Below are 56,951 nucleotides of genomic sequence, written 5' to 3'. Positions count from 1 at the left end.
TGTACCCATACCGTTACTTCCTCAGCCAGTCTCTTTTGAAGTTTTCTTTCATGTGGAGCTGCTTTGTGCTCTTCAATTAAGGCTTCAATTTCTTCTTTTCCAATGAATGTGTAGAATTTAATGAATCTTTCAGCATCTTCATCGGTGGCATTCAGCCAGAACTGGTAGAATTTATACGGGGATGTCTTCTTTTTGTCCAGCCAGTAATTTTCTCCGCTTTCAGACTTTCCGAATTTAGAACCGTCGGCTTTAGTAATCAAAGGAACTGTTAATGCAAATGCTTCACCCTGGGCCTTTCTGCGAATCAGTTCAGTACCTGTAGTGATATTTCCCCACTGATCAGAACCTCCCATCTGAAGCTTTACATTATTATTTTGGTACAGATGAAGGAAATCATATCCCTGGATAAGCTGGTAAGTGAATTCCGTAAAACTCATCCCGTCTGCACCGCTTTCCCCGGAAAATCTCTTTTTCACAGAATCTTTCGCCATCATATAATTAACGGTGATGTTCTTCCCTACGTTCTTGGCAAAATCAAGGAAAGAAATATTCTTCATCCAGTCATAATTGTTGACTAATTCAGCCTTGTTAGGACCATTTCCGTCAAAATCCAAAAACCTTGAAAGTTGGTTCTTTAAACAGTCTACATAATGAAGAAGAGTGGCTTCATCCAGCAGATTTCTTTCGGCAGATTTTCCTGAGGGATCTCCGATCATTCCTGTAGCACCACCTACCAAAGCAATCGGTTTGTGTCCGTGTTGCTGGAAATGTGCTAAAATTTTGATCTGGATAAGACTTCCGATATGCAAAGAATCAGCAGTCGGGTCAAAACCAATATATGCAGTAGTTACCTCTTTATTCAGTTGTTCATCGGTTCCTGGCATCATATCGGCAAAAAGACCACGCCATTTTAGTTCTTCTATAAAGGAATTCATCTATAATTTTCTTTAAAATTTTACGATGCAAAGATAGTAAATTCAGGAGTATAGAGAAGGGATGTCAGAAGGTAAAAAAATCAAAGGATAAAAAGGCCTGTCTGCACCTTTGTGCTTTCACTTAAAAAAATTATATTTGTTAATAATGAACGAAGAACAGCTATTTCTGCTTATTCAAAAGGCAAAAGAAAAGGACCAGAAGGCCCAGACCAAGCTCATCAATATTTTTTGGGTGGATGTTTTCTCTTTTGTCATGAAAAAAGTAAAAGATGAAAATGATGCAGATGAGATTACGGTGAATGTTTTTTCCAAAGTGCTGTCGAAACTGGATATGTACGATCCGCATTTTCAGTTTAAGACCTGGGTATTAACTATTGCCCAGAATACAGTCATTGATTTCTGGCGGAAAAGAAGCCGCGAAAACCAGGATCCTACCGAAAACCTGGATGAGGTTAAAAACCAGTTTGCAAAATCTCCGGAAGAGCTGATGATTTCCAATGAAGAGCAGAAAAAGATCATCAAAACCATTGAATCGCTGGATGCCAATTACCAGGATATTATTAAACTACGTTTTTTTGAAGAAAAGAGCATCAAGGAAATTGCAGAAGAGCTTGGAATTTCCGTCGCCAATACTAAAGTAAGGGTGATGCGTGCTAAGAAAGTCCTGGCCGAGCTGCTGAAAAATAATGAATTTGATGATAATTAAATGGTTAAGTAAGATAATCAGTTTCATTCAGTCTTAAAAGCAAAGCTTACCTTAATAATCTTAAAGGCTTAATAGGATCTTAATGATTCAAAATTTTCACAAATAAATTTCCTCTTTTGTCTTGGGAAGAACAATTTTCCTCGGCTCCTTCTGATTCCTGTTTTGCAGATCTATTTTCAATCCTTTTTTAATATAGGTTTCCTGCTTGGATTTACCATATTCAGAAGTATTTTCAACTTCTTTTTTATAATTGAGCTGCCCTGTGGAAAGATTAAAGTCTATGTCTGCCCAATAATCTCCGGGTCTGCCATACGTTGAAGAATGGCCGATCAGTTCAAAATGGCCGTTTTGAAACCTGTATTTATCCGTGTAGCTCCATTTCCAGCTGCTGCCGCCTGCCTGGGTGATATTCAGGATTCCTTTTTCAATAGTTGTTTCCTGATAGGGATCTCCCATCATCCCTCCGCCGGCACTTTCAAGAATGGCATTCCTTGATTTACTCAGGATCATCCATGTTCCGCCACTTCTTTTCTGAATCTGGATCTCACGGATTTTACCCAGTTCACCTTCATCTGCTGTAGTATAAATAACCACTCTTTCAGGAATTTTATCACCATCCAGATCGCCTTCCACAGTGTCAATGATTTCTGAACCTGCCGGCTGAAGTTCTTTCTGGGCAAAGCAAAATGTACTGATAATAAGGGATAGGGTAAAAAAGATCTTCTTCATAATTTAATTTTGGTGGTTTAAAATTACTAAATTATATGTTTCATCAATGTTTGTCTTTGATTGTTTCGATAAAAAAATCACTAACTTTGAAGCTCAATTTGAGAAATAAATGGAGAATTTAGTTCAAGATACTACCGTTCAAAAACCAAAGTGGATCCGCGTAAAACTTCCTACCGGAAAGAATTACAGAGAGCTTAGGACTTTGGTCGACAAATATAAATTAAATACCATATGTCAGAGCGGAAGCTGTCCGAATATGGGTGAATGCTGGGGAGAAGGAACGGCAACGTTCATGATCTTAGGAAATATCTGTACAAGAAGCTGCGGATTCTGTGGTGTAAAAACAGGAAAACCACTTGATGTTAATTGGGATGAGCCTGAAAAAGTGGCTCGTTCTATTAAATTAATGAAGATCAAGCATGCTGTTCTTACCTCTGTGGACCGTGATGATTTAAAAGATATGGGCTCCATCCTTTGGGCTGAGACTGTAAATGCGGTAAGAAGAATTTCTCCGGGAACAACGATGGAAACTCTTATTCCGGATTTTCAAGGACTTACCAAACATATTGACAGATTGGTAGAAGTGGCTCCTGAAGTGATCTCTCACAATATGGAAACCGTAAAACGTCTGACAAGAGAAGTAAGGATCCAGGCTAAATATGAAAGAAGCTTAGAAGTTCTGAGATACCTAAAAGAAGCTGGCCAGAGAAGAACCAAAACCGGGGTAATGCTTGGTTTGGGTGAAACTAAAGATGAGGTTTTCCAGACCATTGAGGATATCAGAAATGCCAATGTAGATGTAATCACGCTTGGACAGTATCTTCAGCCTACTAAAAAACATCTGCCGGTAAAAAGATTCATTACGCCGGAAGAGTTTGATGAATTGGGAGATTTTGCAAGAAGCTTAGGTTTCAGACACGTAGAAAGCTCACCGTTGGTAAGAAGTTCCTACCATGCTGAAAAACATATTCACTAATAATATAACTTAATAATATAATCGCTTCACTCGAAGCGGTTTTTTTATTTTAAACACTTAATATTTTGAGTAATGAACTCGGTGATGAGAGATATCTCTTAAATTAAAAAATTGATCACTTTCCTCCTGACAAAATCTGTCGGATCATATTCCCCTCCCTTGGAGGGGTGGCAAAAATTCAAAGAATTTTTGACGGAGTGGTTAAAAAAATAATCAATTCCGAACCTCAATATTCTTCAAATGCTTTTTCCTGAACTCTGAAGGCGTTTCACCCGTATGCTGCTTGAAAAGTTTATTAAAATAGGATAGGCTCTCGAAACCTACCTGAAAGCAAACCTCTGTCACAGAATAATCTTTAAGCAGAAATATCTTAGCCTGATTGATCCTGTAATTGTTAACAAAATCCGTGAACGTCATATTGGTCTGCTTTTTAAAATAACGGCAGAAAGCAGGCGTACTAAGGCTTACAATCTTTGCAATTTCGTTGACATTAGGCTTCTTATCATAATTTCCATGGATGTAATCGTAGATGGTTCCCATTCTGATCTTGTCATTCAGGAACCATTTTATCCTGGTGTCTTCCTTATTCAGTTCTCTTACTTCATCTGAGGCGGCGAGAATCTGCAGAATTTCAATTAATCCTATCAGAGAATCAAAAGAGTTTTTATCCTTGATTTCATGAAGTTTTTCGACAACCTGCTTTTTTGTTTCTCCTGAAAATGAAAGCCCTAAATAAGACTTTTCCAGGAGCTTTTTAATGTTTTCAAACTCAGGAACGGGAACAATAATATCCTGAAGGAAATTCTCCCGCATCTGAAGCACTAATTGTCTGCATTCCGTCTGGATACCATAATCAAAATTAAGATGAGGAACATTGGATCCTATCAGAAGCAGATCGCTTTCTGTAAAAACAGAAATATCCCGGCCTACATGCCGAATTCCGTTGATGGCTTCTACATAAACAAGCTCTATTTCTGGGTGATGATGCCAGAAAAAACAGTTCTTTAAAGACGGTGAAAAAAGCTTGAAAGACTTTCCGCTTTCAAACTCTATGACTTCTTTCTGGATCTTCATTCTGTTCTGATTTGATTGATTCTGATTTTAAATTTACATAAAAAGGTTAAGATGGAGCAAATTTTTATCATTTCAGGAGAAGTAAAAACCGATATTTCTCTCGAATTTTGCACTTTCAAAGTAAAGATGGGATTCTGTTTTTATTTTTTATAAAAATCACTTAAAATTAATTCGAAAAAGAAGTTTACTCATAATGAAGATTGATAAAAGAATAATACCGTTAGCCATAGGTGGTCTGGGAATAGGGACTACGGAATTTACCGTAATGGGACTGCTTCCTGATATTGCCAACACTTTAAAAATTACCATTCCTGAAGCAGGGCATCTCATCTCAGCTTACGCCATGGGAGTAGTGATCGGAGCTCCGATACTGATCGGGTATTCCGTAAAATTTCCGCCTAAAAAAGTGCTGATGGTTCTAATGATCCTTTTCACACTATTCAACGGGCTTTCTGCGGTAGCTCCTGATTATACAAGTATGCTGATTATCAGATTTATGTCCGGACTTCCTCACGGTGCGTTCTTCGGAGTAGGAACAGTAGTAGCATCCCGTATGGCTGGAAAAGGGAAGGAAGCATTTTATATATCCTTAATGTTTACAGGGCTTACGGTAGCGAATCTGATCATGGTTCCACTGGTTACCTATATCGGACATGCTTACCACTGGAAACTTTACTTTGCAATTGTAGCAATGATCGGCCTTTTCGCCATATTGTTCCTGAAATTATGGCTTCCAGCCGTAGAATCCAACCAGGATACCCATTTTCTGGAGGAATTGAAATTTCTTAAAAATAAGCAATCATGGCTGGTTTTAGGGATTACAGCGATTGGGTTTGGAGGACTTTTCACATGGCTCAGCTATATTACTCCTTTAATGACGATCGTGGCGGGAATCCAAAGCAACCAGATGGCGTATGTGATGATCCTTGCCGGTGCCGGAATGGTTGTTGGAAACCTTGCAGGAGGATTTATTTCTGACAGGCTGGGGCCCGAAAAAACATGTGCATTATTGATCTTTCTGATGATGATTTCTCTGGCAGGAGTATTTTTCTTTGCAGATAACCAGAATATGGCACTCATACTGACATTTGTTTGCGGAGCACTGTCGATGTCCGTTGCGGCACCTATTAATATCATGATGATGAAAGCAGCTCCAAAAAGTGAAATGATGGCTGCGGCATTTATGCAGGCCGCATTTAATATTGCTAATGCGATGGGAGCATTTCTGGGAGGAATTCCTTTGGAATATGGTTTTTCCTTCAAATATCCTTCGTTAGTAGGAGTGGGGATGACATTCATCGGTCTGGCAATAAGTTTAAGATACAGATATTTGTACGGCAAACAAGCTCCTGATGATGAAACAGTGGTAGAATGTGTGCCTTGTGATAAGTAATTGTAAAGCTGAGACTAAGTTCAAATCAATTTCTAAATTTTGTCAAAAAATGTAGATGAGTTAATTATTTTATAAGACAGCTTAAAGGTTTATAACCAGCTGTATACATACAAAAGAGGCTTTGTTCAACGACAGAACAAAGCCTCTTTCTCTTTATAGTATAATGCTAAACTTCTACTTCATTACCGTTTTTACACCAGTAAAGTGCATTATATAAGTTTTCCTTAGGAAAGGATTTGAATTCTCCCGGCATCAGAACACTGAAAATATCCGTGAAGTTCTGTACTCCTTCTTTATCTGTAACAATAGCTGTACGGTTCCATTTTGTAAGATTTTTTAATCCTAAAAATGCGTCTTCAAGCCATGCGCCCATGGTAAAATTATCCAGATCAGTATCCAAATACAATAAGTAATTCAGCTCACCAAACTGATCTACTTTTTCTTTTACATGAGGAATGACAAGGTTTTCAAAATCTTTTTTCGTCACATCTCCGGTTGCACTGAACGCTGCAACATTTTCCGGAGCTTCTGGAATAATCGTTATCATACTAATTATTTTAAATGGTTGGATTTTAAAACTGGGTACAATAATTGCACCATAAATTGATAAAAAATCGTTAAAATACTTATAAATGTTATTGTTTTAAATGTAATATTCAATTATGGATCTAAAATCAAACGAACCTTTCTGGCTTTTAAAAAATGGACTAATAACTTCTTATCCGTCTCTGAAATCAAATAAAGATTGTGATGTATTAATTATAGGAGGCGGCATTACCGGAAGCCTTATTGCCCATCAAATGATTAGTGACGGCTTTAAAACGATCCTGATTGATAAACGTGAACTCTGTAACGGCAGTACTTCAGCAACTACTTCCATGCTGCAGTATGAAATAGATGTTCCTCTTTTTGAGCTTGAGGAGCTTATTGGTAAGAAAGGAGCTGTAGAGAGCTACAAAGCCTGTTCTGATGCGATAGATAGTCTCGAAAAACTTTCAAAACAGATCAGGTCTGATGCGGGATTTAAACGAAAGAAATCTCTGTATTTCGCATCAAAAAAGAAAGATGTCAGTTGGCTTAAGGATGAATATGCTGCAAGAAAAAATGCCGGTTTTGATATAAAATGGCTGGAAGCAGATCAAATTGTAGAAAAGTTTGGACTTGAAAATACATATGGGGGAATTGTGTCCAGACAGGGAGCCAGTATTGATGCTTTTAAGTTTGCTCATGAACTATTTAAACATAATGTAAGAAAAGGGTTAGAAATATTTGATAAGACTGAAATGATAAAGGTGGAATATCATAAAGGTTTTAATCTGGTAACAGTAGACAGCGGTTTTCAGATCAAAGCTAAAAAAGTGATCTACTGTATAGGATATGAAAGCAAAAACCTGATCAAAGAAAACTTTGTTGATTTAAAAAGTACGTTCGCCATCGTTTCAGAAATCGATGTCGACAAATTCAAAAATATGGGAAGTACGCTGGTCTGGAATACTGATGATCCTTATATTTACATGCGTACAACAGATGATGGAAGACTCCTGATCGGTGGTGGAGATGAAGATTTCAACGATGCTGAAAAACGTGATGCTCTTCTCGATAAAAAAGAAAAAGAGATTCTGAAAAACCTGAAAAAAATAAAACCCGATTATCATTTTTATACAGATTTTGTATGGGCCGGAACTTTTGGGGAAACCAAAGACGGGCTGCCTTATATTGGGGAGCATAAAAAATTTAAGAACTCTTATTTTGTCCTGGGCTTCGGGGGGAATGGGATCACTTTTTCTGTGACAGGGATGGAAATGGCTTCACAGTTTATGAAAAATAAAAAACACCTGTTGTCTGAATATTTTCAATTCGGGAGATAAAACTGGTAGCTTCTGGAACCTTTGTCGCCAGTGTAAGCGGGTATTAAGAAAAGTGCAATAAAAAAATGGTGACTGCGAAGCCACCATTCCTATTATTTCGAAGTATATCCATTCGTTTTTGCCTGCTCCAGAATAGATCTTTCAATTGCTTTCCCAAGATCATCAGAATCTGCATTGCCCCGTTTTTTCATTTCGGTATCAATATATTCCTGGCGTTTTCTGGACAGCTCTTCAATCTCCTTCTGGATTTTCTCACGCTCTGCAGATTTTACAGCAACTGCTTTTTTAATTTCTTCCTTGCTTTTGCCTTTTAATTCAGCTGGCAGCGCATCATCCTTCACAGTAGCAATAAATCCTGCATCACTTTCAGCTTTGTCCACCAGGTCCCAGTGGTCGTTTTTATAAGCATTTTTTTTAGACTTGGCTACGGTTCTTTCTACGTAATTGGAAGCCGACTGAACTTCTGCATTCCTGTCCTGGGTAACCTGCTTAAGCTTATATTCAGAGCCATGACTTCCATAATAAATATAGGTATCATTCAGCTTTGTATTGCATTCTGAGATTTTTACATCATAAGGCGTTTCAATATAAATCACCTTTCTGTCACTGTCAATATTGAAGTACTTGCCGCCGCCCACTACTGCTCCGTTCTGCCAGAAGGTTTGCGTCCCTTCTTCTCTATTCCCGCAGAAAATAGTATTGGTATAAATGTTTTTGTTTTTAGCTTTGGAAATGACTTCCTTGTAATTTACTTTTCCCTGATCAAACGGCTCATTGCCGGCGATATAAATCAGTTTCATGCTTTTTTCGTTGCCATCCCAGTTCAGATTCATCGAGGCATCGCGGATCACAGCACCGCAATATTCACTTCCCCCATTAGTTCTTAAGGCAAATAATTTCTCGGAAACCAGATCCAGATCCTGCGTAAGAGGAGTAACCTGGCGGATATAATTTTCATCGCGGATCCCGTCATTCCCATATTCATAAAGGGCAATTTCAACCTGTGGAGCCTGTCCGTTATACTTTAGGGTGGTTAAAGTATTCACAATATTCCAAAGCCTTGATTTGGCCTGATCGATCAGCCCGTCCATACTGTTGGAAGTATCCAGCAGAAGGGCAACCTGGATTTTATTATCCTTTGATGTTACTGCAGGCTGTACTACTGAAGCATTTTGTATAAATGCTTCCCGACCTGATGTATTGCTGTTTGAGCAGCGGATGTCTGAAAAACTGCCTGAGCTTAAAAATGCGCTACCAGCTGTTAATGCTAAGATTTTTAAAGTTGTCATAATTCTATTTTTATTGGTTATCTGTTATAATATTGAACCCATTTTTTCGGGCCGAACTTTAACTGTCGATGTTTCTGTATGCTTCAGTAATAAATGTCGTTGCAGGTTTATTGTTTTAATTCCTGAAGTAAAATTATCTGTATTTAAGGCTGAAAATTGGGAGACTTGGTGAAATGAGACTTTCACTTGGTGAACTTTAAAAACTGTTTAAGACAAAAAAACAGCCCTTCCGGACTGTCTTTTAAATCTGTTAATTCTAAAGGATTTCGTATCTCGTTTTGATGCTGTATTTCAGCTTGATATTTTCGATATTGTCAAAAGAAAAATCTACCGCAGTATCTGCCGCTTCCAGCTGTACATTTCTGATGCTGCTTTTATAGGCTACAGGAAGAACCGTATCGCTGGTGTAATCTTCAATTTCGATAATCTCAAGAGGAGCTCCTGTCTTTTTGCCCATACTCTCCAACAGGTAATCTGCCTTTTCTTTTGCTGCTTTTAGAGCATTGATCTTAACGGTTTTCTTAAAATCAGAAATTTTAGTGTTCTTCACTTCGGCCACATTCAGATTGCTTACCCATTTCTGGTTGAGGTCTTCAAATATTTTGTTGATATCCGATTTTGTATTGGCTTTGAACTGGTAGCTCTTCGTGAATTTTCCATTTTTAACATATACATTCTGGTACATGGATTTAAATTTGATGTCTTCATTCTTCACGCCGTATTTCTTTAATGTTTCAAACAGCTTCTTTTCATTGTCTGCCAACTCATTCTTGTTATCCGCTTTGATGCCGATGCTGAAGATGATCTCATCCGGTTCCACTTCCATTTCTGCAATACCTGTAACTTCAATTGCATTTTTCTTTATCTCCTGTGCATTTGCAAAAGTTCCCAGGGTAAAGATTCCGATCAATAAAAAATGTCTCAATTTCATAATTTCTTGTTTTAAATTCTGAAGTAAAATTACTGCGATCTGAAACCGAAAATGGAGAGACTTGGTGAAATAAGGTTTTCACTTGGTGGATGGTCACAAAAAAAGACGATCCCTGTGAGAATCGTCTTTTCAAATTTTTTAAATGTGATTTAAACTATCCGGAATGGTTCAAAAATGATTAATAGATAAAGTAAACCTTCGAGATTTTATCGTTTTTAATTTCATAAATAGCTGTTGCTTCAGTCTTTACACCAGGTCTCAGGCCCGAAACGCTCTCTTTATCGATAACGGAATTAAGATTCACAATCCTCTGCTTGATTTCGCAATGCAGATCCGGAGATTTATCAAACAGATTGGAATAGGATTTTCTCATGGCTTCCTTTCCTTTGCTGATCAGCTTTCCGGGAAACAAATACAGTTCTACGTCCTCTGCATAAGGCTCCAGAAATGCTTCAATATTTCTTGCATTATAAGCATTCACCTGCTGCTGAGCCAGAGATTCCGGTGTCACTTTTACAATTCTTTCCCGGTCTATAGGAAGTCCGCTTTTTATAACCACATCAATATCAGTAAGATGGTCCAGATTTTCAACAGGATTTGAATTCAGTAAAACAAGATCCGCTGCTTTTCCCACTTCAATGCTGCCGGATTCCTTTTCTTTATTAAGGATTTTCGCAGGATTAATGGTTGCCGACTGAAGAATCTGCCATTCATCCATCCCGCTTTCCTTCATGGCCTTAAGTTCTGTGATAAATGATGATGCATGTTGCGTTCCGATATTTCCGGCGTCCGTACCAGCAGCGATTGTTACACCTCCTTCAGCCATTTTTTTGAGATGACAGCTCTGATGGAGTCCGTTTTTGAAATATAAGCTTTGGTCTTCGGCTCGCTAAACCTTGTTTTACGCTTATTAAGCATAACAGAGTCTGACGTTTGTATAAGGTGCTTCAGGTCGTACATAGAGCCAATGCTTTCAGGATGGGAATTTTCCAGCTCATAAGTATTGTAGGTCTTCTTTTGTCCGTAAGTATCATAATAATTATCCATTACCGTAAGGGTAGGGCATACAATAACCTTTTTTGATTTTAAAAGCTTTATAAAATCATCAGAAATCAATTCATCCTCTATATTGTGTACCAGGAAATCGGCACCGTTTTGTACGGCTGTTTCTGCGGTGAAGCGTTCTGTTGCATGAATGGCAACCTTTAAATTATTTTTATGAGCTTCATCAATAACTGCTTTTATAGCAGGTTCCAATTCCTTTGCCTGTTCTTTCTTTTTCTGCGCATCTCCCGTTACAATATACCATATCTTAATAAAATCAGGTTGATAAGGGATCTGTTCCTGAACCAGTTTCTTAGCCTCCTCAACAGACGAAAGCAGTCTGAAAGGCTCATCTTTATTAAGATTTTTAAAAGCTTCAGGTTCATAAGTAGTAATGAGTGGTCCCGACATATACACTGAAGGCAGGCGTACATTCTCTTTCAAAGAATCCCTGAGTTTTAGCAAATTATACGTTGCCCCGGGATCAATCACTGACGTTATTCCCATTTTAAGATAACGCTGCAGAAGACCTTCCATATTATGATGGCTCCAGCTGATCTCTTTTTCATAAGGAACATGTTTTCTGAGATCAAGGGCATCCGGCCTTGTATACAGACCGCCGCTCTGGAAAAAATGGACGTGTGCATCCGTCATTCCAGGCATTAGGTATTTACCTTTACCATCAATAACATGGGAATTCTTCGGAATTTTGATCTGTCTGCTGGGTTTTATTGCTGTAATTGGCTTTCCTGAAAAGACAACAGTCTGGGCAGGAATCAGTTTTTTGTGAATAACATCTACAACAGTTACATTTTCAATATAAATCTGCGCATGCAAAATGCTCATACAGAAAAAGGCGGCCAATGCGATCTGGAATTTTTTGCTCATGAGTTTGGGATAAAGTAACAATACAAATATAAGAAAAGGTGAACTGCCCTCTGTTACAGAATTTTAAGGGGCATGTAAAGAGGAAAGATTGATTTTTAATTGGGCAAACTGGGTGAAATGAAGTTTTGACTTGGTAAAGAATAGGAAAGGATACCTAAAGTTTTACTTACTTTGCATGCAAGATCTGAAATCTGTGAAACTAGTTTTTAAAATACTGTTTATCTTCATGCTTGCTGTAGGAAATTTTTGTACAGCACAGGATTCCATGCAGGTTACTCAGGCCTACAAATCTGCGGCCAGACTCAGAAAAGCAGTAGATAATAACGATAACAAAGGTGTTGCCGATACCTATGTAGGAATTGCCAATAATTACTACAACCAGGGGAATTATGCCAAGAGCGAAGAGTTTTTAGTCAAAGCCAGAACCATTTACAAAAACCTTAACGATAAGAAAAATCTGGAATCTGTCACCCGGAAAATTGCCCAGTCACAGGAAAAACAAAACAAGATAACTCCGGCCATCAGCAATTACAGCATGGCAGCCGAGATGAGTTACAATGAAAAAAGCAGAGCGGTCAATACCAATGATGCGGCAAGGCTTTCTTCCCCCAACGCTGAACAGAAGGTAGAGGCAATTCAGGATAATATCAATATAGGTCTTAAAACAAAAGATAAAGGCGATCTGGCAGCAAGTTACAGCCAAATGGCAGATGTTAATATACAGCAGAAAGATATTCCTAAAGCAGAAGAAAACCTCAACAATGCTTATGTTCTTTCTAAAAAAGAAGCTCCTCAGCAGGCATTGGAAATTAATCAGAAACTGACCAATTTCTATGTTGAAAACAGAAATTTTGAAAAAGCCATTGAGGCCAAAAAGAAAGTCCTGAAAGAAGATTTTGTCAAAGAAAATTCACAGGAAAAGGTCAACCAGATCCAGGAGCTGGCTGATATTTATATAAAGAAGAATGATCCGGAAGAGGCTGTGGTATTATTAAAAAATGCTTACGGAATCGCTCTGGAGAAAGGGCATACACTTGAAGCTCAGAAAAGCGTAAAACGACTGGACAGCCTATACAGTATAACAGGAAATACGGATGCCTCAGTGTCGCTGTATCGCGATTTCCTTGGGAAACTTCCGGATATTGTGTCCAAAGACAGAAGCCTGGTTGATAATAAAATTCTGGAAGATACTGAGCAGAGAATTTCACAGCTTGAAAAGGAAAAAGAGCTGAAAGATCAGCTGATCCGTAAGAAAAATGTCTTTAATTACAGCCTGATCGGAGTTCTGATCCTGTTAACCGGACTGATTATCTTTATCTTCAGAACGCTGAAGAAAGTTCAGATTAAAAATAAAAAAATCGCCCTGCAGTCATTACGGCGTGAAATGAATCCGCATTTTATCTTTAACAGCTTAAACAGCGTCAATCATTTTATCGCGACAAATAACGAACTGGAAGCTAACCAGTATCTTACGAAATTCTCTAAATTAATGCGTGGCGTCATGGAAAATTCCACCGAAGATTTCATTCCTCTTCAGCAGGAGCTGGATTTGCTTCAGAATTATCTTGCTCTCGAAAAGACACGTTTTGCTGATAAATTTGATTATGAAATTAAGGTAGACGAAAGCCTGAATATGCAAAGCCTGAAAATTCCCGGAATGCTTGTCCAACCGTTCCTTGAAAATGCGGTCTGGCACGGACTGCGCTACAGAAGTGAAAAAGGATTTTTGAAATTAAGTTTTGAAAAAGAAGACCAGCATTTAAAAATCACCATTGAAGACAACGGAATAGGGATTGAAGAAAGCAAAAAGCAAAAGACAGATCACCAGAAAGCAAGAGAAGGCCGCGGAATGAACAATACACTTGAAAGAATTCAGCTCCTGAATGATTTGTATAAAAAAGATATTGCCTGCTTTGTAAAAGACAAAGAAAATAGTAGTGGCGTTTTGGTTACCTTAAAAATTAATCTTATTTAAAGTAACGAAAGCCTTAAAAAAACTTCCTGTCAGCTCCTGAATTCAAAAACGGAAAATATCAGTAAATCCATTCACCACTTAAGACCTGTTATCTAATATCTGTAATCTCTAACCTGAAAAAATGAAAATACAATCCATAATCGTAGACGATGAGATCATTGCAAGAGAAGTTCTCAGAAATTATATCACGAAATACTGCCCGCAGGTAGAAATTGTAGGAGAGGCAGAAAATATCAAAGAAGCCGTTCCCCTGATTGCTGAAAAACAGCCGCAATTGGTCTTCCTGGATGTAGAAATGCCTTTCGGAAATGCCTTTGATGTGTTGGAAGCTACCAAAGAATTTTCCTACGAAACTATCTTCATTACAGCATTTTCTCAATATTCACTACAGGCACTTAATAAATCGGCCAGTTATTATATTCTAAAACCGATAGATATTCAGGAACTCATTCTTGCAGTAAATAAAGTAGCAGAAAGCCTTGAAAGTAAAGAAGAGCTCAACCGTAATAAAATACTTCTCGAAAATTTAAAATTGAAACCTGAAAAACAACAGCTCATTCTTCCTACACTTCAGGGATTTGATGTTGTAAAAACTGAAGATATCCTAAGGCTGCAGGCAGACGGAAATTTCACACAGGTTTACCTTACCGACGGCTCAAAAAAGATGGTCTGCCGTTTCCTGAAACATTTCGATGACCTGCTGGAAAATCCTTTTGTAAGAGTTCACCGCTCCCATATCATCAATGCAGGATTTGTAAAATCTTACCATAAAAGTGGAACTGTAATGCTTTCAGATGATACGGAAATTGAGGTTTCAGGCAGTTTTAAAGATAATTTCCTGAAAGTCTTTTCCTAGAATTTCTTTCCTTAACAGCTTAAAGGCATTATTTTTGAAGTTTTCACCGCAATCACGCAAAATATCCAATTATGAAAACTCTTCAGAAAATTGCGGTTCCGGTTACATTAGGTCTTCTGGGGCTGGTTGTTTACAATTCCTGTTCTCCCGGAATTACAAAAGGAGCTGTTGCCGTCAATAATTTTGATGCTAAAAAATATCTTGGAAGATGGTACGAAATTGCCCGTTTCGATTACAGGTTTGAGAAACATATGGATAACGTCACCGCCGAATATTCCGAAAATTCAAACGGTTCCATCAGTGTCCGCAATAAAGGCTATGATTATGTTAAAAAAGAATGGAAAGAATCCATCGGAGAAGCCAGGTTTGTAAAAGATAAAACCGAAGCCCGCCTTAAGGTTTCATTCTTCAAACCAATCTGGGCCGGTTATAATGTAATTGATATCGATGAAGATTATCAATACGCCTTGGTAGCAGGAAGCAGCGTAAAATACCTTTGGATTCTATCCAGGACAACCTCTATTCCTGAAAGCATAAGACAGCGTTTCCTCGAAAAAGCGAAAAGATTAGGATATAATACCGATGAGCTTATTTGGGTAAGGCATAATCAATAATTTAGAAATCACTATTTTAGAGAAAACACCAATTGTGAATTTTGCTTTGCAAGTCAAATGTGAACTTTTTTAGAGGTAAAATCTCAGACTGAGGTTAAGGTTTAGAGGATTATTTAACATGCCCAGACTCTTTAACCAAAAAGCTCGAATCCAAAACATGAAAATTCATAACTCAAATTTGCTTTAAAAATCTTATAGCACTCAGGCCCGATACCTTCGCCATCGCGAAATAGTTATAGTTTTAAACAGTATGAGCCAAAGATAAAAAAAATCATTTTATGTTGTCATAGCCGCAGATTTTTACGTCATTTGCAGGACATTTTCTTTCAAGAATTTATATATGGAAAAAGCTGTTCTGATTACTATAGGTGATGAAATCCTTTCCGGGAACACCATTGATACCAATTCTAATTTTATTGCCGCAGAACTTAAAAGCATAGGCATACAGGTTACACAGATTTTTACAATTTCAGACGAGATTGCCATTATTAAAAATACTTTAAAAACTGCTTTTGAAATTGGAGACCTTGTCATTACAACAGGCGGCTTGGGCCCGACAAGAGATGATAAAACCAAAAAAGCACTGGCTGAATATTTTAATGATGAAATTGCACTGGATGAGGCAACCTTCAACCATCTTAAAAACTATATGGAAAGACGCGGCCGCCTGGATATCCTTGAAAGAAACAGAGAACAGGCTTTTGTTCCTACAAAATCGGTTGTTTTTCAAAATCATTTCGGAACCGCACCATGTATGATGATGGAGCAGGACGGAAAATTATGTTTCAGCCTTCCCGGGGTTCCTTATGAAGTGAAACCGTTAATCAGGGAACAGATCATTCCTTATTTAAAAGAAAAATTCAATCTTTACTATATCCATACCAGGATAGTTTCTGTAGTAGGCATTCCCGAAAGTATTCTCGCAGATATTATTGAAGAATGGGAGCTTGCCCTTCCTGAAAATCTTGCATTGTCTTATCTTCCGGTAGGAACACGTGTGAAATTGAGGCTGACTGCTTCAGGAGATAACGAAGCTGCTCTGAAACAGCAGGCAGAAGATGAAATCCAGAAGCTTCTTCCTCTGGTAGGTGATCACGTTATCGCCGTGTCGGAAGACAAAATAGAAAAAATTCTGGCAGAGATGCTTGACGATAGAAAACTGACTATTTCCACTGCAGAAAGCTGTACCGGAGGTGAGCTGGCAAGAATGATCACATCCAATTCAGGAAGCTCAAAATATTTTGTAGGGGGAATTGTACCTTACGCCACAGAAAAGAAAATAGAAATTTTAAAAGTCTCCCAGCAGACTGTAGATGAATTTACAGTGGTAAGCGAGCAGGTGGCCAGCGAAATGGCAAAAGGATGCCAGAAATTATTTGACTCCGATATTTCCATGTCCACAACAGGTGTTGCGGGCCCTGGTAAAGGTAAGGACGGTAAAGAAGTGGGAACCGTTTTTTATACCATCCGGATCAAAGACAAAGAAGTTACTTCAAAACTGTACATGCCTCATCTGGACAGACTTGATTTTATGAATTTCGTTTCCCAGAAGATCATTCAGGATCTGGTAGGCCTATTGATTTCGGAGTAGTTTTTTACTAAAATAATCAAAAATTATAATTGTTAATTTTTTATTGAAAAGAATTGTAACAGATTATAAAAAAAACAGACATATACTATAAATTTGCTATCATAATGAAAAAACTAACGCTTTCTTTGTTTTTACTGGCAGGAGTTTGCTCACTTAATACAGTGAACGGACAGGCAAAAGCCGTGAAAACAGCAGTTAACAGCACAGATAAAGGCTTGGATATTAGCCTTATGGACACTTCTGTACGTCCGCAGGATGATTTTTATAACTACGTAAGCGGAACTTGGATGAAAACCGCTAAAATTCCATCCGATAAGCCGACCTGGGGAAGTTTCAACAAACTGGCAGAAGATACAGATAATAACTCAATGACTATTCTGAACTCTCTTCTGAAAGATAAATTTGAAGATGGAAGCGAGGGGAAGAAAATCCAGGATCTGTATGCTACTTATATGAATATGCAGAAGAGAAATGCAGACGGAATCAAACCTATTCAGGCTAACCTGAATAAAATTGATGCGATTAAAAATCTGGCTGATCTTCAGAACTATTTGATATCTGTAACAAAAGACGGAGAAAATACTTTGTACGGATGGGGTGTTGATGCAGATCTTAAAGATTCTAAAATGAATGCCGTGTACTTAGGAAATGCTTCTCTGGGATTAGGAAGAGATTATTATCAGAAAGTAAACGAAAAAAATACTGAAGCTCTTGCTGAATATCAGAAATATGTAGCTTCCATGCTTAAAGAATTAGGCTACAAAAATGCTGATGCAGCGGCAAAAGGAATCGTTGATTACGAAAAAAGCATTGCAAAAACATATCTTACCAACGAACAGAGCCGTGACAATACACTGCAGTACAACCCTAAAACAATGGCTGAGCTTTCAACATTGGTAAAAGGTGTTGATATCCCTGCTTACCTTAAAAAAGTAGGAGTAACTACAGATAAAGTAATCATCGGAGAAATTGGATATTACAAAGAATTCGATAAATTGGTGTCTGCTCAGAACCTTCCTGTGATCAAGGATTATTTAAAATTCCATATGATTCACGGAAGTTCATCTTACCTGAGTGAGAAATTGGGGAATATGAGATTTGACTTCTATGGTAAATACCTGAGAGGTCAGCAGGAGCAGAGAGCATTGAACAAGAGAGGTTTTGAATTGATCAATGGTACACTTGGTGAAGCTTTCGGAAAATTATACGTTGAAAAATACTTCCCTGCTGAAGCGAAAGCACAGATGGTGGAACTGATCGATTATTTAAAGAAAAGCTTTGCAGTTCATATCAACAATTTAGCGTGGATGTCTTCTACAACGAAAGAAAAAGCAATGAACAAACTGAACAAGTTTACAATAAAAGTTGCTTACCCGGACAAATGGAAAGACTATTCAAAATTAGATATCGTTTCTGAAGCTAAAGGTGGAAATCTATACAGCAATCTTCAGAATATTTCCGAATGGCAGTACAATAAAGATCTTGCAAAAATCGGTAAAGCTGTGGACAAAACAGAATGGGGGATGACGCCGCAAACGGTAAATGCTTACTATAACCCGGTAAATAACGAAATCGTTTTCCCTGCTGCAATTCTTCAGCCGCCTTTCTTCAATCCTAAAGCTGATGCTGCCGTAAACTTCGGAGGAATCGGTGCTGTTATCGGACACGAAATGAGTCATGGATTTGATGATTCAGGAGCCCAGTTTGATGCAGACGGAAACCTGGTAGACTGGTGGACGCCGGAAGATAAGGCCAACTTCGAGAAAGCAACTAAAGCTCTTGCTGCTCAGTATGACAAATACGAGCCTGTAAAAGGAACTTTCGTAAACGGTACCTTCACAAACGGTGAAAATATCGCTGACTTAGGAGGAGTAAATATTGCTTACGATGCACTTCAAATGTACCTGAAAGATAAAGGAAATCCAGGGAAGATCAGCGGATTCAGCCAGGATCAGAGATTCTTCCTAAGCTGGGCAACCGTTTGGAGAACTTTATCCAGTGAAAAATATATGGTGAACCAGGTAAAAACTGACCCGCACTCTCCGGGATACTTCAGAAGCTTTGGACCACTTATCAACGTTGATGCTTTCTATAAAGCATTTGATGTGAAAAAAGGAGACAAATTATACAAAACTCCGGAAGACAGAATCAAAATCTGGTAAAAATAACAAGCCGCTCAGCAATGAGCGGTTTTTGTTTGGTTGATTTGTGGGGTAGGGTTCAAGCTCCGAGTGAGAGTTGCAAATTTTTGATTTCGCATTATAATGGATTATTTTTTTTCAGGTTACAGATAACATCATAAAAATATCATTTTTAACAATAATCTCCACTCTAAAACACTGTCACTGATACTCTCAAACTCTCACCCGTACCCAGCAACTCGAATCACAACCCAAATCACCAACTTCTCATCATTTATCAATTATCATTAATTAGCTATCATTAAAGTTTGTATATTTGGTAAGTTTGTGTTAAATCAAAAATTATCTTTAATGAAAAAGCTAAATATTGGAATACTTGCTCTTTCCGGCATTGTATTTTTAAACTCATGCGGAACGGCTAAAACTGCTGCTACAAAAACTGAAACTACGGTTGCTGTTGCAGAGCCTGTGAAAGAAGAATTAAAAGAAGAAGGAATCAATTTATCTTATATGGATAAAAGCGTCCGCCCGCAGGATGACTTTTTTAGCTATGTGAACGGAAATTGGGTGAAAACTACCCAGATTCCTTCCGATAAAGCGAGCTGGGGTTCTTTCAATGCGTTGAGAGAAAATGTAGATGATGCTTCTCTGGATATTCTGAATAAAATTTTATCCGAAACATATTCTGAAGGTTCAGAAGGCCAGAAAATTCAGAATCTATACGCATCTTTCATGGATGTAAACAAAAGGAATGCAGATGGATTGGCTCCAATCAAAGGAGATTTATCAAAAATTGAGGCGATCAAAAACCTTAATGACCTGCAGAAATACCTTCTTGAAGCCACAAAGTTAGGAGACAATTCCTTTTACGGCTGGAGGGTAAGCGCAGACATGAAGAACTCTAAAATGAATGCAGTATATCTTGGCGGTCCGGATCTTGGATTAGGAAGAGATTACTATCAGAAAGTAAATGATGCCAATACTAAAACCTTAGCAGAATACCAGATGTATGTCGGGAAATTATTCGATGTTTTAGGAAATAAAAATTCAGCACAGGCTGCGCAGAATGTAGTGGCATTTGAAAAGCAGCTTGCTAACTACCTGTTGACTCTGGAGCAGAACAGAGATGCCAACCTGAGATATAACCCTAAAAATGTAGCTGAACTTCCAGGACTGGTTAAAAATGTTAACCTGGCTAAATATCTGAAGGATGCAGGTGTGAATACCGATAAAGTAATCATCGGAGAACTGAAATATTATCAGAATATGGATCAGTTCATCACTGAAAAAAATCTTCCTCTGTTAAAAGATTATCTGAAATACCATTTAATTAACGGGAATGCCAGCAATCTTGATGATAAGCTTGAGCAGATCAGATTCGATTTCTATTCAAAGTATCTTCAGGGCCAGAAAGAGCAGCGCCCGATGGACAAAAGAGGGCTTAGCCTTGTGAATGGAGTCCTTGGTGAAGCTTTCGGAAAATTATACGTTGAAAAATATTTTACTCCTGAAGCAAAAGCTCAGATGGAGATGTATATTGACTATATTTTAAAATCATTCAAAACACATATCAACGATATGGACTGGATGTCTCCGGCCACTAAAGTGAAAGCTCAGGAAAAACTGTCTAAATTCACTGTGAAAATTGCTTATCCCGACAAATGGAAAGATTATACCCAGTTAAAGGTGGAATCTCCAAAACAGGGTGCAACACTATACTCCAATCTTCAGAACGTAGCTGCGTGGCAATATCAGAGAAGCCTTGATAAAGTAGGAAAACCGGTTGATAAAACAGAATGGGGAATGTCTCCGCAAACTGTAAATGCTTACTACAGCGGATCAAACAATGAGATTGTTTTCCCGGCGGCCATTCTTCAGCCTCCTTTCTATAATCCTAAAGCTGATGCTGCCGTAAACTTCGGAGGAATCGGTGCTGTTATCGGACACGAGATCTCTCACGGATTCGATGACAGCGGTTCGCGTTTTGACGGGGACGGAAACCTCAACAACTGGTGGACGGATGAAGACCGTAAGAACTTTGATGCAAAAGTAGCACAGCTGGCGGCTCAGTACAGCGCTTACGAACCGGTAAAAGGAAGCTTTGTAAACGGTAAATTTACAAGCGGTGAAAACATCGGGGACCTTGGTGGAGTAGCTGTAGCCTATGATGCCCTTCAGATGTACCTGAAAGATAAAGGAAACCCTGGAAAAATTAGTGGATTTACACAGGATCAGAGATTCTTCATGAGCTGGGCAACCGTATGGAGAACAAAATCTACCGACCAGTATATGATTAACCAGGTGAAGACCGATCCGCATTCTCCGGGAGTGTTCAGGGCATTCGGGCCGCTGGTCAATCAGGACGCATTCAACAAAGCATTTGATATTAAACCTGGGGACAAAATGTATAAAGCGCCTCAGGACAGAATAAAAATTTGGTAGAATAACCAAAAATTGTTAGAAAAGAAAGAATCCATCCCCATTAAATGTGAGATGGATTCTTTTTTTAATATGCTTTCTTATAATTCCGGAGGACAAAATTTATTCCGGTTTCAATAATGTCACCCATGGTTTTACAATACTTGAAGTTGACGTCGTAGGTAAGTTTTTGCAAAGCTGTTTTCAGCTCTGTAACATTAGCTTCCGGCGCAATATCTTCTTTTTTCATAATGGCAATAAGTTCATTGAATCTGCTTTTGCTGCTGGTTACTCTTTTTACAATTTGTGAACGTACTTCTTTACGATACTGCTCTATAGAATTAGGCTTCAGTTTTTCCAGTACCATGCTAACCATCGCGTTGTTTTCTTTAAAATATTGGGGAAGATAAACTTTCAAATTCCCTTCATAGCTTTGCTGGTCAAAATCGATGGGGCGAATCTTGTAAATAACCTGGTCGAAATCGTGAATGGGAATAATAACATAATTATAAGAACGCATGTCACCCAACAGCCCAATGAGGCAACGTTCATTGAATTTTACAAATTCCTTGGAAATCTGTGCTTTTTCCAGTTCTGTACAGTTCTGTAAATGTTTCTGGATAAAAATATCTCCGGGAATTCCTAAGATATGTTCTTCTATCAGGGTATTTTTGTGGATAAGGAAATTAATTCGGTTGGGAGAAAGCAGATCTTCAATTTCCAGCCCATAGATACGGGAAGCATCAGCCTGTTTAATATAAAAATTAGTATGATTGTCATTGAGAATATTTCTCACCCGAATCCGAAAAGGCTTAGAGTTTCCGAAAGTACAAAAGTCGATCGTATCCACTTTCAGATAAGGCAAAGTTGCCTCGTCTCCATCGGAATGAAGAAGGGTGTAAATCTTATTTAAATTAGCCTCTATTTCTTTAAATTCATGCTCAGAATACAATACACCAAGCCACAAAGTATCTTTGCCCTCCTTATCCAGAATATTTACACTGTCGCTGAATCTCAGCAGATCTTCATATAAAAACTGGATCTTAGTCGTTCTGTTATGTCTTTCCAAATACTGATTTAATGCTTCTGAAACAGGATATATTGGTTTTCTAAACGCGATCTTTACATCTTTCATGACTCTGTTACTTTGTTTAAATATAAAGAATTTTTTTCCTCATACCGGAAGAATTCCTATTTTAATACGTGGTTGATGCTTTTTTATAAATGCAAAGCATGCAAAGATTTATTTTTATTTTCCCACAGCTTATTTTATTTATTTTTCATAGTTTAGTGATATCGTAAAGTCATGATTTTACGTTAAATATAAATTAGCTTAAATTAAATATTTCAAGAAAAATCTTTACAAAATTTTGTATGTTACAGTTTTTTTTTAAATTTAAACATTGGATTGGTAATTTATTTGATTCATCAGTAAATTACTCAAAGACAGATCCAAACCAAAATCAGAAATCTCAAAATAACAATAATATGGCAATGTTTAATTATGGTGTTGGCGGCAACGAGGTAAAAGTAGACGCTAATGAAGCTATTCAGGAAATACAGGAAAACAAATCGCTGATAGTGAGCCAGCTTACTACAGAAGAATCTTATACCCCTGAAATCGTAACAGGATTAAAAACTGTAGACGACGTCTTCAGACATTTTCAACCATCCGTAGCTGTACAGCACGAGACGGAAGATGGTGGAGTAGTGGAGGAGGAATTCCGTTTTCAGAATCTTGCAGACTTTACCCCTAGAAATCTTACTCAGAAATCAGACTATTTACAGCAGCTTAGCATGGAACAGGAGCAGTACAATAAAATCGTACGCCAGCTGAAGACCAATAAGATTCTGCGTAATATGCTTGAGAATGAACAGACCAGAGCTGCATTCATCGAAGTATTGAAAGATGTGGCACAAGAACTTGAAAAATAATTATTTACACTAAATCAAATCATGGATAGCAAATTACAGGCACAAGAAAGCCAACAGCAGAGTCAGCAGCAGCACTCAGGGCAGCCGAAAGGTAACCCGCTTGCGGAGCTTAATAAAATAGGAGGTTTTGGCTTTGTTGAATCCGTTGTAGACGGGATCGCCAATATGAACCCTACAAGAAAAGCCAGGAAAGAAATTTTCCTGACGGACACCAATAAATCAGACGAAAGAAAAGAGCTTCTTCAAAAAATAAACCTTTGGGTGAGTCTTTTAGAAGGAAATGAGTCTGCAGATAAAATGGCAGATACCTGCAAAACCAAAGCGCAGGCAGCAGATCAGAATCTAAAGACCAACCTGAAAAATACACTTGATGCAGTACGTCTGTTGGAAACCAACTACAGAACTGTAGCTCAGTTCTATAAAAATACAGAACTGGATAAAGTGGATAATGTAAGCATCGTTAATGCAAGCCTTGAGCAGGTTTCAGATCTGGATAATCCTTTATTCATTGATGCTATTTCCGAAGAATTCAAAAACTATTACGACCGTTTAGATCTTAGAGACAACTATTCTATCCTGGCAATACCTGGATATTTAGGCTCAAACAAAGTCATTGAAAAATGGGCAAAGATCTGTAATGAGAACAAAGTAATGATGGTAACCGACTTTGCCAATCTGGATAAACCGGATGACGTAGTAGACTTATTCCATTCTGCAAACCTTACGGGAGGCGAGCTTCACAGAAGTAACGTTATTATGACGTGCAACTGGCTTGTGGGCAGAGGAAGAGCTGAAGAAGTAGGAGAAGAAGAAAATGTAGAGCTTCCGCCTTCCACTTCATTAGCTGGAAAAATCCACAAAACTTTGATGTCTCAGGTGGCAGCAGGTAAAAAGCATGGTAATATCAACGAAGTAGATGCCGTAAAATTCGAATTGAAGAAAAGTGAAATTTCTCAGTTAGAAAAAATGGGTCTTGTTCCAATGGTGAACGAGTATGGAAAAATCATGGCATTCTCTGCTAAAACACTGTTTACAGGAGATAACATCGGTCTTCAGACCTATTCAGTAGTGCGTGTATTCGACTACGTAACTAAAGTTTTACTTGACTTCCTGAACAGAAGAGCCTTCGAAAACTGGAATGCCAAGAACGAAGACGATTTGAGAAGGCAGATTGTAACCTTCCTTGACAATATCAAAGGTCCGGACAAATTGATTGAAAAGTTCAAAATTGTTCGTTTCGAGCAGGACAGAGTCAATAAAGACAGAGTATGGCTTGATATCCGTATGACCCCTTATTTCCCTACAAAAAGTTTCGTTATTAAATTGGACGGGCATAAAGGAGATGATGGTAACGAGTGGGATGCACAATATACTCAGGAATAACAACAACCCAATTTTAATAACAAAACCGATGCATTTTTACATCGGTTTTTTACTGCCAATTCATATGAAAATTAATGTGATCAAAAATAGTTTAAACCTCTTTCTGCCTGTACTCCTCCTGATTATATTGTCGGGATGTGAGAAAAAATACCAGGCGCCGGACCATTATGCAGTAGATCTTTTTAAAGACGAACGGCAGCAGGGAAAAGCTTATATCATGAACGAAGAAGAATGCTTTGACGGTAGCGAGCTGGTTATTGCAAGTTCCAATGTGAAACTAACTGACAGTTCAAAAGGAAGAGGGAAAACATTCTTTCTTTACAAAGTAAGATCCGGAAAAGTACTGAAAACAATAAGAGATTCAGTGATGGATTATCCGTTCATGTTTCTTTCTGATCAAAGACTGAAGCTTAAGCCAGATTCAATCTACCTTTACCTGAAAAAACTTGAAGGCTACCGGTTTATTGCTGCAGAAAGAAATCTCAAATATCAATGGCTGAAAGCTGCTCCCGTATATTCCATTAAAAAGGATAAATAATTTTATCTTTGCAGAACGGGAACTGACAGCATTTTAAGCTTTTTAAAAAGAGGTTGCAAAATATGCTTCGACTCTGCTCAGCATGACAATCTGCAGCTATATGGCATTAGAGGTGTCACGCTGAGCGAAGTCGAAGCATCATAAAAATAGTTGCAGTTAAGAATTCCCTCAAATCATTTAAACAGACAAAGGTTTTTGGAAAAAAATAATAAAAGTTCAGAATTTCTCCATGTTGGAAATAAATTACTGAGCTGGTACGGGAAAAATGCAAGAGATCTGCCTTTCAGACAGACAAAAGATCCTTATAAAATCTGGATCTGCGAAATTGTTTTTCAGCAGACGAGGATCAGTCAGGGGCTCAATCATTACAATAATTTCATTAAAAGATTTCCAGATGTAAAGACACTGGCTGAAGCTGACGAAAATGAAGTGCTGCTCTATTGGAAAGGGCTTGGATATTATTCAAGAGCCATTAATATCCATAAAGCTTCACAACAGATCATGAATGATTATCAGGGTGTTTTTCCTGCCAATTATGAAGAGATTTTGAAATTAAAAGGAGTCGGGAAATATACGGCTGCGGCAGTTTCAAGCATCTGTTTTGGAGGTAGAATGCCGGCTGTTGATGGTAATTTTTACAGGGTTTTGAGCCGTATTTTTGCCGATGATTTTGATATTTCCAATTCAAAGGCCTTTTCCTATTTTTCTCAATTGGCAACATTGGTCATGCCAGAAAATGTAGGCGATTTTAATCAGGCTATGATGGATCTCGGTTCAGAAATCTGTAAGCCTAAGAATCCTCTCTGTGGCGAATGTCCGGTAAATGATGACTGTCTTGCATTTTCTATGCAGAAAACATCAGAGTACCCTGTCAAGACAAAAAAGATAAAAACAGAAGATCTTGCCCTGAAATATTATTTTGTGCACAGAAACGGACAGTTTCTGATCCGGCAGAGAAAAGACGATTTCATCTGGAAGAAATTATTTGAGTTTCCACCGGTAATTTCTGCCGATTTGGAACCGTTTATCAGGAATGTAAAAACCATTACCCATAAGCTTACCCATAAGAATCTCACCATTGAAATTTCTAATGTTGAGGTCGATTCAGAAGCGGTTTGGGATAGTTTTATAGCCGAAAATCAGTACCTCATTACAGACTTTGAAGCTTCTCACGACAAATCTTTTCCCAAACCTTTGGAAAACTACATCCAAAACTCACTGAAAGACTGAAATTTGTCTCCCAAAATCTAAAATCTAATTTGTACTTTTGCAAAATGATTAAAAACGTCATTTTTATTTTTGTATCACTGCTTTTAATTTCTTGCGGAAAAGATCATGTTCCAAAACCTTACGGGGAACTCCGCCTGGAGTATCCGGCACCCAAATATCAGAAATTTGAGAATAACTGTGCCTATACTTTTGAATATTCAGACTTTGCATCGATTTCCGATGCTAAAAAGCCGTGCTGGTATTATATAAATTATCCAAAAATGAAAGCCAAGGTCTTTGTGACCTATTATCCGATACAGAATGATTTTGCAGATCATATCAAAGAAGCTGAGAAAATGGTTTATGAGCATACCATTAAAGCAAGTTCCATCGATACCAAATCATTTGAATACCCGGACAAAAAAGTGTACGGAAACTTCTATGAGCTTAAGGGGCAGAGCGCTTCTAATCTTCAATTTTACATTACAGACAGCACAAAACATTTTGTGACTGCTTATTTATACTTTAATACAAGGCCAAAACCTGATTCTTTGGCCCCGGCAGTGAACTATATCAAAGATGATATGAAGCATCTGTTGGACACTTTTGAATGGAAAAAATAATTGACTTTAAAATACATTGAAAAATATATGAAACTTTTAGTTGTAGGAAGCGTTGCATTTGATGCAATCGAAACGCCATTTGGTAAAACTGATAAAATTTTAGGAGGGGCAGCTACTTATATCAGCATCACTTCATCCGTTTTAGGCGTTAAATCTGGTATTGTTTCCGTTGTTGGAGGAGATTTCCCACAGGAGCACCTTGATATGTTCACAGACAGAGATGTAAATATTGAAGGAATTGAGATCGTAAAAGAAGGAAAAACATTCTTCTGGTCCGGGAAATATCATAATGATCTGAATACCAGAGATACTTTGGCTACAGAAGTGAATGTTTTGGAGAATTTTGATCCTAAAATTCCAGATTCTATGCAAGATGCAGAGATTCTTCTGCTTGGTAACCTGCACCCTGGTGTTCAGCTGTCCGTACTGGAAAAAATGAACAAACGTCCAAAACTTGTTATCCTTGATACTATGAACTTTTGGATGGATTCAGCATGGGATATCCTGATGGATATGATTGCTAAAACAGATGTTATTACCATCAATGATGAAGAGGCAAGACAGCTTTCAGGAGAATATTCTTTAGTAAAAGCAGCTAAAAAGATCCACACCATGGGTCCTGACTATGTAATCATTAAAAAAGGAGAGCACGGAGCTTTACTTTTCCACGACAATAAAGTATTCGCTATCCCTGCACTTCCATTAGAAGAGGTTTTTGATCCAACCGGGGCAGGAGATACTTTTGCAGGAGGTTTTGCAGCTTATCTTGCCAAAAAAGGTAAGTTTGATTTCGAGACCATGAAGTCTGCTTTAATCGTAGGTTCGGCTATGGCTTCCTTCACGGTTGAGAAATTCGGAACAGAAAGAATCCAGGAAGTAAATGAAGCGGATATGTTCAGCAGATTAAGACAATTCAAAGAATTAACGACATTCGATGTTGAACTGCAATAAATAAGTCTTTTTAAGAAATATTTATAATAAAAAATTTAGACTAATTCGTTAAGTATTCTAAATTTGCAACTTGTTTAAAATAGTAAAATGACAAATAAACTAAAAATCACTTTTCTTCTTGGGATTTTCATGATGATATTCTCTTCAAACATGAATGCTCAGCTAAAACCGGGAGAACTAGTGGATGGTATTGCTGCTGTTATCGGTGATGAAATTGTTTTGGAATCGGATGTGAATGAGCAGATGAACTATGCCAAACAACAGGGAGCCTCTGAGACTGACAAATGTGACTTCCTTGAAAACCTGATCAGCAACAAGCTTCTTGTATACGAAGCCAAAAAAGATACATTAATTGAAAACCGTTCTGCTGCCATTAAAGAGCAGGCCAATGCAAAATACCGTCAATTGCTTTCTCAGTTCCCTGACGAAAAAACGATGCTTGCTGCATATAAATTCAGAAATGGGTATGAAATGAAAAACGCTATTGAAAAGATAGATGTAGACCAATATTACGGGCAGGCAAAATATCAGCGTATCACTGAAAAGGCAGACGTAACCCCAAATGAGGTTACAGACTTCTATAACCTGTACAAAATGCAGCTTCCGGAAGTAAAGGATGAAATCTCTTTAGCACAGATCATGATATACCCTAAACTGACCGATGCGCATAAAGAAGATCTTATCAAAAGATTAAATAAAATTAAGCAGGATATTGCCGCCGGAGAGACTTTTGAAAGCCAGGCAAGAATTTATTCTGAAGATGAAGGATCTGCTGCGAATGGAGGACTTTATAAAAATATAAACAAAGGACAAATGGTTAAGCCGTTTGAAGCGGCTGCACTGAACCTTCAGGAAAATGAGATCTCAGATCCCATTGAATCCGAGTTTGGATACCATATCATACAGCTGATCAAAAAATCAGGAAAAGTATACGACGCAAGACATATCTTATTGAAAGCGACTCCTACAGATGATGAAATAAAGACAGCAAAAGCAAAACTGGACAGTATCAAAAAACTTGTTCTTGACGGGAAAATAACATTTAAAGATGCTGCTTTTAAATTTTCAGATGATAAAAGAACGAAATTCAATGCCGGAATTATTTCAGGTGCAGACGGTTCTGATAAAATTGAAAGAGAAAGTATTCCCGGATCTATCACTTATGAATTGGCAGGTCTGAACAAAGGAGATATTACTTCCGCTTTCGAAGATGAGGACAATAAAAGAAAAGTAGTGAAGATCATCAAATTAGAAGATGTTATTCCTGCCCACCAGATCACACTGGAAACAGATTATAACAGAATCAAGCAGATGGCGCTCAACAAAAAGCGTAACGAAATGATTGAGAAGTTTGTCAACTCTAAATTACCGACAACCTTTATATCAATTGACGGGCGTTATGATAACTGTAAATTCAAAGCCAACTGGAAAAAAGAATCGATCAAAAAATAAAATATAAAACCTTCAGAAATTCTGAGGGTTTTTTTATACCAAAAAGTCAGGATATTTCCTTTAGAACCCACGTTTTTTATTATTTTTACGCATGAGCAATTTTATAGATTTCAATTCAGCAAAAAAACTTCAGGAAATGAAGGCAGATCAAAATAGAATTACAAAGCTTTTTAACATACAATATCCTATTATTCAGGCAGGGATGATCTGGCATTCAGGATGGAGGCTGGCTTCGGCGGTTTCCAACTGTGGAGGTTTGGGAATCATAGGAGCGGGAAGCATGTACCCTGATATCCTAAGAGAAAATATTCAGAAATGTAAATTGGCTACAGATAAACCTTTTGGTGTTAATGTGCCTATGCTGTATCCTAACCTTGAAGAGATCATCCAGATCATTCTGGAAGAGGATGTGAAGATTGTTTTTACTTCAGCCGGAAATCCTAAAACCTATACGGAAACGCTTCAAAAAGAAGGAATAAAAGTTGCCCACGTTGTTTCATCTACTAAATTTGCTGTAAAATGCGAAGAAGCAGGAGTAGATGCTGTAGTGGCCGAAGGCTTTGAAGCAGGGGGACACAACGGAAGAGACGAGACCACCACTTTCTGTCTGATCCCGAATGTAAAGAAACATATTTCCAAACCATTGATTGCTGCCGGAGGAATTGCATTAGGCTCTCAGATGAAAGCTGCCATGATCCTCGGTGCAGACGGTGTACAAATCGGTTCCCGGTTCGCTGCTACCGTTGAAGCAAGTGCTCACGAAAACTGGAAAAAGAAAATTACAGAACTGAATGAAGGTGATACCCACCTTACTTTAAAAGAACTGGCGCCTGTAAGGATGGTGAAAAATAAGTTCTTTGGTGAGCTGGAAGACATCTACCAGTCAGGAAGAAATAAAGAAGCTTTAATAGCTTCATTGGGACGTGCAAGAGCAAAGCGTGGAATGTTCGAAGGAGATATGGAAGACGGTGAGCTGGAGATTGGACAGGTTTCTGCTTTGATCAACGATATATTACCGGTAGAAACTGTTTTCAGTAATTTACTAAAGGAATTTGAAGCAGCAAAAGTTCCAGGCTTATAGAACCGAATGAATGGAAGAGAGGATAATAGAAGTAAGAAGTCAGAAACTTTATATCACATACAATAACATAGTCGAAGAAAAACCTGTTATTATTTTTCTTCACGATTCCTTGGGTTGCGCACAACTTTGGAGAGATCTTCCGACAAAACTGTTTGAAATTACGGACTGTAATATTCTTATATATGACAGACTAGGTTATGGGAAGTCCGGACCTATGCCGACCCACGAAAGGCCGGTTAATTATATGGAACTGGAAGCAGATTTACTGAATGAGCTGCTGACAGAGCTTAATATCAACAATGCCATCCTATTCGGGCACAGCGACGGAGGAACCATTGCCCTCATTACAGCTGCAAAATATCCCGAAAGAATAAAAGGCATAATCTGTGAAGCAGGACATATTTTTGTAGAAGAAGTTACTTTAAAAGGAGTTTACGAAGCCTGGGATGCTTATAAAACGACCAATCTTGCCGAACGTCTTGCCAAATACCATGGAGAAAAAGTGGAAATGCTTTTCAGGGCCTGGACGGAAACCTGGACCCGTGAAGATTATAGAAACTGGAATATTGAATACCTTTTAAAAGATATTCAATGCCCTTTACTTTTTATTCAGGGGGATGCTGATGAATATGGCACCCTGGATCAGGTTGAAAAAACAGTTTCTCAGGTAAGCGGTCCTGCAGAAAAATATATTATTTCGGGAATAGGGCATACGCCGCATAAAGAAAATCCAGAGCTTGTTTTGGCTAAGGTATCAGAATTTATAGAAAAAATATAGCTGTAAGCATAATCAGTAATAAGAGCATCTTGTGTTACAAGGTGCTTTTTATTTTCAGTCATGTAATTAAACAATATCTGATTTAAATTGTCTATTTATATTTTCTGTACAAATTGATGAGTTGTGTTTGAATGAGTGGTTTAATAAAGGAGATGCGGCAAAGCCGCATCTCCTTTATTACTACAGTTATAGAAGCTGAATTTCTGCAGCTATATTTTCTCTTGCCTGCTGCTCATATTTGTCCCTGAAATGCTCTGTTTTAAAAATACTTTCCAGTTCCAGGAAATGTTTCAATACCTTCTTTCTTCCCGGTTTGTACAGAAGATCAGGATAAAGAGCATATTCCTTCCGGATCTTCCGGGTATAATCAAAATATATTGCAGAATCTTTTCCCAAGATAGAAAGGTCTGCATCCAGAAGATAGTTTGTATCCGCATCATCAGACTTTTGATGGGATTTTGTAGCTAAGATCTGATTTTCTGTTTTTAAAATTATAGTTTGAGGCAATCCCATTTTATGAAGCTGTTCTGCAGCATACGATGCACTTTTTTCTTCATTGGACTTTGAAGAAGCATCATAAATAACATCATGGTAAAAAACGGAAAATGAAACAGGAGAAAAATCGGCAATAAGTTTTTTTACACTTTCCAGTTCTATGAACATATTCTCAAGGTGAAAAAGATCATGATAATACCTGCCTTTTCCGGAATATTGGATTTCAATTTCTTGCCACATACTTTCAATAAGGGTCCCGTCTTCTGTAAAATGAAGACAAAGATCTGTGAAGTATCCTTTCAGATTCATGATGAATGAGTATAAAAAAAGGAACTTTAAAAAGTTCCCTGATTTGCTTCCAACACTGCTTTCAGATCAGCCCAGCCTCCGCCGTTATAACCATCCTTCAGGCCCTGCCCATTAAGATATTCCAATGCTTTTCCGCTTCTGTTTCCGCTTCTGCAAAATAAGATCACAGGTTTTTCGATAGATAAGATCTCTTCCTTTCTGTCTTCTACTTCACCAAGAGGGATATTTTGGGCTCCGTCTATATTTCCGTCCATTTCAAGCTCCATAGGCTCACGAACATCAATTAATTCATAATTTCCAGACTGTATAACTTCTATTAAAGACATAACTGTGTAATTTAAGATTAAAAATAAGAACGAAAATACGCAATTTTTTCCTGAAAAAACTCTTTATCTAAACTTAAATTTTCCCAAAAATGCTTAAAACTTAAGGCTCATTCACTTCTTACCAAAGATCGTAAGATTCATAAATTAAGCTTAATTTTGCAGAATGGAAATCCTGAATGGCGGTGCCGAAAAATATTCCCAGCTTATAAAATCTAAAGCAGAACGTTTTGGATTTCAGAGTTGCGGGATCTCAAAGGCGGATTTCTTAGAAGAAGATGCTCCGAATCTTGAAAAATGGCTTAAAAACAATTTTCATGGCGAAATGAAGTACATGGAAAATCATTTTGACAAAAGATTGGATCCCAGGCTGCTTGTAGAAGGCTCAAAATCTGTTATTTCACTTTCTTATAATTACTTTCCAAAAGAAGAAATTTCGGCCCTGGGAAATTATAAGATCTCAAAATATGCTTACGCAGAAGATTATCATGAAGTGGTAAAAGAAATTCTCCGCGAGATGGTTTCAGAACTGCAGCAGGAGATAGGAGAGTTCGGGTTCCGGGTTTTTGTGGATTCTGCACCCGTTTTGGAAAGAAGCTGGGCCAGAAAGTCAGGAATAGGCTGGGTAGGGAAAAATGCCAATCTCATCACAAAACAAAATGGCTCCTTCTATTTTTTGGCGGAAATCATCTGTGATCTTGAATTAATCCCCGATCATGCCACTACAGATCATTGCGGTACCTGCAGGAAGTGTATTGATGCATGTCCTACGGATGCTATTGTTTCAGAAAAGATTATTGACGGAAGCCGCTGCATCTCTTACGCAACTATAGAGCTCAAAAACGAAATTCCCGATCATTTTAAAGATAAAATGGAAGACTGGATGTTCGGATGTGATATCTGCCAGGATGTATGTCCCTGGAATAGATTTTCTTCACCTAACCTTCAGAGTCGTTTTGCTCCGAATGAATCCCTGAAAAATTTCAAAAAAGAAGAGTGGAGAGAAATTACCCAGGAAATATTCTCTGAGATCTTCAGAAAATCCCCTGTAAAGAGAACCAAATTTGCCGGCCTGAAGCGGAATATTGAATTTTTGGAACGTTCTTCAGATAAACTTTAGGATAAATTTTTGGTGACGAATCCTGGTCTGGAATTTTTGGTCCCAAAGTTGAGGAGGATAAATGACCATCCCTTAAGCTGTCGGTCTTAAGGAGGTTAAGATTTAATTCAGTAAGAATCTCTGAAAAACTTTTCCTAAAAAGAAAATTGACTTTCAGGAGACCAATGTCCCACAGAAAATCAACGCTTTTTTTGTACTCTTTTTGGAGCTGTTTTTACCCGTACTTTAAATCTTTTTTGTGATTTTGTATTTTTACGCATATTTGTGAATATTTCGTAACTAAATTTAATCATTTTTTCGATTAAAACAAATACTTTTACAGAAAATTGAAGATTAAATTTTATTAAAACATGAGTGTGAAAATTGTATTGCTGTATGTCCTGAAAACCATAGGGATTATTTTAGGAATTGTTGCTTTGTATGTTATTCTGGGCCTTTTACTTCCGCTTATAGAAGTTTCTGCAGATAATGACGGACAACCGAAAGATATTCCGATTTATATTTATACCAACGGTGTGCATACAGATATTGTAATGCCTGTAAAAAATGACCTTCAGGATTGGAGCGCAAAAGTTCCGTTTTCCAATACAAAATCGAAAAGAACAGATTACAATTATATAGGAATAGGATGGGGAGACAAAGGATTTTATCTGGATACTCCGACGTGGGCAGATCTGAAGTTTTCCACTGCTTTTAAAGCTGCCTTCTGGCTCAGCGATTCAGCCATGCACTGTTCCTATTACAACAGCATGAAAGAAGGCGAAGACTGCAAAAAGATCATGATCAGCAGAAATCAATATACGAGTCTGGTGAAATTTATAGAAGAAAAATTTGACAGGGATCAGAACGGAAACTTTATCCTGATTCCCACCAATGCTGTTTATGATGTAAACGATGCTTTTTATGATGCCAAAGGAAAGTACAGCTTCCTGAATACCTGTAATACCTGGGCAAATGATGCACTGAAAGCCGCAGGACAGAAGGCTGCCCTATGGACACCTTCCGATTTTGGAATTTTTAGACACTATAAATAATTTTTCAATGAAGATTTTTGCTGTAATTTTTGTTTTACATCTTATATTTTCATGTACTAATGAATCTAAAAAAGACTATTCCGTTATAGCAAATTCTTTCATTAAAGACGACAACAGGCCGGAAGCTGATCTTTCTAAAATTACAGCAAAGGCTGAAGAAGCTCTGAAATTCTGTGTTTCAAAAAAGCTAAATACAGATTTTTGTATCCTGATCGATATGAGCCTTCATTCGGGAATTAAAAGATTTTTTGTCTGGGATTTTAAAACGAAATCAGTGGTCAGGAAATATCTTGTGGGTCATGGCTGTGGCTCAAATCCCTGGAGTTCAGATGGTTCAAAAGACAGTCCACAGTTCAGCAACGAAGACGGAAGCCATCTTTCATCTTTGGGAAAATATAAGGTACAGGGAAGAGGATATAGTGATTGGGGAATCAATATCAAGTATCTGATGCACGGTCTGGAAGAAACAAATACTAATGCTTTAAAAAGATATATCGTTTTCCATTCATGGGATCAGATGAGCGACGACGAAGTTTTTCCAAAAGGTTCTCCCGAAGGCTGGGGGTGTCCTACTGTTTCTAACAACGCAATGAAAGAAATAGATCCTATGATTCAAAAGACCGGGGAACCGGTTCTGATGTGGATCTATCAATAATATACAGGAAAATTATGAAGCACCGCCTTGTCCGGGAACAGCAGCTCAGCTGCAATATAGAAACCGCCTGGGGATTTTTTTCCTCAGCTAATAATCTTTCCGAGATTACACCGAAAGACATGAATTTTATCGTCCTGACTACAATGGAAAATGATGAAATTTATGAAGGAATGCTCATCGATTATTACGTTTCGCCTTTATTCGGAATAAAAATGAAATGGCAGACAGAAATTATTAAAGTTGATTTTCAGAAAAGCTTTATAGACTTTCAGAAAAAAGGACCCTATAAGCTATGGCACCATCATCATGAATTCATTTCCAACGAAAAGGGCGTACTCATGAAAGATACCATTGATTATGAACTTCCAATGGGGTTTTTGGGTGAAATAGCCCATCCACTTTTCGTTAAAAAGAAACTGGAACATATTTTCGACTACCGCTACGAAGTCCTGGAAAAAATGTTCAATAAAGTGTAAAATATGATAAAAGCCGCTCTGTGGAGCGGCTTTTATTATTATCTGACAACATCTGCATGATAAAGCAGAATGTTATTTATTTAACCAATTCGATATTAACAGCAGAGAATCCTTTTGGAGATTTTTCTTTCTCGAAAGATACTTTGTTCCCTTTTTTTACAGGATGTGCACAGCTGTTGTTGTGAAAGAAAACATTTTCTTTGCTGTTGTCTTCAGTAATGAAGCCATAGCCTTTCTCACTGTGGAAAGTGATGATCCCAGTTTTTCTGATTTCTTCTGCCATAATAGGAGCGGCACCAAGCTGGATCTCATCAATGTTTACTTCCTGTCTTTCTCTGTCTTCAGGAGGTGTAGAGGTAAGTCTTCCGAATTCATCTACATACATGAAAACATCTTCTGCACCCTTGTTGTTATTCGTTTTACGATCTTCGCGTCTCAGCGCTTTTTCTTTTTGCTTTTGAATTTTTTTCTTGAAATTTTCTTTTTTAGAAAAAGAGTCTGCCATAAATTATTCTAGTATTTAAATTTTATATTGTATTTGTTTACCTGATCTGCCAAGTCTTATAAAGCTGCAGTCGTCCGTCTGTTCTTCTTTATGAAACGAAGCGTCGAAAGCAGTTTGTTTGGGCGTTCATCAGTAAAAGAAGTGATTTTTAAAAAATGAGGCATCTGAAAAGCGGGAACTGAAAAGAAAGAATTTCTATACTGTAACAGAGGGCAAAGGCAGCGGCCTATTAATTAATATACAAATATACGATAATTAACTGAATAAACCTATTTTAAATCATTGATTATCAAAAATGTATTTTCTCATTTAAAAACGAGAACTGATTTCACTATTGAGTAGCAATAAAAATCCTCAGCATGCTGAGGATTGTGGAAAATAATATATTATAAAAATGAAGTGGTGTATAATATGTTCATACAGCAGCAAATGTTGTGCCTAAAAATCACATATTTTGGATTTTTTTTGTGTGGAAGCTCAATTTTAGAGCAGTTGAAGAGCGTATCCGGTTGGTATGTAATGTGATATATCCTTTACATGAGTAATATTTTAATAATTCATGTATAATGCATTAGATATGGTAAATTCGGAATTCATTGTCTAATCTAACTTTTATATGCACTTTTAAGCTGTTGGTACCTGATGTTCATCATTGTTTTTTGTGCTTTTTTAATTTAGATTCATGAAAAAAAACTTTTATCTCCGCGCAGCTTTGTCGGTTATTTTACTGATGCACAGTGTAGTATCTATTTTCAGTGGCGATGTTAATAATTTTGGACGTCTTTACCTTGATACCATAGGCTTCAGTCCTTTTGGACTTTACCTGGCCTGGGCTGTGAAGCTGATCCATCTTTTCTCAGTATTTCTGATCTGGTCGGAACGTTATGTAAAGGCAGTTTCTATTTGCAATATGATTATCCTGATTTTTGGAATTTATTTTGTGCATTGGCAAAATGGATGGTATGTTGTAGGCGGCGGAACCAATGGAATTGAGTTCAATATTCTTTTAATTTGCTGTTTTTTACAGCTTATTTTTACCGGAAAGGAAGAAAACTGCAGTTCATAGACCATTGCTGTGGGTTAAATGCTTAAATTTTTATTTTCCGCTGAAAGATGGTATTTTGCATAGTAAATCCTATCACACTCAATGCCAGGCAGAAAATCAAAATTATATATCCATTTACTCTTTTGGATACTGTACTATATTCTGGAAGTTTATCTGGACTTTTACTGGTCAAGATACCAGTTTCCTGATGCAAAATGGCAGATAAGGCTTCAGAATACTATTATTCTGGAACTTGGATATCTTCTGATTAAAATTCCGTTGGGTTATGCTCTTCTGTATGTGTACGAAAGAACTGGTCTCAAAAGATTTCTTGCCTGCATTCTCTCTGTTATTATTCTTATTGCGGCGGTTCTTGCCCACAGGTTTTTTACCCATTATATCATTTATCCCCATATTTATGGAATTGTTGAAACATTGGATGGCAAACAGCCTTCAGGATTTATCAACGGACTCGTAGCTTTTAACTCCTTTATGGATCTGATCTTTATGGCAGGCCTTATATTCGGCGTTGAAATTACAAGGCAGAAGAATCTGCTGAAAGAACAAATCTCAAAGCTAAAATCAGAAAAGCTGGATCAGGAACTTACCATGCTGAAGGCCCAGATCAATCCCCATTTTTTGTTCAATACACTGAATAATATTTACGGAATGGCCCTTAAAAAAGCTGATGAAACACCTGATGTGATCTTACAGCTTTCCAAAGTGATGCGGTATAATATTTATGAAGCAGCTGAACGGTATATTTCTATAGAAAAAGATGTAGAGAATATCAAAGATTACCTCCAGATCCAGAAGATCCGGCACCATGGCCTTGTCATCCGTTTTAATGAGAATGTAGATAATCCTTCCCAGGAGATTTCGCCGCTTATTTTGATCCAGTTCGTTGAAAATGCTTTTAAACATGGTGTTTCAGAAACCCTTGGAAAGAGCTTTATTCATATTGATATCCAGCTGAACAATGGTGTTCTTCATTATCATATTGAAAATTCAAAAGAAGAAAAACCTCACGGAAATTCTACAAAAATAGGACTGAAAAATATCCGAAGACAGCTTGAACTGCTTTATCCAAAGCACATTCTCACCGTTGAAAGTACCAGTGAACGCTTTATTGTAACCTTAATTATTGACCTTAATGATACATTCCGCTTCTAAAAAATACAGCTGCCTCATCGTGGAAGATGAGCCGATAGCCACAGAAATCCTGGAAAATTTTGTTTCAAGGGATGAAGAATTTCAGCTGGTGGCAAAATGTTCCGATGCTGTTTATGCCGGAACCCTTTTAAACAGGCATGATATTGATCTGATGTTTCTGGACCTTCATCTTCCGGTGGTAAAAGGCTTTGATTTCCTGAAAAAACTAAAAAATCCGCCTCTTGTTATCGTGACTACTGCTTATCACCAATATGCGGTAGAAGGCTATGAGCTTGATATTGTAGATTATCTGATGAAGCCTGTTCCTTACGAGAGGTTTACCAAAGCGATTGAAAAGTTTAAATACCTGATGAATGCTGAGGAAGCTTTATTGGAGGCAGCGGACCGGGAACATATTTTTATCAGTAGTGGAAAAAAGCAAATTAAAATTGTTCTTCATGACATTTTTTTTATTGAAAGCCTGCGGGAATATATTCACATTCACACCAAAGCAGGAACGATCACAGTGAAAATGCCGATCAGCAGGATAGAAGAAAATCTGGATCCTAAAATATTCGTGAGGATTCACAAATCTTACATTATTTCCAAGTCTAAAATTGAGGTACGTTCTGCCAGCATGATACAGGTGATGGGCAAAAAACTTCCGATTGGCAGGACATACAAGCCTTCCATTGAGTTGTAAGCCTTCATAGACTTAAAGCTTTATTTGATAGCTGTTTCTTTTCTTTTACTTTTATTTTGAGCAACTTTGAACTGTTAAACAGCAGTAAATAAAGATTTTAAGAGGAAAACCGATTGCAATAATTAGAATATATGTGGATGTTAGTATTCTGAGGAATACGGATTGGCTTAATTATATTAAGCCAATTTTTTATTTGAAATAATCCGAAAAAAAACCTCCGGTATTACAATTGGTACCGGAGGTTTTGGTTATATTTTAAGGACTATGAAACTTTTATTTCTTTTTTGTCCCGGATACTTTTAATAATAAAGAAAAGCCCCAAGAACAGAAACGGAATGCTTAAAATTTGTCCCATATTCAGGCTCATTCCTTTTTCAAAATCAACCTGGTCTACTTTTATAAATTCTACAAAGAACCTCACGATAAAGATGAGTAGAGTAGTGATGCCAAAGTAAAAGCCCTTCCCGACCTTAAAGATATTTTTGGTATAAATGAAATACACAAGAAGGAAGATCATCAGATAGCAGACCGCCTCATACAGCTGGGCAGGATGTCTCGGAATGTTATCTATCTGTTTGAATATAAAAGCCCATGGTGCATTGGAAGGCGTACCTATAATTTCAGAGTTCATCAGATTGCCCAACCTGATAAATGCTCCAGCCAAAGGAGTAGCAATAGCGATTACATCCAGAACAGTCATAAACTTAATGGAAAATTTTCTTGCATAGATGAGAAGCATAATTATAAGTCCAATTCCGCCGCCGTGGCTTGCCAATCCTGCATATCCTGAAAAATGGTAGGCTCCGTCAGCTCCTTTTTGGATCGGCAGGAATATCTCAATAGGATGCTGGGAGTAATAATCAAAATCATAAAACAGACAGTGCCCTAATCTGGCACCTACTAAAATTCCTATAAATGCATAAGAGAAAAGTGCTTCATGTGCCTGCTGACTTAGATTTTCTTTTTTATAAATGGTTTTTAGGATTGTGTAGCACAGAACAAGTCCGGCCAGAAATAGCACCCCATAATATTTAAGGGGAAATCCGGAAATATTGAAGATTTCAGGACTTACATCCCAGTTAACGTATAGCAAATTCATTGATGATGGTTGTGAAATATTTTTTAGGGACAAATATAGCAGGATATAGCCGTTTTTAAGGAACATAAGTGAGACTTTAGGATATTTTGGGGGAATATATCATGTTTTTTTAAGGATACAAAAAAACCTCTCACATTAAGTAAGAGGTTTTAACGGACATCAAATAAAAGTATTGCTACTTATCAGTCAATGTTCGTTTAAACGTTATATTCAAATTATGCTAACTTTACGTTAACTGCATTTAAACCTTTGTCGCTTTTTTGTACTTCGAAAACTACTTTATCGTTTTCACGGATAGATCTTGAATCTAAACCTGAAGAGTGTACAAAAATGTCCTTACCTCCATCTGATGGAGAAATAAATCCGAAGCCTTTTGCTTCATTGAAAAATTTTACTGTGCCTTCTTGCATTGTAATGGGTATTAAAAATTGTTGTATTAATTATTTTGAGGATTTTTTTCTTAAATTTCTTAGAGAAACCATCCATCTATTTTATTGTGATTTAATGTATATATTGGAATTTTTCAACAGGCATGATAAATCCTATCAGCTTCTGAATATTCGTTAAGTCGGAACGTTGTCCTTCATCACAGAAAGAAACGGCTGTTCCCTGGGTTCCTGCTCTTCCTGTTTTTCCAATACGGTTAACATAAGTCTCTGGTACATCCGGAAGTTCATAGTTAACTACATAAGGAAGTTCTTCAATGTCGATTCCCCTGGCGGCAATATCAGTGGCAACCAGAACACGGATCTTACTGTTTCTGAAATCTTCCACAGCCTGCTGTCTTGCCATCTGAGATTTGTTTCCATGGATCGCTGCTGCAAAAATTCCTGTACGCTCCAATTGTTTCACCAGTCTGTCGGCTCCCTGCTTGGTACGTGTAAAAACCAGTGAACGTAAAATAGATACATCCTGCAGTATATTGATAAGCAGATCAGCTTTTTGGGTCTTTTCAACGAAATAAACAGACTGGTTAATGGTATGCATTGATGATGGAACCGGATTTACTGTAATTTCTACAGGGTTCTTCAGCATGGCATCTGCAAATTTTTGGACTTCCGGCGGTAAAGTTGCAGAAAAGAACAAGGTCTGTCGTTTTTGTGAAACCAGCTTCAGGATCTTTTTTACATCCTCTGCAAATCCCATATCAAGCATTCTGTCAGCTTCATCAAGGACCAGTATTTCAATTTTAGAGAGATCAATATATCGTTGGCTTACCAAATCCAGTAGCCTTTCGGGAGTGGCAATAAGAATATCCACTCTTTTTCTGAGAGCAGCAAGCTGGCTTCCGGATAATACACCTCCAAAAATGGAAAGCTGTGATAATGGTAAATATTTACTGTAGACTTTAAAACTTTCTTCCAGCTGCAGGACTAATTCCCGGGTTGGTGTTAAGATTAAAGTTCGTATTTCTTTATGATCTGGTGTGTTTCTTTTTAATAACTGGAGAATGGGCATGGCAAATGCCGCCGTTTTTCCAGTGCCGGAATGGGCATAGCCTATAATATCCCTTCCTGCTAAAATATGGGGAACAGCAGTATACTGTATCTCTGTAGGTTTGGAATATCCGGCTTCTGTAACGGCACGGACTATAGGATTTATTAAATTTAAATTTTTAAAACTCATCATATTCTACCGGAACATCCGGTTCTGAGTGGCCAAATCGGTTAAGATCTGAATTGTTGTCTTGTATCAAAATAATGAATATCAGCTCTGATAAAGCATTATCTTTAATTATTATTTACTTTGCATTAACTTTGACAATAAATTCAGTTGGGAATATATTTGCTGAGCTTTGCAATATCATATCGTTCTTATTCTCAGGGGCAGGATTTTAAATCCGTACCGTTCTGAGCTTTATAACTACTTCTAACCTGAAAACCAAGGAAGCAGTATTAAAAATTATTTAAAAATAAGTTTTAATTGGGCAGCTGAAAAAGCAAAACTGAAAGAGAAAAATGAAGATTTTAAACTATTACAGAATAGCAAAAGGCAGAGACCTGTTTTTATAAATGCTTTGCAAAGCTACAATAAAGAAATTGAATATTAATTGATTTAAATGATTGATTATCAAAAAATTATTCGTAGCTTTCGCACGTTAACTGAATTGTTTGCACCCAAGCGGATGATTTTAAATCCGTACTTATGCAGACCTCTGTTCCTACAACCAGCCCCCAACCCCAAACTTTACAATCCCACACAGACCAGCATGTGAGAATTGCATACTTCATTATGCTTCATCATAAGCCGGAAGTATTCAAAGCAATGTTTCAGAAGATCTATACAAGAGATCAATTTTACCTCATCCACATAGACCGTAAAGCTAAGGAGGAGTTTACCGATGAGATCCAGATGTATCTCATTAAGTTTCCCAATGTTTATATTCTGGAAAGCATCAATATTGTTTCCGGAGGATTCAGTATGATCCAGGCTGAACTTGATGCCATGGAATTTCTGCTTAACGTCAACCAGGAATGGGATTATTTTGTTAATCTGAGCGGTGAAGATTACCCTTTGAAATCTCAGAATATCATCAGGAAGTTCCTTACAGCGAATAATGGAAGGAATTATCTTTTCTATTATGATCAGAAGTTTTACCGTCCGGATACTCTTAAGAGAATACAGAACCATTTTACGGAGCTTTCTTATAAGATTTCGTCTCTTATGTACAAAAGAGAATTTATGAAAGGAGTTACACCTTATATAGGAGGGAAGTGGGTTATTTTTACCAGAGATACCTGCGCTTTTCTTGCCAATAATAAAAGAGTAATGAATTTTGAGGATTATTACCTTCATACATTTCTGCCCGCAGAATCATTTTTCCAGACTGTTCTTATGAATACTTCTTTTAACGATCTTATTGTAAATGATGATAAAAGAGCCGTCATAGAAAAACCAATATTCGGTAAGAAACAGACACCAGATGAGCTTATTCTTTTTCTGAAAGCTACGAACCACCTTTTCATCAGGAAAATAAATGAGAAAACAGAAGAAGAAGTTGTGAAATATATTGAAGAAAGCTACGATCTTCCTTTACCGAACATAGATGAAGTAGAAAGAGAGCTGAAAATTGATAAAAGACAGGATAATTAACTCCTGTATTTCCTCAAAAATATTACCAAAATTCCTTATCAATGGCTTTAATTAAAACCTCCTGTGATTAACAAGAGGTCAATAACCATATAATTTATTTCAACTTAAATGTTCGTTATAAGAAAAGTACTTCCTGTCAGTGATAAAAGTACCCAAAAGTGTAATTGATTTATTTTGTTTTTATCACCAGTTTTACTGTGAAATTAATAAGTAATAAAATAGTGAACTGAGGCATTAGAGCCGGAAACTCTACTGTAGAAATTTGAGTCTGTAAATAATTATTGCTAATAAAAACAAAATTATCATGAAAACACTACATTTAAAAAAGTTGAAGATTGTCGTAAGTTTTTTTTTGCTCGTTCTGTTTACCAGCCTGTATTCACAGCCGGCTCCTGTTGGCCGTATTTATGACCAGGCGCACCAGCAGAGCTTTGTTTTATATAGTGACGGAATGACGGTGCAAGATGGCAACCCCATGAATAGAGGCATGGCGTATCGTGATCCGTCCGGAATGATGTATTTAAGGCTGCCGGCTGCCAATCCGTACCAAAAAGCTTTTTTCCTGGATTACAACAGGAATGTTATTGAGATTGATTATATCCAGGGGGCCAGGATTATTGGTTATTCAGACATTCAGCCACCACCCAATCCGATGATTAATTACGTTCCGCCGGTATACAACCCTAATGTCGGTATTCAGACAGCGAACGGTTTCCAGCCTTTACCGGAGCAGATTATAGACATCAACAATCCGTATGGTAATCTGATGATCACAAACGAGCAGACTGCTAAAAACTGTTACGACCGGTCAGTTGGTTTTAATGGTACCCTGGACCAACAGAAATTTGGCGATTGCATGATTGAAAATATGGCCGGAAAAAAGGAGAATGAAATTTATAACTGTGTTAAAAATGCTTCAACACCGGAAGAGCAGGCTTTATGTCTTGTTGGTACTATGGGAGGTACAAATGAAAGAAGAATATCTGGCTCTCTGCTGAAATGTTATAAGCAGTATGGAAACGACTATAGTAAATATCCGCTATGCCTGGCAGGTGAATCCTCGGATCCTGAGCTTCAAAAGCTTCTTTCCTGCGTGCAGCAGCAGGGCAGTTTTGGACAGGTGAACTTTATGAATACAGCCATGTGTTATGGAGCAAGCAGGCTTAATATGAATACAGAATCTCAGATCGTAGTGCAGTGTGCTGTAACGTCAGGCGGGCAGCCTTATGTTTTTGCCGGTTGTGCCGGTGGGCAGCTGATGTCAAGAGAGCTGGATAAATGCCTTACCAATGGAGTAGGCGGAGATTCCGGTTGCTTTGGTAAAAATAATGACATTGTAAAAGGTTTGAATAAAATTGGTTTAGAGCTACAGAATCAATTTGGTCCTAATAATGACATCGTGAAAACATGGAACAATACTGTCCACGACATTCAGTATGGTCCGGGTAAAAACCATGAAGCGGTAAAGGTCTTTACCAATGTCGGAAACGAGCTGGGAAAAGCAGGAAATAATATCGCAAAAGAAATAAAAAAAGTACTGCCGAAAATAAAATGGTGATTGCAGGAAGAGCTAATTTTTTAATTTAATAAAAAACCTCTGAGAATCAAATGATTCCAGAGGTTTTTAGTACCCAGGACCGGGATCGAACCGGTACTCCTAAGAACTGGTGTTTGAGACCAGCGCGTCTACCAATTCCGCCACCTGGGCAAGTGTTAAATTGGTGTGCAAATATAGAAACTTTTTTTAATGTTCAAAAGCTTTTTAAGAGAAAAATTTTAAAATTCTATTTCCAAACCATCATAGGCCAGATGCATTCCCTCCGGAAGATCCTTATCTTCAATATCATGCAGCCCAAGATGATGGCTGATGTGAGTTAAAAATAATTTTTTAGGCTTAAGCTCCTTAAACAGGGCAATGACGTCAGGAAGGATAAAATGAGCTGGATGCGGATCGAATTTTCTGATGCAGTTTAAAACTAGTACATCCAGATTCTGCAGTTTCTCCTTTTCTATATCCGAAATAAAATTGGCATCCGTAATGTAGGCAAGGTTTTTAAATTTATATCCGAAGACCGTAATTTCATAATGAATTACTTCAACAGGCGTGATTTCGGTATCTAAAACGTGGAAAGGTTTATTTTCAATTTCGTGGAGATCAAAAGCCGGCGCTCCCGGATATCTTATATCAGCGAAGGCATAAGGAAAACGGTTTTTAATCTCATGTCCAACTCTGTGGAAGCAGTAAATAGGCATGTTTTTTCCGCTTTTAAAGATCAGCGGACGCATATCATCAAGCCCGATCACATGGTCATTATGTTCATGGGTAAAAAGAGCAATATCTACAGTGTTTTCGTGGTTGAGAAGCATCTGTTCCCTGAAATCCGGACCGCAGTCGATGAGTATTTTTTTACTTTCCTCAGTAGTAATCATTACTGAAGAGCGGAAACGCCTGTCTTTGGGATTTTTGGAAGTACATACCTCGCATGTACAGCCTATAACGGGCACACCCTGGGAAGTACCGGTTCCTAAAAATTTCAACTTCATTTTCTTTTGAGGTTGGTTTAATTTTGGTAAATTTACGAAAAATTTCACGTCCTAATGTATCAGAAACTAACTCCTAAACAAAAAGCATTAACAATTAATCTAGATCCTACTATTTATGGTACTTTCGCAGAGATTGGAGCAGGGCAGGAGACTGTTCGTCACTTTTTTAGAGCAGGAGGGGCTTCGGGTACAATTGCTAAGGCGATGTCTGCTTATGACAAAGATTTTAGTGATGCCATTTACGGAAAAGAAGCAAAAAACAGGTATGTTACTCAGAACAGACTTCGTAAAATGCTCCGTTATGAAGTTGCGTTAATTGAAGAAAGGATTTCAAGGGAAAATAACCCCAACAGAAAATTTTTCTCTTATGCAAACACGGTAACTACCATTAATTTCGATAAAACACTTAAAGGCCACGGCTGGGTTGGAATCCGATTCCAGACAAAGGAAAACGAAGATTATAATGAGATCGTGATCCACGTAAAATTTAAGGAAAATGATGCTACCTTACAGCAGGAAACTTTAGGAAACCTTGGAGTAAACCTTATTTTCGGAGCTTTCCATTACTATGACAATCCAAGAAATTTAATCGAATCTTTATACGATGACATTGCAAAAGACGGTCTTGAAATTGATATGATCGATTTCAGTGGTCCTGCTTTTGACTATGTTGATAACAGGCTAATGTCATTGCAGCTTGTGAAGCACGGAATGACAGATGCGGTGATTTTCAATTCCCAGGGGAGCAATATGCTGCCTGCCGATGTTTTATACAAGAAAAATATATTCGCGGTAAGAGGAAGTTTTAGACCCGTAACGAAAGTGAACATCGATATGCTTAAAAACGGCCTTGAGATGTTCCAGAAAGATGCAACCTGTACTCATGAAGAAACAGAAGTGCTTATTGAGATCACCATTTCAAACCTTCGGGCAGATGGTGATATTGATGAGAGAGATTTTATGGACAGGGTGGATATTCTCGGTAAACTGGGATATACCGTTATTATTTCCAACTTCTCGGAATACTACAGGCTGATCGATTATTTTGCTTCCTATACGAGCGGAGATATTGGTGTTGCAATGGGTGTGAATAACCTTCTGATGGTATTTGACGAGAAATATTACAAAGATCTTTCAGGTGGAATTCTTGAAGCATTCGGAAAATTCTTCAGAAACGGGATGAGGGTGTACCTTTACCCTTACAAAGATCCTGAAACCCATGAATTACTGGATTCTTCAAACCTTAAAGTAGAAGAAAACTTAAAAGAACTTTACAAATATTTCAAGCACAACAACCGTATTGTAGATATTACCAATCATAATCCGGAGTTCCTGGAGATTTATTCCAGAGAAATATTAAGAAAAATTGCATGCTGTGTTAAAGGCTGGGAAAACCAGGTTCCTGAAGGTGTGGCAGAAATGATAAAAGAACGTGGAATGTTCGGCTATAAAGAAGAGCTTTCCTTCAAACAATTCTCCTAAAACAAAATAAAATGTCAGAAATAAAGAAAAGACTTTCTTCCATTCTTGAAAGTCCAAAACATAATACAGAAGAAAAGCTTGAGAAGGTATGTCACCTGCTGGACCAGGAAATCTCCTACTTCAACTGGACAGGATTCTACTTTAAAAATGGGGATAAAGATGAGCTGAAACTCGGTCCTTACGTAGGAGCACCTACCGATCATACTATCATTCCTTACGGAAAAGGGATCTGCGGACAGGTTGCTGTTTCCAATGAGACATTCGTAGTTCCGGATGTTCATCAGGAAAGCAATTATCTGAGCTGCTCTATTGATACGAAAGCTGAGATTGTGGTACCGATTTTCAAAGACGGGCAGAATGTGGGTCAGATTGATATCGATTCCCATACTGTAGACCCATTTACTGCTCAGGACCGTGAACTTTTGGAATGGCTTTGTAATGAGGTGTCAAAGATTTTGTAATTGAAATTTCAATTCTACAGATAAAATACAAGCTCCGGTGTAAATTGGGGCTTTTTTGTTGCATTTAAATACAATTGGTGGCTGAGGTTTCCGAACCCATCAAGTTGATTGGTTCAAGAGATTGCTGAGAAATATGGATATTCTTTTTGACCACCCGTCAAAAATTCTTTGAATTTTCGCCACCCCTCTAGAGAAGGGGAATTCTGAACCCTCAGACAAATTTTCGTCCGTATGAAAATCAAGATTTTCAGAGAACTTAAGTGCTCTTCTATGCAGCTTTTATTACAACTTATAAAAAACTTAAGTGTTTAAAACTTTTACCCCTTTTGTGGTTAAAATTAACGCTGCATTGCATGGATTTCAGCTTGTAATTCTTTAAAATAATCCCCGCATTTTGCAATATGCGTTCCGTACCATGAAAATGCCTCTCCATCCACGATCATGATCTTTTTGTCAGGATAAAAAGCCTTCATCTCCTCAATATGTTTTTCTTTGAAAGGGAAAGGTTCCGAAGAAAGCATAATGACTTCCGCTTCAGCAAGATCTTCCATTTGAATCTCAGGATAACGGGTTCTGTTTTTAAAAATATTTTCAAAACCAATCTCTGACAGAATTCTGTGTATAAAAGTATCCGAACCAATGGTCATATAAGGATTTTTCCAGATAAGATAAGCTGCTTTTATTGTTGAATTGAGTTTTGCTTGTTCCAGGACCTCATAAATCTTAAGATTGAACTGTTGTGCCCTTTCTTCTTTATTAAAAAGATTCCCGAGTGTTTTAAGAAGGTAATAATTATCTTCAATGGTCTCCACATTAGTCACGATGACTTTAAAATCATCCATCAGTGTTTCTACCTGCTCTTTGATATTTTCCTCTTTATTGGCCAGAATGAGATCCGGCTGCAATGCCCTGATCTTATCAATATTGATATTTTTTGTTCCACCAATAACCGGAACATTTTTTACTTTGTTTTCAGGGTGGATACAGAATTTTGTTCTCCCGATCACTTCATTTTCACTAAGATCAAGATCAAATAACGCCTCTGTAATAGAGGGAACTAAAGAAACAACTTTCATATTCAGACTTTCTCTGCCTAAATTACAAAAGTTTTCCTGTCAGGAAAAGCCCGGCTACAGAAAAATAAATAATAAGCCCGGTAACATCTACCAGAGTGGCGACAAATGGAGCGGAAGAAGTAGCAGGGTCTAGGTTCAGCTTTTTCAGTATAAAAGGAACCATAGATCCTGAGAGTGTTCCCCAAAGAACAATCATCACGAGAGAAACACCAACACTTAAACCTACGTATGGCCAATACATTCCATAATTGAAGAATCCTGCTTCATGCCACACCATAATCCTTAAAAAGCCGATCACACCAAGAATACCACCCAGAGCCAGCCCGGTAAAGATTTCTTTTTTCATGACATACCACCAGTCTTTCAGACCAATTTCCTGAAGAGCCATAGCCCGGATAATAAGAGTTGCTGCCTGAGAGCCGGAATTTCCTCCACTGGAAATAATTAGCGGAACAAATAAAGCCAATACAACAGCTTTCTGAATTTCATCCTCAAAATAACCCATCGCAGAAGCAGTCAGCATTTCTGAGAAGAAAAGAATGATCAGCCATGTTCCTCTTTTTTTGATCATCTCCACCAGAGAAGTTTGCGTATAAGGATCATCCAAAGCTTCAAGACCCCCGAATTTCTGGATATCTTCCGTATTCTGCTGTTCGATCTGGTCGAGGATATCATCAATCGTTACAATACCTACAAGAACGCCGGCTTCTGTAATGATGGGAAGAGCAGTCCGGTCATATTTTTCAAAATACGTTACCGCATCTTCTTTCGAAGTAACGGTGGTTATCGCAACGAAATGATTGTCGGTCAAGTCCGAGATCAAAGTATCTTCCTCAGCCAAAAGAAGGCTTCCTAAAGCAATATCATCAATCAGTCGGTTTCTTTCATCCACTACATACAGGTGGTTCATGGTTTCCACTCTTTTACCGACCTTTTTAATCTGCTGAAGACATCTTTTTACCGTCCATTCTTTACGGATCTGGATGTAATAAGGCGTCATCAGACGGGCAATAGAGTCTGAGTCATAGCCAAGAAGCTTCAGGGCAATCCTTCTTTCCTGAGGATTAAGGTGATTGATGGAATACTTGATCAGCTCATCCGGAAAGTCCTCAAAAAGAGAGGTTCTGTCATCCGGAGTCATTCCGTTCAGGATTTCTGAAACTTCTTCGCTTCCGATACTTCTGATCGTTTCTTCCTGGAAATCAGGATCAAGATGGGAAAAAACTTCCGCTTTATATTCTTTCGGAACTTTTAAAAATGCCAAAAGCCTCTCGTCAGCAGGAAGGTTGCTGAGAGTTTCGGCGATATCGGCAGGATTAAAGATAAGTTCGTCTCTGGAATTCAAAACGTGAATTTTTTGGATATGCAAAAATAATTCAAAAATTTAAGACTATGAAGGAAAGCGGCAAAATTAAGGATTAATTAAAGCTTAAAATGAATTAGAATGTTTTTTAGAAACAAAAAACACCCGCCGGAGCGGATGTTCAAAAATTAAATTTAATTCATAAATACCTATATTATTCAAGAATAGGTCCGCATAAAGGGTATGGAGAAGGCATACACATGCCTCCGTCACAGCATTCCCCAAATCCACACTGAGTGTGGTCCTGGCATTTTTTGCCCAGTCCGCTGCCGTTGATCGTCAGCTGTTCTTTTCTGGTGAGCTTTTTTATATTCTTCATGGATATCTTGTATTAAGTAAAAAACTGATTTATTCTTCAATACAGTCGTATTCCATGCACACTCCCCGGCAGCAGAAACCAATAAAACATGGTCTGGTTGCGCTGCATCTTTCAATAGCTCCTCCGTTGATTTTTCTTTGCTGTTCTCTGTTGAGTTTCTTTAAATTTTTCATGATAAATATTTTTTAGTTCAATAAAAGATAAGGCTTTTAGAATTCAATACATGCCTGTGGGCTACATACTCCATCACAACACCATCCAACGGTGCATGGTCTGGTTAAACTGCATCTTGCGATAGTCCCGCCATTGATCTGGCTTTGCTGCTCTCTGTTTAATTTCTTTAGATTTTTCATATCAATAGATTTAATCATTAAGATAAAAGATCTAATACTTATAGCTCAGGATCAATACATGCATAAGGTGAGCATACTCCGTTGCAGCACCATCCTATAGAGCAGGGTCTGTTGGTATTGTTACATCTGTTAATAGCTCCTCCATTAATTTGTTTTTGTTGCTCTCTGTTGAGCTTCTTTAAATTTTTCATATTATATAAGTTTTAATTTGTAAAACTAAAATAGTAAAAAATATTTAATTATTCATCTATTGGTGAAAATATTTATCTAGTAATCAGTTTGTTCTGGATGTTTATCAGTTTTTATTAAAAAGTGTAAATAGAAAAAAACGTTGGGGAAGTGAATGATGAATGGTGAGTTTTGCTACGCAAGTGAATCGTTAGTTCTGAAATTAATTATGTGCTAAAAATTGATAGCGGAGCAAATTGACCAATGACCATTAAAAATAGTGATTGATTTGTGAATAGTGAATCGTCAATGGTGAAATTTAACTGCTTAACACATCAATTGACTTGCGCAGCAAAATTCACCATCAGAGATATAGTTTGTGAATAGTTAACTACTTAACACATCAATTGACTTGCGCAGCAAAATTCACAATTGACCATTAGAGCTATAGTTTGTGAATAGTGAATCGTCAATGGTGAAATTCAACTGCTTAATACATCAATTGACTATTGACTTGTGCAGCAAAATTCCCAATTGACCATCAGAGATATAATTTGTGAATAGTGAATCGTCAATGGTGAAATTCAACTGCTTAGCTTACCCATTAACAATTGACTTGCGTAGCAAAATTCACCATTCACTTTAAAGCTCTGCTCCAGCCCCGGATTTAAGTTTTCTGAGTTTTTTCAAAATACCCTTGATCGCACCATCAGTTCCTATTTTAATAGAATTTTCTGTGGAACCTAGAAGGCGCATATTTTTCTGGTAAGTGTCATAATCGGTTTCTGTAACCAGATTTCCTCCTGCATCAAAAAGCTTCATGCTTACTACAACCTGGTTGGAAAACACATATTTACCGATGCCTACTTTGAAATACCTTACTTTAGGAACAATAGCAAAATCAGCGTCGTTATTGACACAGTAATCGGTGATGGTTTGTTTTTCAACACTGTCAAAAGGGATCTGCACCTCGGCTCTGAGTACTTTATTCTTTCTCCCGCTGAAATTATCGGAAACAGCACTGAAGAACGCCAGGTTTGTAGGCTCTTTGATTTCCTCAATATCAGGTTCTACCTCGGGATTGAAGTATAGGATTTTTTTTGTCTTGTTGTCAGCATTTTTCTGTGCTTTTACCGAAATAACACCGACCAATAAAAAAGTTCCAAGAGCTGTAAAGAATATAAATTTTCTCATTGTGTAATTCGTATGCAAAATTACTGCCTTTTCACCGGATGACATACAATTTATTAAGAAATTTTTAACATTTTTTTCTATCAAATTCAATAAATGAAATCGATAATGTTTGCAGAATCAAAAAATAGTCGTAATTTTGCACCCGTTACATAATAATCATTAAACAATATTGGAATGTACTTAACAACAGAAAAAAAAGCAGAAATTTTCGCAAAACATGGAAAATCTGCACAGGACACAGGAAGTGCTGAAGGACAAGTAGCTCTTTTCACTTTCAGAATCAACCACTTATCTCAGCACCTAAAAGCTAACCGTCACGATTTCAACACAGAGAGATCTCTAGTGAAATTGGTAGGTAAAAGAAAAAGCTTATTGGATTATCTTAAGAAAAAGGATATTACAAGATACAGAGCTATCATTGCTGAACTAGGTTTAAGAAAATAATCTACAGAGATTTTCAAATAAAAGCAACTTCGAAAGGAGTTGCTTTTTTTGTGTTCTTATTTTTTGTCTTTTCCGATTTTTCCCAAATGTGTATTCTGAAAACTGTCAGGATACTTCAGTCCATAGCCTAATATTCTGTCGAAGGCTGAATGCGCAAATAAAATAGCCCCAATCATCTGTAAATAGGGAAGTGCTAATGCTGTTCCCACAAGGTACACCATAAGAGCAACACCCAAATGATGGAAAAGATTATAGCAAAAAGCGCCAATTTTATTGTTTACAGTATATCCCAGCATGGAAATGTCCGGAGCCAGGAATAGTCCGGCAAACCACCACCAGGAAAGGCCAGTCTGGCTAAAAGCAAATATTCCCAGCATTAAAAAAGCAAAATATTCCAGCTGTAATTGAATCTTCATGACAAAAATATTGATTATTTGATAGGTGTCTGATTCAATGTAAAAGTTACAGCTTAAATTGTATTTAAAAACAAAAGTGAGACGTTTTTAAACATCTCACTTTAAATTATGAATTTAAAATTCTGTATAAAAATAATTCTTTAATGTCCCGATTTTGCGTCAGTGCTTTCCACATGCCCTAAATATTTGCTGCAATAAGCCCCAAATACAAGAATCACCAGATAACAGAATACCGGAATGATAAATGAATGCTGCACTCCCAACTGATCGGCAAGGTAGCCCTGGAAAATAGGAACGATAGCACCACCCAATATAGCCATTACCACCAAAGATGATCCCTGGCTGGTGTATTTACCCAAACCTGAAATAGCCAGAGTATAAATATTGGAAAACATAATTGAGTTAAAGATCCCGATTCCCAAAATGCTGTACATGGCCAATTCACCATGATTAACCATTGCAGAGATAAGAAGAATGACATTAATGCCGGCAAAAATAGATAATGTCCTTGCCGGAGCTGCCTTACCAATAAAGAAAGCAATAAAGTTAAGTACAATAAATACAAGGAAAAAGCTGATTTGTGCAAAGCTTAGGTCCACAATACTGAAAATAACCAGGAAAACAGCAGCAGCTGCACCCAGCATATAGACTGCTTTTTTCCCCTGGCTTAATGATTGATTTAAAGAAATTGCCCCTAAAAAACGCCCGATCATTGCTCCGCCCCAATAAAGAGAAAGATAATTTTTGCTGATGATCTCATTAAAGCCCATGATCTGAGGCTGTTCCAGAAAGCTGATGATAAAGCTTCCCACTGCTACTTCTCCCCCTACATAGCAGAACATGGCAAAAACGCCGAATTTCAGATGGCTGAACTGAAGAGCACCCCAGCCTTTTACGATCTCTTCTTCCTGGGTCTGGAAAGAAGGCAGTTTCACTCGGGAAATCAGTAATGCGACCAATAACAGGATTCCTGCAAAGATCAGGTAAGGAATTCTTGTCGCCACAGCACTGAACGAGCCGTCCGGAGCCGAGAAAAATTCAAAGATCAGATGGCCCCCAAGAACCGGTGCAATCGTGGTTCCGAAAGCATTGAAAGCCTGGGTCATATTCAGTCGGCTGGAAGCAGATTCTTCGCTGCCGAGTAATGAAACATAAGCATTAGCCGTGATCTGAAGCACGGTAAAGCCTAGTCCCAGAATAAATAAAGCTCCAAGAAATAAAGGATAATAAGAAAAAGTCGCAGCCGGATAAAATAAGACACATCCAAAGGCGGCCAGAAAAATACCGAACATGATTCCTTTCTTGTAGCCTGCTTTATTAATAGGGTCTCCCTTTGAAATGGAGATTAGAAAATAGATCAGAGAACCAATAAAATACGCTCCGAAAAAACAGAACTGTACCAGCATCGATTCGAAAAAGGTGAGCTTGAAAAGCTGTTTCAGATAGGGGATCAGGATATCATTCATACAGGTAATGAATCCCCACATAAAAAAGAGCAAAGTAATTGTAATTAAAGGAATGGTGTAATTCCTGCTCTGTGTTTTTACTTCTTTATTGATCATAAACATTTATTTAATTTGAAAAGAATTAAATTCTCTCAGTTGATTTTCCTCGTACATCTATATTTGAGAAGCAGGACAAATATAAGCTAGCAAAGTGTTTTTCTGCAACTTTTTCAATGTTTTTTATGTAAATAAATCAACTTTTCCGATATGAAAATATTATTTACACTTTTTGAGACAATAATACGAAAACAACAGGATTTAATAATCAATTTTCTTTAAAAAAACATTTTTTATCATTCTGAATCATGAATAGGTTCAAATATACCGTCAGTAATTTTTACATCTTTGATAAAAAAGGAAGGGAAATCTTACGATTCTGAGTAGTATTTCTGAGACTGAAAATTTAATATCTCATTATTATATGGTATATTTGCACACGAAAATTTAGACGAAATATCAATAATTAAAGCACTCAATACGGAGTGCAACACAAAACAATTTATGAGTATACCTCAAGCAATTACAGAAACGATTATTCTTGCAGACGGCAGAGAAATCACAATTGAAACAGGAAAATTAGCAAAACAGGCTGATGGTTCTGTAGTCGTAAAAATGGGTGGAACAATGCTTTTAGCAACTGTTGTAGCCAGTAAAGAAGCAAAAGACGGAGTAGATTTTCTACCCTTAACTGTAGATTACAGAGAAAAATTCTACGCAGGAGGAAAAATTCCTGGAAACTTTTTTAGAAGAGAGGCCAGACCGTCAGATCAGGAGATCTTAACAATGCGTTTGGTAGACAGAGTTCTTAGACCATTATTCCCAGAAGATTTCCATGCTGAAGTTCAGGTAATGATTTCATTAATTTCTTATGACGGACAGTCGATTCCTGACGATTTAGCAGGTCTTGCAGCATCTGCAGCGATTGCTATTACAGATATTCCTTTCAACGGGCCAATGTCTGAAGTAAGAGTCGTAAGAATCAACGGTGAGCTTTCTATCAACCCTAAATTTGAAGATCTTAAAATTGCTGACCTTGACATCATGGTGGGAGCAACTAAAGATTCTATCGTAATGGTAGAAGGGGAAATGAAAGAAATCTCTGAGCAGGAAATGCTTGAAGCTATCCAATTCGCTCACGTAGAAATCAAAAAACAAGTTGAAGCTCAGGAAAGATTAGCTGAAAAGGTAGGTAAATCATTCCCAAAAAGAGAATACAGCCACGAAAATCACGATGAAGCTATCCGTGAGAAAGTGTGGAAAGAAACATATGATAAAGTATACGAGGTAGCGAAAACTCCTTCAGGAAAAGAAGAAAGAGGTGAAAAATTCAAAGCTGTTCTGGATGAATTTTTAGCTCAATATGTTGATAATGCTGAAGAATTAGAAAGAGTAACACCTTTCGCTAAAGTATATTACCACGATGTGGAAAAAGAAGCGATGCGTCAGATGATTTTGAATGATAAAATCCGTCTTGATGGTCGTGATCCTGAAACGATTCGTCCAATCTGGAGCGAAATTGATTATTTACCGGGAGCTCACGGTTCTGCAATCTTTACAAGAGGTGAAACTCAGTCTTTAACAGCGGTAACGTTAGGTTCAGTGAAAGATGCGAACATGGTAGACAGCGTGATGGTAAACTATGACGAAAGATTTTTCTTACATTATAACTTCCCGCCGTTCTCAACGGGTGAAGCAAGACCTTTAAGAGGAACTTCAAGAAGAGAAGTAGGACATGGAAATCTGGCTCAGAGAGCTTTAGCAAACATGATTCCTGAAGAAAACCCTTACACGATCCGTATCGTTTCTGATATTTTAGAATCAAACGGTTCATCTTCTATGGCAACTGTTTGTGCAGGAACTTTAGCATTGATGGATGCTGGTATTCAGATTGCAAAACCTGTTTCCGGGATTGCAATGGGATTGGTAACAGACGTTAAAACAGGAAAATTCACTGTTCTTTCTGATATCTTAGGAGATGAAGATCACCTGGGAGACATGGACTTTAAAGTTACAGGTACTGCAGACGGTATCACGGCTTGTCAGATGGATATCAAGATCCAGGGGCTTTCTATGGATATCATGGAAAAAGCTCTTCTACAGGCAAGAAACGGAAGACTTCATATCTTAGATAAATTAAATGAAACTATTTCTGCTCCAAGAGAAGATGTGAAACCACACGCTCCGAAAATGGTAATGCTTGAGATCTCTAAAGATTTCATTGGTGCTGTGATCGGGCCTG

The 56,951-nt window shown here is 37.6% G+C and carries 57 protein-coding genes and 1 tRNA gene (2 of these 58 only partly in view); 32 read left to right on the top strand and 26 right to left on the bottom strand.

What is annotated here, in order from left to right:
• Window positions 1-935 carry the 5' portion of a tyrosine--tRNA ligase gene (gene tyrS / locus ACTJIV_RS10160; protein ID WP_111956008.1) on the bottom strand. It extends 361 nt beyond the left edge of the window, so only the first 935 of its 1,296 coding nucleotides appear in the window; it begins with the start codon at window positions 933-935; its stop codon lies off the left edge, out of view.
• Window positions 936-1,080: 145 nt separating this feature from the next.
• Here tyrS and ACTJIV_RS10155 point away from each other — a divergent pair, with 145 nt between their 5' ends.
• Complete coding sequence (locus tag ACTJIV_RS10155) at window positions 1,081-1,641, top strand: RNA polymerase sigma factor (RefSeq protein ID WP_111956010.1); 561 nt, start codon at window positions 1,081-1,083, stop codon at window positions 1,639-1,641.
• Between the two features lie 96 nt (window positions 1,642-1,737).
• Here the strand turns inward: ACTJIV_RS10155 and ACTJIV_RS10150 are convergent, their stop codons facing one another.
• Window positions 1,738-2,370: a hypothetical protein gene (locus ACTJIV_RS10150; protein ID WP_440627219.1), complete on the bottom strand. Its 633-nt coding sequence runs from the start codon at window positions 2,368-2,370 to the stop codon at window positions 1,738-1,740.
• A 109-nt stretch (window positions 2,371-2,479) separates the two neighbouring features.
• Here ACTJIV_RS10150 and lipA point away from each other — a divergent pair, with 109 nt between their 5' ends.
• A complete protein-coding gene (lipA, locus tag ACTJIV_RS10145) occupies window positions 2,480-3,346 on the top strand; it encodes a lipoyl synthase (protein WP_111956014.1) in 867 nt (288 codons plus the stop codon).
• Between the two features lie 213 nt (window positions 3,347-3,559).
• Here lipA and ACTJIV_RS10140 read toward each other — a convergent pair whose 3' ends face one another.
• A complete protein-coding gene (locus ACTJIV_RS10140; protein WP_440627217.1) occupies window positions 3,560-4,420 on the bottom strand; it encodes an AraC family transcriptional regulator in 861 nt (286 codons plus the stop codon).
• A 193-nt stretch (window positions 4,421-4,613) separates the two neighbouring features.
• Between ACTJIV_RS10140 and ACTJIV_RS10135 the strand changes: the two genes are divergently transcribed.
• Complete coding sequence (locus ACTJIV_RS10135; protein WP_440627215.1) at window positions 4,614-5,813, top strand: MFS transporter; 1,200 nt, start codon at window positions 4,614-4,616, stop codon at window positions 5,811-5,813.
• Window positions 5,814-5,979: 166 nt separating this feature from the next.
• Here ACTJIV_RS10135 and ACTJIV_RS10130 read toward each other — a convergent pair whose 3' ends face one another.
• Window positions 5,980-6,360 carry an STAS/SEC14 domain-containing protein gene (locus tag ACTJIV_RS10130; protein ID WP_111956020.1) on the bottom strand — a complete coding sequence of 127 codons (381 nt, stop codon included), beginning with the start codon at window positions 6,358-6,360 and terminating at the stop codon, window positions 5,980-5,982.
• Between the two features lie 115 nt (window positions 6,361-6,475).
• Between ACTJIV_RS10130 and ACTJIV_RS10125 the strand changes: the two genes are divergently transcribed.
• The gene (locus ACTJIV_RS10125; RefSeq protein WP_440627212.1) at window positions 6,476-7,681 is read left to right on the top strand and encodes an NAD(P)/FAD-dependent oxidoreductase; all 1,206 of its coding nucleotides are present in this window, start codon (window positions 6,476-6,478) and stop codon (window positions 7,679-7,681) included.
• 92 nt (window positions 7,682-7,773) lie between these two features.
• On the opposite strand, the gene ACTJIV_RS10120 is transcribed toward ACTJIV_RS10125, so the two are convergent.
• The 4 genes from ACTJIV_RS10120 to ACTJIV_RS10105 form a co-directional block, all read right to left on the bottom strand.
• Window positions 7,774-8,970, bottom strand: a complete 1,197-nt coding sequence (locus ACTJIV_RS10120; protein WP_336380081.1) for a vWA domain-containing protein — start codon at window positions 8,968-8,970, stop codon at window positions 7,774-7,776.
• Between the two features lie 256 nt (window positions 8,971-9,226).
• Window positions 9,227-9,901 carry an SIMPL domain-containing protein gene (locus ACTJIV_RS10115; protein WP_336380080.1) on the bottom strand — a complete coding sequence of 225 codons (675 nt, stop codon included), beginning with the start codon at window positions 9,899-9,901 and terminating at the stop codon, window positions 9,227-9,229.
• Window positions 9,902-10,079: 178 nt separating this feature from the next.
• Window positions 10,080-10,727: an amidohydrolase family protein gene (locus tag ACTJIV_RS10110; protein WP_440627210.1), complete on the bottom strand. Its 648-nt coding sequence runs from the start codon at window positions 10,725-10,727 to the stop codon at window positions 10,080-10,082.
• Window positions 10,709-11,833, bottom strand: coding sequence for an amidohydrolase family protein (locus ACTJIV_RS10105; RefSeq protein ID WP_440627208.1), 1,125 nt, complete (start codon window positions 11,831-11,833; stop codon window positions 10,709-10,711). Before ACTJIV_RS10105 ends, ACTJIV_RS10110 begins: the two co-directional genes overlap by 19 nt.
• 193 nt (window positions 11,834-12,026) lie before the next feature.
• Here ACTJIV_RS10105 and ACTJIV_RS10100 point away from each other — a divergent pair, with 193 nt between their 5' ends.
• The 6 genes from ACTJIV_RS10100 to ACTJIV_RS10075 all read left to right on the top strand — a co-directional run bounded on the left by ACTJIV_RS10100 (window position 12,027) and on the right by ACTJIV_RS10075 (window position 21,452).
• Entirely contained in the window at window positions 12,027-13,808 is a 1,782-nt protein-coding gene (locus tag ACTJIV_RS10100; protein ID WP_440627206.1) for a histidine kinase, read from the top strand.
• 121 nt (window positions 13,809-13,929) lie between these two features.
• The gene (locus ACTJIV_RS10095) at window positions 13,930-14,664 is read left to right on the top strand and encodes a LytR/AlgR family response regulator transcription factor (protein ID WP_111956030.1); all 735 of its coding nucleotides are present in this window, start codon (window positions 13,930-13,932) and stop codon (window positions 14,662-14,664) included.
• A 71-nt stretch (window positions 14,665-14,735) separates the two neighbouring features.
• A complete protein-coding gene (locus ACTJIV_RS10090; protein WP_440627204.1) occupies window positions 14,736-15,278 on the top strand; it encodes a lipocalin family protein in 543 nt (180 codons plus the stop codon).
• Window positions 15,279-15,618: 340 nt separating this feature from the next.
• Complete coding sequence (locus tag ACTJIV_RS10085) at window positions 15,619-16,869, top strand: CinA family nicotinamide mononucleotide deamidase-related protein (protein ID WP_440627202.1); 1,251 nt, start codon at window positions 15,619-15,621, stop codon at window positions 16,867-16,869.
• A gap of 104 nt (window positions 16,870-16,973) precedes the next feature.
• Window positions 16,974-19,031 (top strand): M13 family metallopeptidase, encoded by a 2,058-nt coding sequence (locus ACTJIV_RS10080; protein WP_440627200.1) that lies wholly within the window; start codon window positions 16,974-16,976, stop codon window positions 19,029-19,031.
• A gap of 330 nt (window positions 19,032-19,361) precedes the next feature.
• Window positions 19,362-21,452: a M13 family metallopeptidase gene (locus ACTJIV_RS10075; protein ID WP_440627198.1), complete on the top strand. Its 2,091-nt coding sequence runs from the start codon at window positions 19,362-19,364 to the stop codon at window positions 21,450-21,452.
• 64 nt (window positions 21,453-21,516) lie between these two features.
• Here the strand turns inward: ACTJIV_RS10075 and ACTJIV_RS10070 are convergent, their stop codons facing one another.
• Window positions 21,517-22,563, bottom strand: a complete 1,047-nt coding sequence (locus tag ACTJIV_RS10070) for a hypothetical protein (protein ID WP_223558605.1) — start codon at window positions 22,561-22,563, stop codon at window positions 21,517-21,519.
• 353 nt (window positions 22,564-22,916) lie between these two features.
• Here ACTJIV_RS10070 and ACTJIV_RS10065 point away from each other — a divergent pair, with 353 nt between their 5' ends.
• From ACTJIV_RS10065 to ACTJIV_RS10025, 9 genes are all read left to right on the top strand, one after another.
• Complete coding sequence (locus tag ACTJIV_RS10065) at window positions 22,917-23,363, top strand: type VI secretion system contractile sheath small subunit (RefSeq protein WP_223558606.1); 447 nt, start codon at window positions 22,917-22,919, stop codon at window positions 23,361-23,363.
• Between the two features lie 21 nt (window positions 23,364-23,384).
• Window positions 23,385-24,746, top strand: a complete 1,362-nt coding sequence (locus ACTJIV_RS10060) for a DUF5458 family protein (protein WP_111956046.1) — start codon at window positions 23,385-23,387, stop codon at window positions 24,744-24,746.
• A 64-nt stretch (window positions 24,747-24,810) separates the two neighbouring features.
• Entirely contained in the window at window positions 24,811-25,284 is a 474-nt protein-coding gene (locus ACTJIV_RS10055; RefSeq protein ID WP_440627195.1) for a hypothetical protein, read from the top strand.
• Between the two features lie 195 nt (window positions 25,285-25,479).
• On the top strand, window positions 25,480-26,514 hold the full coding sequence (gene mutY, locus ACTJIV_RS10050; RefSeq protein ID WP_440627193.1) for an A/G-specific adenine glycosylase: 1,035 nt from the start codon (window positions 25,480-25,482) through the stop codon (window positions 26,512-26,514).
• Between the two features lie 44 nt (window positions 26,515-26,558).
• A complete protein-coding gene (gene gldD, locus ACTJIV_RS10045) occupies window positions 26,559-27,116 on the top strand; it encodes a gliding motility lipoprotein GldD (RefSeq protein ID WP_111956052.1) in 558 nt (185 codons plus the stop codon).
• 27 nt (window positions 27,117-27,143) lie between these two features.
• Window positions 27,144-28,067: a PfkB family carbohydrate kinase gene (locus tag ACTJIV_RS10040; RefSeq protein ID WP_223558609.1), complete on the top strand. Its 924-nt coding sequence runs from the start codon at window positions 27,144-27,146 to the stop codon at window positions 28,065-28,067.
• 87 nt (window positions 28,068-28,154) lie between these two features.
• Window positions 28,155-29,519: a peptidylprolyl isomerase gene (locus tag ACTJIV_RS10035; RefSeq protein WP_111956054.1), complete on the top strand. Its 1,365-nt coding sequence runs from the start codon at window positions 28,155-28,157 to the stop codon at window positions 29,517-29,519.
• A 91-nt stretch (window positions 29,520-29,610) separates the two neighbouring features.
• Entirely contained in the window at window positions 29,611-30,600 is a 990-nt protein-coding gene (locus ACTJIV_RS10030; protein ID WP_440627191.1) for an NAD(P)H-dependent flavin oxidoreductase, read from the top strand.
• 10 nt (window positions 30,601-30,610) lie between these two features.
• The gene (locus tag ACTJIV_RS10025; RefSeq protein WP_440627189.1) at window positions 30,611-31,378 is read left to right on the top strand and encodes an alpha/beta fold hydrolase; all 768 of its coding nucleotides are present in this window, start codon (window positions 30,611-30,613) and stop codon (window positions 31,376-31,378) included.
• A gap of 186 nt (window positions 31,379-31,564) precedes the next feature.
• Here the strand turns inward: ACTJIV_RS10025 and ACTJIV_RS10020 are convergent, their stop codons facing one another.
• Entirely contained in the window at window positions 31,565-32,182 is a 618-nt protein-coding gene (locus ACTJIV_RS10020) for an HD domain-containing protein (RefSeq protein WP_440627187.1), read from the bottom strand.
• Between the two features lie 26 nt (window positions 32,183-32,208).
• Window positions 32,209-32,508, bottom strand: a complete 300-nt coding sequence (locus ACTJIV_RS10015) for a rhodanese-like domain-containing protein (protein ID WP_111956060.1) — start codon at window positions 32,506-32,508, stop codon at window positions 32,209-32,211.
• A 163-nt stretch (window positions 32,509-32,671) separates the two neighbouring features.
• Here ACTJIV_RS10015 and queG point away from each other — a divergent pair, with 163 nt between their 5' ends.
• From queG to ACTJIV_RS09995, 4 genes are all read left to right on the top strand, one after another.
• Window positions 32,672-33,625: a tRNA epoxyqueuosine(34) reductase QueG gene (gene queG / locus ACTJIV_RS10010; protein ID WP_440627185.1), complete on the top strand. Its 954-nt coding sequence runs from the start codon at window positions 32,672-32,674 to the stop codon at window positions 33,623-33,625.
• A 356-nt stretch (window positions 33,626-33,981) separates the two neighbouring features.
• Complete coding sequence (locus ACTJIV_RS10005) at window positions 33,982-34,659, top strand: TIGR02117 family protein (protein WP_373865955.1); 678 nt, start codon at window positions 33,982-33,984, stop codon at window positions 34,657-34,659.
• A 7-nt stretch (window positions 34,660-34,666) separates the two neighbouring features.
• Window positions 34,667-35,314 (top strand): murein L,D-transpeptidase catalytic domain-containing protein, encoded by a 648-nt coding sequence (locus ACTJIV_RS10000; RefSeq protein ID WP_440627183.1) that lies wholly within the window; start codon window positions 34,667-34,669, stop codon window positions 35,312-35,314.
• 14 nt (window positions 35,315-35,328) lie between these two features.
• A complete protein-coding gene (locus ACTJIV_RS09995) occupies window positions 35,329-35,790 on the top strand; it encodes an SRPBCC family protein (RefSeq protein WP_223558616.1) in 462 nt (153 codons plus the stop codon).
• 76 nt (window positions 35,791-35,866) lie between these two features.
• On the opposite strand, the gene ACTJIV_RS09990 is transcribed toward ACTJIV_RS09995, so the two are convergent.
• Window positions 35,867-36,295 carry a cold-shock protein gene (locus tag ACTJIV_RS09990; RefSeq protein WP_111956070.1) on the bottom strand — a complete coding sequence of 143 codons (429 nt, stop codon included), beginning with the start codon at window positions 36,293-36,295 and terminating at the stop codon, window positions 35,867-35,869.
• A gap of 682 nt (window positions 36,296-36,977) precedes the next feature.
• Between ACTJIV_RS09990 and ACTJIV_RS09985 the strand changes: the two genes are divergently transcribed.
• The 3 genes from ACTJIV_RS09985 (at window position 36,978) to ACTJIV_RS09975 (ending at window position 39,195) form a co-directional block, all read left to right on the top strand.
• On the top strand, window positions 36,978-37,361 hold the full coding sequence (locus tag ACTJIV_RS09985) for a DoxX family protein (RefSeq protein WP_223558617.1): 384 nt from the start codon (window positions 36,978-36,980) through the stop codon (window positions 37,359-37,361).
• A gap of 81 nt (window positions 37,362-37,442) precedes the next feature.
• Window positions 37,443-38,513, top strand: a complete 1,071-nt coding sequence (locus tag ACTJIV_RS09980; protein WP_440627180.1) for a sensor histidine kinase — start codon at window positions 37,443-37,445, stop codon at window positions 38,511-38,513.
• Window positions 38,494-39,195: a LytR/AlgR family response regulator transcription factor gene (locus tag ACTJIV_RS09975; protein ID WP_440627178.1), complete on the top strand. Its 702-nt coding sequence runs from the start codon at window positions 38,494-38,496 to the stop codon at window positions 39,193-39,195. The genes ACTJIV_RS09980 and ACTJIV_RS09975 overlap by 20 nt, the downstream gene beginning before the upstream one ends.
• Before the next feature lie 262 nt (window positions 39,196-39,457).
• Here the strand turns inward: ACTJIV_RS09975 and lgt are convergent, their stop codons facing one another.
• From lgt to ACTJIV_RS09960, 3 genes are all read right to left on the bottom strand, one after another.
• Window positions 39,458-40,294, bottom strand: coding sequence for a prolipoprotein diacylglyceryl transferase (gene lgt, locus ACTJIV_RS09970; RefSeq protein WP_440627176.1), 837 nt, complete (start codon window positions 40,292-40,294; stop codon window positions 39,458-39,460).
• Between the two features lie 215 nt (window positions 40,295-40,509).
• The gene (locus ACTJIV_RS09965) at window positions 40,510-40,704 is read right to left on the bottom strand and encodes a cold-shock protein (RefSeq protein WP_034704100.1); all 195 of its coding nucleotides are present in this window, start codon (window positions 40,702-40,704) and stop codon (window positions 40,510-40,512) included.
• 91 nt (window positions 40,705-40,795) lie between these two features.
• A complete protein-coding gene (locus ACTJIV_RS09960) occupies window positions 40,796-41,920 on the bottom strand; it encodes a DEAD/DEAH box helicase (protein ID WP_336380094.1) in 1,125 nt (374 codons plus the stop codon).
• A gap of 519 nt (window positions 41,921-42,439) precedes the next feature.
• Between ACTJIV_RS09960 and ACTJIV_RS09955 the strand changes: the two genes are divergently transcribed.
• Both ACTJIV_RS09955 and ACTJIV_RS09950 read left to right on the top strand, forming a co-directional pair.
• A complete protein-coding gene (locus tag ACTJIV_RS09955) occupies window positions 42,440-43,387 on the top strand; it encodes a beta-1,6-N-acetylglucosaminyltransferase (protein ID WP_111956078.1) in 948 nt (315 codons plus the stop codon).
• A gap of 304 nt (window positions 43,388-43,691) precedes the next feature.
• Window positions 43,692-44,945 carry a hypothetical protein gene (locus ACTJIV_RS09950; protein ID WP_440627174.1) on the top strand — a complete coding sequence of 418 codons (1,254 nt, stop codon included), beginning with the start codon at window positions 43,692-43,694 and terminating at the stop codon, window positions 44,943-44,945.
• 70 nt (window positions 44,946-45,015) lie between these two features.
• Here ACTJIV_RS09950 and ACTJIV_RS09945 read toward each other — a convergent pair.
• Together ACTJIV_RS09945 and ACTJIV_RS09940 are read right to left on the bottom strand one after the other, a co-directional pair.
• Window positions 45,016-45,095, bottom strand: a tRNA-Leu gene (locus ACTJIV_RS09945).
• Between the two features lie 68 nt (window positions 45,096-45,163).
• Entirely contained in the window at window positions 45,164-45,931 is a 768-nt protein-coding gene (locus tag ACTJIV_RS09940) for an MBL fold metallo-hydrolase (protein ID WP_440627172.1), read from the bottom strand.
• A 54-nt stretch (window positions 45,932-45,985) separates the two neighbouring features.
• Between ACTJIV_RS09940 and ACTJIV_RS09935 the strand changes: the two genes are divergently transcribed.
• Both ACTJIV_RS09935 and ACTJIV_RS09930 read left to right on the top strand, forming a co-directional pair.
• Entirely contained in the window at window positions 45,986-47,413 is a 1,428-nt protein-coding gene (locus tag ACTJIV_RS09935) for a TonB-dependent receptor (RefSeq protein ID WP_111956088.1), read from the top strand.
• A gap of 11 nt (window positions 47,414-47,424) precedes the next feature.
• Window positions 47,425-47,874 (top strand): GAF domain-containing protein, encoded by a 450-nt coding sequence (locus ACTJIV_RS09930; protein WP_111956090.1) that lies wholly within the window; start codon window positions 47,425-47,427, stop codon window positions 47,872-47,874.
• 338 nt (window positions 47,875-48,212) lie between these two features.
• Here the strand turns inward: ACTJIV_RS09930 and ACTJIV_RS09925 are convergent, their stop codons facing one another.
• From ACTJIV_RS09925 to ACTJIV_RS09895, 7 genes are all read right to left on the bottom strand, one after another.
• Window positions 48,213-48,950: an ABC transporter substrate-binding protein gene (locus ACTJIV_RS09925; protein ID WP_440627169.1), complete on the bottom strand. Its 738-nt coding sequence runs from the start codon at window positions 48,948-48,950 to the stop codon at window positions 48,213-48,215.
• Between the two features lie 22 nt (window positions 48,951-48,972).
• On the bottom strand, window positions 48,973-50,295 hold the full coding sequence (gene mgtE / locus ACTJIV_RS09920) for a magnesium transporter (protein ID WP_111956094.1): 1,323 nt from the start codon (window positions 50,293-50,295) through the stop codon (window positions 48,973-48,975).
• Window positions 50,296-50,467: 172 nt separating this feature from the next.
• The gene (locus ACTJIV_RS09915; protein WP_157963372.1) at window positions 50,468-50,632 is read right to left on the bottom strand and encodes a hypothetical protein; all 165 of its coding nucleotides are present in this window, start codon (window positions 50,630-50,632) and stop codon (window positions 50,468-50,470) included.
• Window positions 50,633-50,661: 29 nt separating this feature from the next.
• Entirely contained in the window at window positions 50,662-50,805 is a 144-nt protein-coding gene (locus tag ACTJIV_RS09910) for a bacteriocin-like protein (protein ID WP_157963373.1), read from the bottom strand.
• 36 nt (window positions 50,806-50,841) lie between these two features.
• On the bottom strand, window positions 50,842-50,985 hold the full coding sequence (locus tag ACTJIV_RS09905; RefSeq protein WP_157963374.1) for a bacteriocin-like protein: 144 nt from the start codon (window positions 50,983-50,985) through the stop codon (window positions 50,842-50,844).
• 38 nt (window positions 50,986-51,023) lie between these two features.
• Entirely contained in the window at window positions 51,024-51,176 is a 153-nt protein-coding gene (locus ACTJIV_RS09900; RefSeq protein ID WP_156122694.1) for a bacteriocin-like protein, read from the bottom strand.
• Window positions 51,177-51,795: 619 nt separating this feature from the next.
• Window positions 51,796-52,347 carry a pyruvate decarboxylase gene (locus tag ACTJIV_RS09895; RefSeq protein ID WP_440627166.1) on the bottom strand — a complete coding sequence of 184 codons (552 nt, stop codon included), beginning with the start codon at window positions 52,345-52,347 and terminating at the stop codon, window positions 51,796-51,798.
• Between the two features lie 174 nt (window positions 52,348-52,521).
• On the opposite strand from ACTJIV_RS09895, the gene rpsO reads away from it, so the two are divergent.
• Entirely contained in the window at window positions 52,522-52,791 is a 270-nt protein-coding gene (gene rpsO / locus ACTJIV_RS09890; protein ID WP_034704056.1) for a 30S ribosomal protein S15, read from the top strand.
• Between the two features lie 56 nt (window positions 52,792-52,847).
• On the opposite strand, the gene ACTJIV_RS09885 is transcribed toward rpsO, so the two are convergent.
• Window positions 52,848-53,207, bottom strand: a complete 360-nt coding sequence (locus ACTJIV_RS09885) for a DUF4260 domain-containing protein (protein ID WP_440627163.1) — start codon at window positions 53,205-53,207, stop codon at window positions 52,848-52,850.
• Between the two features lie 140 nt (window positions 53,208-53,347).
• Entirely contained in the window at window positions 53,348-54,769 is a 1,422-nt protein-coding gene (locus tag ACTJIV_RS09880; RefSeq protein WP_440627161.1) for a sugar MFS transporter, read from the bottom strand.
• A 444-nt stretch (window positions 54,770-55,213) separates the two neighbouring features.
• Between ACTJIV_RS09880 and ACTJIV_RS09875 the strand changes: the two genes are divergently transcribed.
• Window positions 55,214-56,951: the 5' portion of a polyribonucleotide nucleotidyltransferase gene (locus tag ACTJIV_RS09875; protein WP_440627159.1), read on the top strand. Its footprint extends 542 nt past the window's final position; 1,738 of the gene's 2,280 nt are visible here — the first part of the coding sequence; the start codon lies at window positions 55,214-55,216; its stop codon lies beyond the right edge, outside the window.

It is taken from the genome of Chryseobacterium sp. 22532 (genome assembly GCF_052044665.1).
In the GTDB taxonomy this organism is placed as follows: Bacteria; Bacteroidota; Bacteroidia; order Flavobacteriales; family Weeksellaceae; genus Chryseobacterium; species Chryseobacterium lathyri.
The sequence above is the reverse complement of the archived record's forward strand: the minus strand, read 5'-3'. Positions and strand labels throughout refer to the sequence as shown.

What these genes read in the sequence shown, in the direction of transcription:
- ACTJIV_RS10155 (WP_111956010.1), top strand. Translation starts at nt 1,081, where the DNA reads ATGAACGAAGAACAGCTATTTCTGCTTATTCAAAAGGCAAAAGAAAAG.
- ACTJIV_RS10150 (WP_440627219.1), bottom strand. Translation starts at nt 2,370, where the DNA reads ATGAAGAAGATCTTTTTTACCCTATCCCTTATTATCAGTACATTTTGC.
- lipA (WP_111956014.1), top strand. Translation starts at nt 2,480, where the DNA reads ATGGAGAATTTAGTTCAAGATACTACCGTTCAAAAACCAAAGTGGATC.
- ACTJIV_RS10140 (WP_440627217.1), bottom strand. Translation starts at nt 4,420, where the DNA reads ATGAAGATCCAGAAAGAAGTCATAGAGTTTGAAAGCGGAAAGTCTTTC.
- ACTJIV_RS10135 (WP_440627215.1), top strand. Translation starts at nt 4,614, where the DNA reads ATGAAGATTGATAAAAGAATAATACCGTTAGCCATAGGTGGTCTGGGA.
- ACTJIV_RS10130 (WP_111956020.1), bottom strand. Translation starts at nt 6,360, where the DNA reads ATGATAACGATTATTCCAGAAGCTCCGGAAAATGTTGCAGCGTTCAGT.
- ACTJIV_RS10125 (WP_440627212.1), top strand. Translation starts at nt 6,476, where the DNA reads ATGGATCTAAAATCAAACGAACCTTTCTGGCTTTTAAAAAATGGACTA.
- ACTJIV_RS10120 (WP_336380081.1), bottom strand. Translation starts at nt 8,970, where the DNA reads ATGACAACTTTAAAAATCTTAGCATTAACAGCTGGTAGCGCATTTTTA.
- ACTJIV_RS10115 (WP_336380080.1), bottom strand. Translation starts at nt 9,901, where the DNA reads ATGAAATTGAGACATTTTTTATTGATCGGAATCTTTACCCTGGGAACT.
- ACTJIV_RS10110 (WP_440627210.1), bottom strand. Translation starts at nt 10,727, where the DNA reads ATGGCTGAAGGAGGTGTAACAATCGCTGCTGGTACGGACGCCGGAAAT.
- ACTJIV_RS10105 (WP_440627208.1), bottom strand. Translation starts at nt 11,833, where the DNA reads ATGAGCAAAAAATTCCAGATCGCATTGGCCGCCTTTTTCTGTATGAGC.
- ACTJIV_RS10095 (WP_111956030.1), top strand. Translation starts at nt 13,930, where the DNA reads ATGAAAATACAATCCATAATCGTAGACGATGAGATCATTGCAAGAGAA.
- ACTJIV_RS10090 (WP_440627204.1), top strand. Translation starts at nt 14,736, where the DNA reads ATGAAAACTCTTCAGAAAATTGCGGTTCCGGTTACATTAGGTCTTCTG.
- ACTJIV_RS10085 (WP_440627202.1), top strand. Translation starts at nt 15,619, where the DNA reads ATGGAAAAAGCTGTTCTGATTACTATAGGTGATGAAATCCTTTCCGGG.
- ACTJIV_RS10080 (WP_440627200.1), top strand. Translation starts at nt 16,974, where the DNA reads ATGAAAAAACTAACGCTTTCTTTGTTTTTACTGGCAGGAGTTTGCTCA.
- ACTJIV_RS10075 (WP_440627198.1), top strand. Translation starts at nt 19,362, where the DNA reads ATGAAAAAGCTAAATATTGGAATACTTGCTCTTTCCGGCATTGTATTT.
- ACTJIV_RS10070 (WP_223558605.1), bottom strand. Translation starts at nt 22,563, where the DNA reads ATGAAAGATGTAAAGATCGCGTTTAGAAAACCAATATATCCTGTTTCA.
- ACTJIV_RS10065 (WP_223558606.1), top strand. Translation starts at nt 22,917, where the DNA reads ATGGCAATGTTTAATTATGGTGTTGGCGGCAACGAGGTAAAAGTAGAC.
- ACTJIV_RS10060 (WP_111956046.1), top strand. Translation starts at nt 23,385, where the DNA reads ATGGATAGCAAATTACAGGCACAAGAAAGCCAACAGCAGAGTCAGCAG.
- ACTJIV_RS10055 (WP_440627195.1), top strand. Translation starts at nt 24,811, where the DNA reads ATGAAAATTAATGTGATCAAAAATAGTTTAAACCTCTTTCTGCCTGTA.
- gldD (WP_111956052.1), top strand. Translation starts at nt 26,559, where the DNA reads ATGATTAAAAACGTCATTTTTATTTTTGTATCACTGCTTTTAATTTCT.
- ACTJIV_RS10040 (WP_223558609.1), top strand. Translation starts at nt 27,144, where the DNA reads ATGAAACTTTTAGTTGTAGGAAGCGTTGCATTTGATGCAATCGAAACG.
- ACTJIV_RS10035 (WP_111956054.1), top strand. Translation starts at nt 28,155, where the DNA reads ATGACAAATAAACTAAAAATCACTTTTCTTCTTGGGATTTTCATGATG.
- ACTJIV_RS10030 (WP_440627191.1), top strand. Translation starts at nt 29,611, where the DNA reads ATGAGCAATTTTATAGATTTCAATTCAGCAAAAAAACTTCAGGAAATG.
- ACTJIV_RS10025 (WP_440627189.1), top strand. Translation starts at nt 30,611, where the DNA reads ATGGAAGAGAGGATAATAGAAGTAAGAAGTCAGAAACTTTATATCACA.
- ACTJIV_RS10020 (WP_440627187.1), bottom strand. Translation starts at nt 32,182, where the DNA reads ATGAATCTGAAAGGATACTTCACAGATCTTTGTCTTCATTTTACAGAA.
- ACTJIV_RS10015 (WP_111956060.1), bottom strand. Translation starts at nt 32,508, where the DNA reads ATGTCTTTAATAGAAGTTATACAGTCTGGAAATTATGAATTAATTGAT.
- queG (WP_440627185.1), top strand. Translation starts at nt 32,672, where the DNA reads ATGGAAATCCTGAATGGCGGTGCCGAAAAATATTCCCAGCTTATAAAA.
- ACTJIV_RS10000 (WP_440627183.1), top strand. Translation starts at nt 34,667, where the DNA reads ATGAAGATTTTTGCTGTAATTTTTGTTTTACATCTTATATTTTCATGT.
- ACTJIV_RS09995 (WP_223558616.1), top strand. Translation starts at nt 35,329, where the DNA reads ATGAAGCACCGCCTTGTCCGGGAACAGCAGCTCAGCTGCAATATAGAA.
- ACTJIV_RS09990 (WP_111956070.1), bottom strand. Translation starts at nt 36,295, where the DNA reads ATGGCAGACTCTTTTTCTAAAAAAGAAAATTTCAAGAAAAAAATTCAA.
- ACTJIV_RS09985 (WP_223558617.1), top strand. Translation starts at nt 36,978, where the DNA reads ATGAAAAAAAACTTTTATCTCCGCGCAGCTTTGTCGGTTATTTTACTG.
- ACTJIV_RS09980 (WP_440627180.1), top strand. Translation starts at nt 37,443, where the DNA reads ATGCCAGGCAGAAAATCAAAATTATATATCCATTTACTCTTTTGGATA.
- ACTJIV_RS09975 (WP_440627178.1), top strand. Translation starts at nt 38,494, where the DNA reads ATGATACATTCCGCTTCTAAAAAATACAGCTGCCTCATCGTGGAAGAT.
- lgt (WP_440627176.1), bottom strand. Translation starts at nt 40,294, where the DNA reads ATGAATTTGCTATACGTTAACTGGGATGTAAGTCCTGAAATCTTCAAT.
- ACTJIV_RS09965 (WP_034704100.1), bottom strand. Translation starts at nt 40,704, where the DNA reads ATGCAAGAAGGCACAGTAAAATTTTTCAATGAAGCAAAAGGCTTCGGA.
- ACTJIV_RS09960 (WP_336380094.1), bottom strand. Translation starts at nt 41,920, where the DNA reads ATGAGTTTTAAAAATTTAAATTTAATAAATCCTATAGTCCGTGCCGTT.
- ACTJIV_RS09955 (WP_111956078.1), top strand. Translation starts at nt 42,440, where the DNA reads ATGCAGACCTCTGTTCCTACAACCAGCCCCCAACCCCAAACTTTACAA.
- ACTJIV_RS09950 (WP_440627174.1), top strand. Translation starts at nt 43,692, where the DNA reads ATGAAAACACTACATTTAAAAAAGTTGAAGATTGTCGTAAGTTTTTTT.
- ACTJIV_RS09940 (WP_440627172.1), bottom strand. Translation starts at nt 45,931, where the DNA reads ATGAAGTTGAAATTTTTAGGAACCGGTACTTCCCAGGGTGTGCCCGTT.
- ACTJIV_RS09935 (WP_111956088.1), top strand. Translation starts at nt 45,986, where the DNA reads ATGTATCAGAAACTAACTCCTAAACAAAAAGCATTAACAATTAATCTA.
- ACTJIV_RS09930 (WP_111956090.1), top strand. Translation starts at nt 47,425, where the DNA reads ATGTCAGAAATAAAGAAAAGACTTTCTTCCATTCTTGAAAGTCCAAAA.
- ACTJIV_RS09925 (WP_440627169.1), bottom strand. Translation starts at nt 48,950, where the DNA reads ATGAAAGTTGTTTCTTTAGTTCCCTCTATTACAGAGGCGTTATTTGAT.
- ACTJIV_RS09915 (WP_157963372.1), bottom strand. Translation starts at nt 50,632, where the DNA reads ATGAAGAATATAAAAAAGCTCACCAGAAAAGAACAGCTGACGATCAAC.
- ACTJIV_RS09910 (WP_157963373.1), bottom strand. Translation starts at nt 50,805, where the DNA reads ATGAAAAATTTAAAGAAACTCAACAGAGAACAGCAAAGAAAAATCAAC.
- ACTJIV_RS09905 (WP_157963374.1), bottom strand. Translation starts at nt 50,985, where the DNA reads ATGAAAAATCTAAAGAAATTAAACAGAGAGCAGCAAAGCCAGATCAAT.
- ACTJIV_RS09900 (WP_156122694.1), bottom strand. Translation starts at nt 51,176, where the DNA reads ATGAAAAATTTAAAGAAGCTCAACAGAGAGCAACAAAAACAAATTAAT.
- ACTJIV_RS09895 (WP_440627166.1), bottom strand. Translation starts at nt 52,347, where the DNA reads ATGAGAAAATTTATATTCTTTACAGCTCTTGGAACTTTTTTATTGGTC.
- rpsO (WP_034704056.1), top strand. Translation starts at nt 52,522, where the DNA reads ATGTACTTAACAACAGAAAAAAAAGCAGAAATTTTCGCAAAACATGGA.
- ACTJIV_RS09885 (WP_440627163.1), bottom strand. Translation starts at nt 53,207, where the DNA reads ATGAAGATTCAATTACAGCTGGAATATTTTGCTTTTTTAATGCTGGGA.
- ACTJIV_RS09880 (WP_440627161.1), bottom strand. Translation starts at nt 54,769, where the DNA reads ATGATCAATAAAGAAGTAAAAACACAGAGCAGGAATTACACCATTCCT.